Source organism: Gordonia shandongensis DSM 45094 (assembly GCF_000423025.1).
In the GTDB taxonomy this organism is placed as follows: domain Bacteria; phylum Actinomycetota; class Actinomycetes; order Mycobacteriales; family Mycobacteriaceae; genus Gordonia; species Gordonia shandongensis.
In genome coordinates, this window is the sequence record NZ_AUHE01000002.1 from 114,336 (window position 1) to 172,006 (window position 57,671).

Genomic DNA, 57,671 nt, shown 5'->3' on the forward strand with positions numbered 1-57,671 from the left:
CTCGGCTGGGTCGTGGTGATCTTCCTGACCTTCCACTGGGCTCGAACGGTGTGGGACCGCACCAGCTACCACCTCTCGATCGAGGACGAACGGCGTCGGGAAGCCGCTCAGCGGGAGGCGTTCGGGTTGTCGCTGCAGCGACCGATCGCACCGGGACAGCCCGGTTCTCCGTCGGCCGAGCGGCCGTCCCCCGACACCGGTCGCGACGCGGACGCCGATCGTGACGCGGACTCCGGCCGCGACGACTGACCCCGGCGAGACGCCTCACCGGTTTAGTCCGGCGAGACGCCTCAGTGGTCTAGTCCGGCGAGACGCCTCAGCGGTCGGTGAGGGCGGTGTGGGCCGCCTGCGCCCACTCGCGCCACTGCGCGGCCTGTTCCCGCAATGCGACGGCGTCCCGGCCCTTACCGGCGGCCTCGGCCTTGGCGGCCTGCTCCTCGAGCTGATCCGCGCGGTCGGTGAACTGCGCCGCGCGGGCGTGCGCCTCCGGATCGGTCCGTGACCACTCGGCGTCCTCGGCGTCGCGGAGACGCTTCTCCACGGCACGCGCCCGCTGCTCGAGCGACTTCATCTGATCGCGGGGGACCTTGCCGATCTCGTCCCACCGTTCGCGGAACCGCCCGAACCTCCGCCGTGCCTCATCGAGGTCCGACGACGGATCGATCGATGACTCGGCCTCGTCGAGCAGCGCGGATTTGGCTCTGCCGTTCTCGGCGAACTCGGCGTCGCGCTCGGCGTTCACCGCATTGCGGGCCTGGAAGAACACGTCCTGCGCCGCCTTGAACCGCAGCCACAGCGCCTCGTCCGAGTCCCGGGGCGCTCGGCCCACGGCCTTCCACCGGCTCAGCAGGTCGCGAAACGCGGCCGCAGTCGGCCCCCAGTCGGTGGAGTCCTGCAACGCTTCGGCCTCGGCGATCAACTCCTCCTTCCGGGTCTTTGCCACCGCGCGTTCGCGGTCGAGCTCGGCGAAATGCGCGCCGCGGCGTCGGTTGAACGCGTCCCGTGCCTTCGAGTAGCGACGCCACAGGACGTCATCGGTCTTGCGGTCGATGCCCTTGATGGTCTTCCACTCGTCGAGAATCGCGCGCAGCCGATCGCCGCCGGCCTTCCACGAGGTGCTCTCGGCGCCGATGGCCTCGGCCTCCGCAGCGAGGACCTCCTTGCGGGCGACGGCCGCCGCGCGCTCGCTCTCCCGATGCTCGCGAACCTCCTCGGCGACGTCGTCGGCGCCCGCGACGATCGTGGCCAGCCGCGCGGCCAACCCGTCGACATCACCGACGACCGGGGCGGTGGGCAGATCCTCGAGCAGTTGGGCCGCCGCGGTCTGCGTCTTGCGGGGATCGCCGGATCGAGCCGTGAGACGCTCCTCGAGGATCTCGACCTCGGTGGCGATGTCGGCGAACTTCCGCGAGAAGTGGGCCAGTCCCTCCTCGACGGTCCCGGCCTGCCAGGAACCCACCTGGCGCTCGCCGTCCCGCGTTCGGCACCAGACCGTTCCGTCGGCGTCGATCCGGCCGAATTCGTGCGGATCGCCGATGGGCACCGGGTGGACGGGGACGGCGGGAATCGGTGCCCCGGGGCCCGGACGCGGCCCGGGCTTCGGCCCGGGCTTCGGAGTGGGCGTGTCGGGCGAGTTCGTCATGGGTACCTCATCGTCGTCGTCTTCGCCGCGCGTCACGGCTGCCTCGTCACCTCGACCCCGAGGGTCGCTTCCGAGGTTCATTCAAGCAGCCCCGACGCCCCGCTGTACGGAAACGGGGCCTCCGAAACCCGATTCGGTACCGTCGTGTCGTGCTTGCCGAGGTCGTCATCATCCCCAGTGCGCCGCTCCTGGTGCCCGAGTTGTCGGGTCCCGCGGCGGTGGAGACCGAGCCCGTCCGGGCGGCGGTGACGGACGCGGTCACGCGGTTGGCGGACATCACACCGACGTGGATCGCCATCGGGGCCGACGATGAACATCGTCCCCGGCGCGGCTTCGCGGCCTTCGGAGCCGACCTGGACGTCTCGCTCGGCGCCGACCAGCGGCCGATCGGCGCGGACGCCGAGGACCGGCTTCCCCTGAGCATGCTGATCGCGGCCTGGGCACGGCAGACCGCCCAGGACCGGACGGGTGTCGCGATCCGCATTCGTCCGGAGATCATCGCGCCCGACTCCGCGCCGACGGCGTGTGCGGAACGTGGCGCGCAGATCGGACGGCTGCTGGACTCGGCGACCGAACCGATCGGTGTGCTGGTGGTCGCCGACGGCGCGACGGCGTTGAGTCCGTCGGCGCCCGGCGGCGGGGAACGGTCCTCAGCGGTCGCCCTGCAGCAGCGGTGGGACGCAGCGTTGGCCGCCGCCGACCGCCACGCGCTCGAGGACCTCGACCCCGTGGACTGCCGCGCCGAGGGAGTCGGCGGGCGCGCCGCCGTCCAAGTCGTGGCCGGAGCGATCGGCAGTCGAGCGATGACGGCCTGCACGACGTACGCCGCGGCTCCGTTCGGAGTGGGCTACACGGTGTGTCGATGGGAACCGGAATCGTGACGGGAACCGGAACCGCGCGGCGCCCGAGAGCGCCCGTCGCCGTCATCGGGCCGACCGCCGCAGGCAAGTCGGAGCTGGCGCTGGATCTCGCCGAGGACCTCGACGGCGAGATCGTGAACGTCGACGCCATGCAGCAGTACCGAGGCATGGACATCGGCACGGCCAAACTGGACGTCGCCGACCGGCGCGGGATACCGCACCACCAGCTCGACGTGCTCGACGTCACCGAGACGGCGACCGTCGCGCGCTACAAGATCGCCGCCACCGCCGACGTCGAGCGGCTCCTCGGCGCCGGACGCACTCCGATCATCGTCGGCGGTTCGATGATGTACATCCAGGGCCTGTTGGACGACTGGGAGTTCCCCGCAACGGATCCGACGATCCGCGGTCGCTACGAAGCCCAACTGGCGGACATCGGATCCGTGGCCCTGCACGCGCGGCTCGCCGACGTCGATCCGGTCGCGGCACGGACGATTCTGGACAGTGACGGGCGACGGATCGTCCGAGCGCTCGAGGTGGTCGAACTCACCGGTCGGCCGTTCGCCGCGTCGGCGCCGACGATCGGCGACCCCCGCTGGGGCACGCGAATCCTCGTCCTCGACCGGGACCGAGACGAACTCGACGCCCGGATCGCCGTACGCACTGACCAGATGTTCGACCGCGGCCTCGTCGAGGAGGTCGAGCGCCTCTGCGCGGCGGGACTGCGGGACGGGCTCACCGCGTCGCGAGCCATCGGCTACGCACAGATCCTCGATCACCTGGCCGGCGACTGCACCCTGGACGAGGCGCGTGAGCGGACGCTCATCGGGACGCGCCGGTATGTGAGGCGCCAGCGGTCGTGGTTCCGCCGCGACCGGCGGGCCGTCTGGCTCGATGCCGGTGCCCCCGACGTGCACGCGGCCGCACGGACCGCCCTGGGCGTATCCTGACGGTGTGACAGACCCCGCCCGCAGTCCCGCATCGGCGTCCTCGACGGCACCGGTGCCGCAGCCCTTCGTCAAAGGCCACGGAACGCAGAACGACTTCGTGGTCCTGCCCGATCCCGCGGCGCGGATCGATCTGAACGCCGACCTCGTGCGTACCCTGTGCGACCGTCGGCGCGGGCTCGGCGCCGACGGCGTCCTTCGTGTGGCTCGAGCCGGGGCGCTCATCGCGCAGGGCGTCCTGACGGCACTGCCCGACGGCGTCGCGGCCGACGACTGGTTCATGGACTACCGCAACGGGGACGGGTCGATCGCCGAGATGTGCGGCAACGGCGTGCGGGTCTTCGCCCACTACTGCCGCGTCGCCGGACTGGTCGACACCGATCGGTTCGACGTCGGTACCCGTGCCGGATCGCGACCCGTCACGGTCCACGCGGTCGACGAGTCGGCGGCGGACGTCAGCGTCGAGATGGGGACGGTCGCCCTGGGCTCGCAGAGCGTGGCGACCATCGCCGACCGCCGGTACGGCGGTACCGCGGTCGACGTCGGGAACCCCCATCTGGCGTGCATCGTCGACGGGCTCACCCCGGCGGCACTCGCCGACCTGGACCTCGGCGGCGGCGTCGCCCTGGACGACGGGCTGTTCCCGCACGGGGCGAATGTCGAGATCGTGACGCCGTTGCAGCCGAGTGACGACGGCGACGTGGACTTCCACGGGCACATGCGCGTCGTGGAACGCGGTGTGGGCGAGACGCGGTCGTGCGGAACCGGGCTGGTCGCCGCGGCGGCCGCGGCGCTGGCGGGACTCGACCGCCGAGCGGGAACCGTGGCGATCACCGTTCCCGGCGGAGACGTCTCCATCGCGGTCGGCGACCGGACTGCGGTGCTGCGCGGACCGTCGCGGCTCGTGGCGCGGGGCGACCTCGTGCCCGGCTGGGCCTGACGCGGACGCGGTTGGAATCCGGCCGGTGCGGGGAAATAGAGATGCCGACGGCGCCGCGACCGGGCACAATGGCAGTCACCTATGACTGAACTTCCTATGACCGAACGCCCGACGACGGGCGAACTCCAACTCGACGACCGAGCATCGCTGCAGCGGATCGAGGGACTGTCGACCGAACTCGACGACGTCACCGAGGTCGAGAATCGGCAACTGCGCCTCGAACGGGTCGTCCTCGTCGGCGTGTGGACCTCGAGCAGCGCCGTCGCAGCGGAGGCGAGCATGGCCGAGCTGTCGGCGTTGGCCGAGACGGCGGGCTCGCACGTCCTCGAGGCGCTGATCCAACGCCGCGACCGTCCGGACCCCGCGACCTATCTCGGGTCGGGCAAGGCGCGCGAACTCCACGACATCGTGGTCGACGTCGGCGCCGACACCGTCATCTGCGACGGCGAACTGACGCCGGCCCAGCTCACCGCCCTGGAACGCGTGGTCAAGGTCAAGGTGATCGACCGGACCGCCTTGATCCTGGACATCTTCGCCCAGCACGCGACCTCGCGTGAGGGCAAGGCACAGGTCTCACTGGCCCAGATGGAGTACATGCTCCCGCGGTTGCGCGGGTGGGGCGAGTCGATGTCGCGGCAGGCCGGCGGACGCGCGGGCAGCAACGGAGGCGTCGGTCTGCGCGGTCCCGGCGAGACGAAGATCGAGACCGACCGGCGCCGCATCCGGGAGCGGATGGCCAAGCTCCGGCGCGAGATCCGCGGGATGAAGACGGCCCGCGAGGTGAAACGGGCGGGCCGTCGTCGCGGAAGCGTGCCGGCCCTCACCGTGGTCGGATACACCAATGCGGGGAAGTCGAGCCTGGTCAACGCGATGACCGGATCGGGAGTCCTCGTGCAGGATGCGCTCTTCGCGACCCTGGACCCGACCACTCGGCGCGCGAGACTGCGCGACGGCCACGAGGTGGTCTTCACCGACACCGTCGGATTCGTTCGGCACCTGCCCACGCAGTTGGTGGAGGCGTTCCGGTCGACCCTGGAGGAGGCGGTCGACGCGGACCTGCTGATCCACGTCGTCGACGGTGCGGACGCATTCCCCGGAGAGCAGATCTCCGCGGTCCGCAAGGTTCTGGCCGACGTGCTCGCCGACGAGAACCTGCCGGCGCCGCCGGAGATGCTCGTGGTCAACAAGATCGATGCGATCGACGCGACCAGGATGACTGCGTTGCGAGGGGAGTACCCCGAGGCGCAGTTCGTCTCGGCGCGCTCGGGCGAGGGGATCGACGCCCTGTTCGACGCGATCACCGAGTTCCTCGCCCGCGACGACGTCGATGCCGTGTTGCACATCCCGTTCGATCGGGGCGAGGTCATCGCGCGCCTCCACGAGCAGGCGCACGTCCACTCGATCGACCACGATGAGAACGGAACCCGCGTCGAGGTGCGCATGCCGTCGTCACTCGCCGCGGAGTACCGGGAACTGATGGCGGACTGACCGGTCCCGGCTCCACGGCGGTTCCGGTGCCCGCGGGGTGTCAGGTGTCGAGATCGGCTGCGACCAATGCGGCGACGGCGTCGACGACGGCCTGATCGTCGCTCGTCACGGTCACCGGCGTGCCCCTCTCGGCGCCGAGCGTCATGATCATCAACGCGCTGCCCGCATCGACGGGATCCCCGTCGGCCACCGCGAGGGTGACGGGTACGCCGAGAGCGGCGGCGGCTTCCGAGATGACGGTGGCGGGGCGGGCGTGCAGACCGACGGCCGAGCCGACGGTCACGGTGGTGCTGGGCATGGTGCGCCTTTCTCTGGTCGGTCTCGGAGCAGGCCGCGGAGGCGCTCACGCCCACGACGATATCCGGCATCGACGAGCGTGCACCGCGAATGCCGTCGGCGCGCGACCGAATCCGCAGCCGACCGTGTGGCCCCGGTGCGTTCTGTAGGGTCACTGCCATGGCGGAGCATGCGTCCTACGGTGCGCACACCGTGGTGCCGGGCACCCCGGTCGTGAACGGTCTCGGATACGGCAGAGTGGTCCGGCCCCGAGCGCGCCCGACGGTCGGGCGAATCGATGAGAGCCCGGTCGCCGAATCCGATCGATCTGCCGAACGCGACCGCCTCGCCCACGCCGTCGACGCGGTCGCCACCCGACTGACCCGCCGCGCGTCGCGCAGTGTCGGCGCGGCGGCGGAGGTGCTCAACGCCACGGCGACGCTCGCACGGGACCGCGGATGGGCGGCTGCGGCGGGGACCGCGATCGATGCGGGTGCCACGGCGGAATCCGCGGCCGTCGCCGCGACCGCCAGATTCACCGCCATGTTCGCCGACCTCGGCGGCGTCATGGCCGACCGGATCACCGATCTCGAGGATGTCCGTGACCGGGTGGTCGCCGAACTGCGCGGCGAGCCGGAGCCGGGAATCACGATCCCCGACGAACCGTCGATCCTCATCGCCGCGGATCTGGCGCCGGCGGACGTCGCGGACCTGGACCCGAGCAGGGTCGTCGGCATCGGGTTGAGTCGGGGCGGCCCGAGCGGGCACACGGCGATCATCGCCCGGCAGCTCGACATCCCCTGCGTGGTCGCGGCACGCGGGCTCGACGGCGTCGTCGACGGCGGAATGTGCTTCGTCGACGGTCACGGGGGCACCGTGGGCTTCGACCCCGATCCGGCGCTCATCGGCGCCGCCGTCGACGCCGCTCGGGAGGCCGCGCAGCGGACGGCGCAGTGGCGGGGTGCCGGTCGGACGTCGGACGGCCACGCGGTGGCGCTCCGTGCGAACGTGTCCGACGGCCGATCGGCTCGCGTCGCCGCGCGGTACCCGGTCGACGGCGTCGGACTGTTCCGCACGGAGCTCGCCTTCCTCGAACGGGCCGCCGAACCGACCGTCGAGGAGCAGGCGGCCCTGTATCGGGACGTGATCGAAATCTTCGACGGGCATACCGTGGTGATTCGAACGCTCGATGCGGGCTCCGACAAGCCGTTGGGATTCATCGACCATCCGACGGAGGAGAATCCCGCACTGGGGATACGCGGAGACCGCATCGCGCAGCGTCACCCCGCGATCCGCGATGCGCAACTCGACGCCATCGCGCGGGCCGCCGACGGGGCGTCTCGGACTCCGTGGGTGATGGCTCCGATGGTCGCGACACCGACGGAGGCGCGGGACTTCGCACGACGGGTCCGGGCTCGCGGCCTGGTGGCGGGGGTGATGATCGAGGTGCCGTCGGCGGCACTGCTGGCGGATGCGATCGCCGCGGAGGTCGACTTCGTCTCGATCGGGACCAATGACCTGACGCAGTACACGATGGCCGCGGACCGTTCGTCGCCCGAGCTGGCGGCGCTGACCGACCCGTGGCAGCCCGCGGTCCTCTCACTGATCTCCCGTGTCTGCGACGCGGGGCGGGCACGGAACGTGCCGGTGGGGGTCTGCGGTGAGGCCGCGGCCGATCCGTTGCTGGCGTGTGTGCTGGTGGGGCTGGGTGTCAGCTCACTGTCAGCGGCTCCGGCCGCCGTGCCGGCCGTGGGAGTGCGCCTCGGCGACACCACGATGGCGGCGTGTCGGGATGCCGCGCGCGGCGCCTGTGCGGCGAGAGATGCTCACGGCGCGCGGGAGGCGGCCCGGACCGCGGTGGAGCGTTGACCGTCAGACTCGCCGCATGACGGTGACGACCTTGCCGAGAACGGCGGCGTCATCACCGGGAATCGGCTCGAAGTGTTCGTTGTGGGGCATGAGCCACACGTGTCCGTCGACTCGCTTGAACGTCTTCACCGTGGCTTCACCGTCGATCATCGCGGCGACGATGTCGCCGTTCTCGGCGACGTTCTGCTGGCGCACGACGACCCAGTCGCCGTCGCAGATCGCCGCGTCGACCATCGACTCGCCGACGACGCGCAGCATGAACAGGGAGCCGTCGCCGACGAGTTCGCGGGGCATCGGGAAGACCTCTTCGACCGCCTGTTCGGCGAGGATCGGACCGCCGGCCGCGATACGTCCCAGGACGGGGACGAACGTCGGGGTGGGCAGCGATTCGTCCTGCGCGGCGGCGGCCCCGCCCGAGGGCGGTGTCCGCTGGTCGTCGCGCACATTGACGGCCCGGGGTCGATGCGGATCGCGTTTGAGCAGGCCGCGACGTTCGAGGGTCCGGAGCTGGTGTGCGACGGACGAGGTCGAGGTGAGGCCGACGGCCTCACCGATCTCACGGATGCTCGGCGGATAGCCGCGCTCGCGGACCGAGGAGCGGATCACTTCGAGGACCTCGCGCTGGCGCTGGGTCAGCGATGCCTCCAGCGTCGCGGTGGAGAGCATCGGATCGGGGGTGTCGCTCACGGTCGGGCCTTTCGTCGGCTGTGTTCGATCGATGGTCCCGACGGTAGTTGAATAGGTCACAGAACTCAAACAATTGTTCGAGGCGTGTCTGGATTTGTCAGACCCATCGTGTTAACTATCGAACATAAGTTCTTTCGAACACGTGAACGATAGGAGCGACCGATGAGCGCCACCCTGATGACGGACCCGGCCACACCCGAGTCTCGCGATTCCATTCGGGATCGCAGGGGCACCGCCCAGGACCGCGGCAGCACCACCCGGGACCGGCGTGCGGTTCGGCATCGCTGTGGGACGGCGGTGCCGCATACGGTCTGCCGGCCGACGGGCCGGGCGCCGAGTCGACCGCATGCCGTGACGGGGGACCGTCGTGTCGGAAGGGGCCCGCATCGGGAGGCGCCGCAGTCCCGGGTCGGAGAGCGGCGAGACGATCCGACGCGGGTGCGACGGTCGGTCGGCCGACCGGCGGGCGTCTGGGTGACGGCCCTGCTGGTCGGGACCGTCCTGGCGGGACTGGTGTGGCTGATCGCGATCGTCGGCGCCGGCTACCAGGACGCCGCCGTGCCCGAGAGTCCCGCGGCGACGCAGGTCGTGTACGTCCGTTCGGGCGAGTCGCTGACCTCGTTGGCGCAGCGCATCGCCCCCGACCTGCCGGCGGACGGTGTCATCGGACAGTTGCGACGGCTCAACGGGCTGGAGACGTCGGGTCTGCACGTCGGTCAGGCGTTGGTCGCGCCAGACTACAGGTGAGCCGCTGCGGATGACTTCGCCACAGGTGACGCGCGGGATGCCGAAGGCCGGCGGGTAGTCTCGTGATATGCGATGCCCGTTCTGCAAGAACGACGACACCCGAGTTGTGGACTCCCGCGTGGCGGACGATGGAATGGCCATTCGTCGCCGTCGGGCGTGCAGCGACTGTGGACGACGGTTCAGCACCGTGGAGGCGGCGGTCCTGTCGGTGGTCAAGCGGACCGGCGTGACCGAACCCTTCTCTCGCGAGAAGGTGATGAAGGGTGTGCGTCGTGCATGTCAGGGGCGTTCGGTCGACGAGGACGCGTTGGCGAAACTTGCGGCTCGGGTGGAGGACGCGGTGAGGGCCTCGGGGTCGGCCGAGATTCCGAGCAACCAGGTCGGACTCGCGATCCTCAAGCCCCTGCGCGAGTTGGATGAGGTGGCCTACCTGCGGTTCGCGTCGGTATACCGGTCGTTCGAGTCGGCCGACGATTTCCAACGAGAGATCGACGACTTGCGGCGCGATCGCGACTGACGAGGTTGCGCGCGAGACCGGGCGGCATCGCGGGTCAGGTGAACGATTCGATGGCCGCGATGATGCGTCGCTCGGAGACCGAACCGCGGGTGCCGAGCTGCTGCGCGAACAAGCTGACCCGCAGTTCCTCCAGCCGCCACTGGACCATGTCGCTGAGATCAGCGTGGCGGGACTCGGGGAGTTGGGCGAGGCGTCGGTTCCATACCGTGACGATCCGGTCGATGGCGGCCATCGCATCGTTGTCGCGCGCACCGGCTGTGGGCAGGGCGTCCAGACGCAGACGCGCCGCCGTGAGGTAGCGGGGGAGCGACTGCAGGTGCTCGAGGGCCGTCGCGGCGACGAACCCGTCGAAGACCAGATCGGCCAGCTGTTCGGCGACATCGTCGGCGGCGAGTGTCCCGGAACGGTCGTCCACACCGCGGCGCACCGCGGTGTATTCGGTGAGAGCTCGGACGGTCGCATCGAAGTACTCGGGTGCGGCGGCGCGGACGGTCGGCGCGACGCGCGACGACAGGTCGGCGAAGTCGGCGGGCGACCGGACGGCGTCGGCGCCGGGCTGCCCGGCGAGGGTGTCGATGACGGCGCGACGGGTGCAGTCGGCCAGGAGGCTGTCGAGATCGGGGTACGGGCTCTGACTGAGTGCCAGGGTGCCCTCCGGCGGTAACGACGAGGCCAGTCGTCGACTCGGTGCGGAGACGGTCAGGCAGAGCAGTTCGGTCACGGCTTCGCGCACGCGTGCGTCGCGTTCGGCGGCCGTCGTGGCGGCAACGACGCGCACTCCGCGGCCGGCGACCGTCGCGAGTGCCGGGTAGCGGGTCACGGTCTGTCCCGCGACGGTGGCCGTCTCGGATTCGCTGAGCGTCCCGATCGTGTCGGCGGTCCATGCGCGGTGCAGGGGCGCCTTCTCGGTGCGGCGGGCACCTGCGGAGAGGTTCTCGCGCAGTGCGGCGAGGCGATCGTCGCGGGCGATGACCGCCCCTGACGCGTCGGTCACGGCGAAGTGCATGCGCAGGTGGGGCGCGAGGGCGTCGACCCGGAAGTCCCGGGGAGTGAGGGTGACGCCGGAGATCGTCGACAGTTCCCTGGCGAGTGCGGCGAGAAGCGGTTCGGCACGGGGGGTCAAGCCCGCCAATGCCAGGTCCGCGTAGCGGGAGGCCGGGGAGATGGACTTCCGCAGTCCCTTGGGGAGACTCTTGATCAGCGCCGTCGCCAGTTCGGACCGCATACCGGGGACCAGCCAGTCGAAACCGACGTCGCGAACGTGCTCGAGCAGTGGCTGCGGAATGACAGCGGTCACGCCGTCGTCGGGTGTCCCCGGCTCGAAGTGGTAACGCAGCTCCAGTCGTGTCTGCCCCTGCTGCCACGCAGTGGGGAAGTCGGCGGCGGTGGGGAGAGCGTCCCCGGCGAGGTCCTCGGTGCGGAGGTTGAGCAACGCCGGATCGGTGCGGGAGGCCTTCTTCCACCAGGAGTCGAAATGCCGCGTCGAGACGACGGAGGCGGGGATGCGAGCGGCGTAGAAGTCGAAGACGTCGTCGTCGGACAGTCGAACGTCGCGTCGGCGCGCCCTGTTCTCGACATCCTCGGCGTCGGCGAGCAGCTCCGCGTTGTGGGTGACGAACGCGTGGCGGCTTCGCCACCGCCCCGCGACGAGGGCCTCGCGAATGAAGATCTCGCGCGCCGTCTCCGGGTCGATGGATCCGTACGTGACGCGCCGTGACGCGACGAGCGGGACGCCGTACAGGGTGACCTTCTCGTAGGCCATGACTGCGCCGCGGCGGGTCGACCAGTGTGGCTCGCTGTAGGTCCTGCTGACGAGCTCGCCGGCGGCCTTCTCGACGATCTCCGGCTCGATCGCCGCGACGGTGTGCGCGAACAGGCGTGAGGTCTCGATCAGCTCGGCGGCCACGACGAAGTTCGGCGGCTTGTTGGCGAGGAACGAACCGGGGAAGATCATGAACTTCGTCCCCCTGGTGCCCAGGTACTCGCGCGAATCATCCTGGCGCGCACCGATGTTGGTCAGGAGTCCGGTGACGACACTGCGGTGGATCGCGGAGGCGTCGACCGCGGTCGACGGAATCTGCCACCCGAGGTCGCGGACGGTGCGTGAGAGCTGGCGGTGCAGGTCGATCCATTCCCGAATACGGACGTAGTGAAGGAACTCCCGTTCGCAGAGTCGACGGAACTGATTGCCGGACATCTCGGCGCGCTTCTCGGCGAGGTAGCTCCACAGGGCCACGCGCCCGAGGAACTCCGATCCGGGAACCGTGTGCCTGCGATGCGCGGTCGTCGCCGCCTCGCGTTTCTCCGAGGGGAACTCGCGCACATCGGGAACGGTGAGCGCCGAGGTGATGACGAGCATGTGGTCCAGGCAGCCGTTGTCGCGGCCGGCGATCAGCATGCGGCCCACTCGCGGATCCACCGGAAGGCGCGCGAGCGTCTTGCCGGCCGCGGTCAGCCGGGCGGTTGCGGAGTCGGTGCCGGTGACGGCGCCGAGCTCGGACAGCAGCGCCATGCCGTCGCGAACGGCCCGCGAGTCGGGAGGTTGGACGAACGGGAAGTCGGCGATGTCGCCGAGGCGCAGCGACAGCATCGAGAGGATGACGGCGGCGAGGTTGCTGCGCAGGATCTCCGGATCGGTGTACTCGGGCCGTGCGTCGAAATCGTCCTCGGAGTAGAGGCGGATGCAGATTCCGGGTGCCACGCGTCCGCAGCGGCCGGCGCGCTGGCGCGCACTGGCCTGGGACACCCGTTCGACGGGGAGGCGCGTGACCTTGGTGCGGGTGGAGTACCGAGATATCCGCGCCGTGCCCGCGTCGATGACATACCGGATTCCCGGGACCGTCAGGGACGTCTCGGCGACGTTCGTGGCCAGGACGATGCGACGCCCGGAGGACGCGGAGAAGACCCGTTGCTGTTCTTCGACGGACAGTCGGGCGAACAGGGGAACGATCTCGGCGTCGCGTCGTCGGCCGAGGGCGTCCGCCGTGTCGCGGATGTCACGCTCGGTGGGCAGGAAGACGAGGATGTCGCCGCGCTCGACGGCCCAGAGCTCACCGACCGCGGCGTCGATGGCGGCGATCTGATCGAGATCGGCACGGTCGTCGTCGGACTCGATCGGCCGGTAGCGGACCTCGACGGGGTACGTCCGACCGGAGACCTCGAGGATCGGCACGTCGTCGTCGGGTCCGGCGAAGTGCCGGGCGAAACGATCCGGCTCGATGGTCGCCGAGGTGATGATGACTTTGAGGTCGGGCCGCGACGGGAGGAGTCGCTTGAGGTAGCCGAGGAGGAAGTCGATGTTGAGGCTGCGCTCGTGCGCCTCGTCGATGATGATCGTGTCGTAGCGCGAGAGGCTCGGGTCGCGGCCGATCTCGCGGAGCAGGATTCCGTCGGTCATCACCTTGATGCGGGTGTCGGCGCCGACGCGGTCGGTGAAGCGGACCTGGTAGCCGACGGTGCCGCCGAGCTCCGTGTCCAGCTCGTCGGCGATGCGACGGGCGACGGAGGTGGCCGCGATCCGACGAGGTTGCGTGTGGCCGATGGATTCGCGTCCCAGTTCCAGGCAGATCTTGGGGAGCTGGGTCGTCTTCCCCGATCCGGTCTCGCCGGCGATCACCACCACCTGGTGGGCGGCGACGGCCTCGGCGATCTCATCGCGGACTGCGCTGACGGGGAGTTCCGGGGGATAGGAGATGACCGGAGCAGACATGATGCGACCGAGTCTACGTCGACGAGACGAGTCCCCGACCGGTGCACCGGTCGGGGACTCGTGTTCTGCGGGCTGCAGCAGGTCAGGCGTTCGCGGCGCCGAGCGCCTCCGCGGCGTCGATCGCCTGGCCGACGCCGGTGACGATCGACGCGGCCTTGAGTGCCTCGAAGATCACCTCGCGGTCCTTGCCGGCCTCGCGTACCACGTTCTCGTGGGCGCCGACGCAGTGCTCACAGCCGTTGACGGCGGAGACCGCGAGCGACCAGAGCTCGAAGTTGACCTTGTCGACCCCGGGGTTGCCGATGATGTTCATCCGGAGTCCCGGACGGAGATCGTCGTACTTGCCGCCGAGGAAACCACGACCGCGGTAGAACACGTTGTTCATGCCCATGATCGAGGCTGCGCCCAGGGCTGCGTTGTAGGCCTCGGCCGACAGGTTGTCGGCGGCCTCGTCGGCGATCTCTCGCAGGACGGTGGCGTTGCGAGTCGCGGCGGCCGTGGCCAGCAGCGTGCCCCACAGCTGCTCCTCGTCGAGCACCGTCGTGCGGCTGATCGACGAGAGGTTGAGCTTGAGGTCCTTGGCGTACTCGGGAAGAGCGTTCTTGAGGTTGTCGATGCTCATCGTGATCGATTCCTTCCGCTGTTCGGTCAGACGCCCGCGGTCATGAGCTCGCCGGCGTCGATCGTCGGGTCGCCCTTGCGCCAGTTGCACGCGCACAGCTCGTCCGACTGCAGCGCGTCGAGGACGCGGAGGACCTCGTCGACGTTGCGACCCACGGAGCCCGCGGTCACCGAGACGAACTGGATCTCGTTGTTCGGGTCGATGATGAACGTGGCGCGATCGGCGACGCCGTCGGCGTTGAGGACGCCTGCGGCCTCGGCGAGCTCACGCTTGAGGTCGCTCAGCATCGGGAAGGGGAGGGTCTTGAGGTCGTCGTGCTGTGCGCGCCACTGGAAGTGGACGAACTCGTTGTCGACCGAGGCGCCGAGCACCTGGGCGTCACGATCGGCGAACTCGTCGTTGAGCTTGCCGAAGGCGGCGATCTCGGTGGGGCACACGAAGGTGAAGTCCTTGGGCCAGAAGAAGACGATCCGCCACTTGCCCGCGTAGTCGTCGCTGGTCACGGTGGTGAAGTAGTCGTCGGGCTGCTGGGCGTCGACCTTGGAGAGGTCGCCACCGATCACAGCGGTGAGGTTGTAGGCCGGGAACTGGTCGCCGATGGTGAGCAGAGCCATGAGTCGATCTCCTTCAAAACGGTGTCGTGGTGCTTCGGGAAAGACGTCGGGCGGTGAGGACGATCGGTCCGTCCGCCGTGTGATCTCCATTCTGCCCGAACCGAAATGAAAAGCAAATGTGATAGTAGGCACTATACTGATAGGTATGAGCGATCAAAAGTATCAACCACCTATCAGTGCTGTTCGAGCATTCGTCGCGGTGGCCAAACGGCTCCACTTCGGTTCTGCGGCAGCCGATCTGGGTGTGAGCCAGCCGTCGTTGTCACAGTCTCTGGCGGGTCTGGAGGCGGGACTCGGTGTCACGCTGGTGGAGCGGACGACCCGCAAAGTCATGCTGACCGCGGAGGGGCGGCGTCTCCTCGGCTCGGCCGTCGCCGTCTGCGACGCCGTCGACGATTTCCTCCTCGACGCCCACGGCGACCTCGACCCGCTGTCGGGAAGCCTCCGTCTCGGGTTCATCCCGACGATCGCCCCGTACATCCTCCCGCGCGTGTTGCACGGGCTCGGGGAGCGTCGACCGACGTTGAACCTGTTGGTCGTCGAGGACCAGACCGACCGGCTGCTCAGCCAACTGCGCGACGGCGCCCTCGACGCGGCGGTGCTGGCACTGCCGGCGAACGCGCGCGGCATCGGGGAGATCCCGATGTACGCCGAAGACTTCGTCCTGGCCCTCCCGCATGAGCATCCGTTGGCGGGCCGACGCAACGTGTCGCCGACCCTTCTCGAGGATCTGCCGTTGTTGCTGCTCGACGAGGGGCACTGCCTGCGGGATCAGGCGTTGGAGGTGTGTCAGCTCGCGGGCGTGTCTCCCGACCTGCGGCAGACGCGTGCGGCGTCCCTGACGACCGCCGTGCAGTGCGTGGAGGGAGGTCTCGGTGTCACCCTGATCCCGAAGACCGCGGAGGCCGTCGAGACCGCGTCCGGCAGCCTCGCGACCGCGGAGTTCGCGGCCCCCCGACCCGGCCGGACCATCGGGCTGGTCTACCGCGAGTCCTCCGGACGGACGGAGGCCTATCGGGCCCTCGCCGCCGACATCGCCGACCTCGTCGTCGGCGGCGGCGTCGTGGAGCCGATTCCCGCCGAGCCAGCGTCATCGGTGCGGTGATCAGGAGGCGCCGACACGAGTGAGTTCCTCCCACTCGTCGATGAGACTCGAGTCCACGCCGCGGATCAGATCGCCGAGGTCATCGGTGATGTCCTCGATCTCGTCGGTGACGGCCGACATGGGAAGGCCGTTGCTCAACGCCCGATAGCAATCGGTGAGATAGCGAAGGACCACGCCCTCGCTGCGTGCCAGTCCGAGGTCGGAGATCAACTCGGCGAACGTCATCGACCGCTCCCTCATGTAACGGAGGACCGACTTCGGGGACGGCGGAGTGTTCGCCAGCCACGGATGTCCACGACGGTACGTCTGGTAGGCGAAGTCGATCTCCTCGGCGAGGGGTTGCGGCCAGGAGATCTCCTCCAGCCGATCCATCCGCTCCTCGTACTCGACGCCGTCGGCCTTCATCTGCGCCATCTCCTCGTCGCGGGCGCGACGACGCTGCGCCATGAGGACCTGGCGCGGATCGTCGAGCGTCGACTCCAGGATGGAGATCACATCGAGCGCGTAGGTGCTCGATCCACTGTCGAGAAGGTCGAAGGCGGCGACGGCGAACGCCGACAGGGGGTTCGTCAGCGCGAAGTTCTCCGGCAGATCGACCGAGAGCTCCACGTGGCGACCATCGGCGGCGGGAGTGTCGAGCCGTGCGACGATGCCCGTGTCGATCAGGTCGCGGTACAGCGCGATCGTGTGCCTGATGTGCGCCAACTGACGAGACCGCGGCTCGTGGTTGGCCTCCAGCAGATGACGGAGCGCCGCGAAACAGTCACCGGGACGTTCGAGGACCTCCATGAGCATCGCCGTGTTCATGCGGAAGTGTGAACGCAGTTCCTCGTCGGGCGCCTCGACGAGCGCCTCGAACGTCTTGTCGCTCCAACTGACGAAGCCGTCCGGCGGTCTACGGCGAACCACCTTCTTGCGCTTCTTCGGGTCGTCGCCGGCCTTGGCCAGGGCTCGGGTGTTCTCCACGTCGTGCTCCGGGGCCTGGGCGACGACGTATCCCACGGTGTCGTATCCGGCGCGGCCGGCGCGCCCGGCGATCTGATGGAACTCGCGCGCACGCAGGCGTCGGACACGGTGCCCGTCGAACTTCGTCAGCCCCGCGAACAGGACCGTGCGGATCGGGACGTTGATGCCGACACCGAGCGTGTCGGTACCCGCGACGACCTTGAGCAGGCCGGCCTGCGCCAGTCTCTCGACCAGTCGCCGGTACTTCGGCAGCATGCCCGCGTGGTGCACGCCGATCCCCGCCCGCAGCAGCTTCGAGAGCGTCGCGCCGAAACCGGTCTGGAAGCGGAAGTCGCCGATCGCCTCGGCGATGGCGGCCTTCTCCTCCTTTGAGCAGATCTTCACCGACAGGAGGGCCTGGGCGCGTTCGACCGCCTGCTGCTGGGTGAAGTGCACGACGTACACCGGCGCGCGTCCGGCCTCGATGAGCGATTCGATCGTCTCGTGGACCGGGGTCATGGCGTAGCTGTGCTCCAGCGGGACGGGTCGCTGCGCACCCGTCACCGCCACCGTCGACCGGCCGGTGCGGTCGGTGAGATCGGAGACGAAGAAGTCCACGCTGCCCAGGGTCGCCGACATGAGCAGGAACTGCGGCTGCTCGTTCGAGGCGACGTCCGGCGCGGGATCGGGCAGTTCGATGAGCGGGACCTGCCAGGCCCAGCCGCGGTCGGACTCGCCGTAGTAGTGGAACTCGTCGGCGATCAGGACGCCGACGTCCGACGCCGGTCCGTCGCGCAACGCGATGTTCGCCACGATCTCGGCGGTCGCGCAGATGATCGGCGCATCGACGTTCACCGAGGCGTCCCCGGTGAGCAGGCCGACCCGGTCGGCGCCGAACTGGTCGCACAGATCGAAGAACTTCTCGCTGACCAGCGCCTTGATGGGGGCCGTGTAGTACGCCCTCTTGCCGCGCCCGAGCGAGAAGTACACGGCGCCCGAGGCGACCAGCGATTTACCGGACCCCGTGGGGGTCGCCAGGATGACGTTGCTGCCGGACACCAGCTCCAGGAGCGCCTCCTCCTGGTGCGGGTACAGGTCGATCCCGCGGGCCGACCACCAGTCGGTGAAACGCTCGAAGCCGACGTCCTCGTCCGCGGTGGGAGCGAGAGGCTCGGGGGCGGGGGGACCGGGGTCGGGGGGCTCGGGTGAGGCCAGGTCGGAACTCAGCTGAGATCACGTCCGGCGGAGTCGTCATCGTCGCCGAACTCGGCCGCGTGCTCGGCCAGGAAACGCTCGAACTCGGCGCCGATCTCGTCACCCGAGGGCATCTCCTGATCGGCGGCCAGCAGGGAGGCCTGTTCGTCCTTGGCGCGCATGTACGCGTCGTACTGGTTCTCCAGCGACGTGACGACCGAGGCGACCTCCTCGTTGGACTCGACCTCGCCGTCGATCTGTTCGCGCATGTTCTCCGCGGCGTTCTCGAGGGCGGCGACGGGGAGTTCGAGGCCCGACACGGTGCCGATCGCCTGGATGAGCGCGGCCGAGGCCCCGGGGTAGTTCGCCTGGGCGAGGTAGTGGGGGACATGCACCGACAGGCCCGCCGTCCGGTACCCGGTCTCGCCGAGTCGGAGCTCCAGGAGCATCGATGCGCTCGAGGGGAGCTTCATGTCGTTGCCCCAGCGGTTGAGGTCGCCCAGCGCCGCGGAGTCGTTGCCGTGGGCCGTGACCGACGAGGGCCGGGTGTGCGGCACCGCCATCGGGATCGAGTTGAGTCCGATCACCTGGGAGACGTCGAAGTGTTCGGCGAGTGCCGTGATCGCGGTCGTGAACTGCTCCCAACGCAGGTCGGGCTCCGGACCGTCGAGGAGCAGGAACGGGACGCCGGCGTTGTCGCGGACGGCGTGCACCGTCAACGACGGCATGTCGATCGACTCGAAGCGCTCGCCGTTGAACGAGATCATCGGTCGACGCGACCGGTAGTCGATCAGCTCATCGGCGTTGAACGTGGCGACGAGCTCGGAGTCGAGGGCCTCGCGCAGGTGCGTGGCTGCCAGCGATACGGCATGACCCGCGTCGGCGTAGCCCTCCAGTGCGTGGATCAGCACGGGGCCGTCGCCGTCGGCGCCCGAGACGGCAGGTGCCGGGAACTCGAGTTCGTAGAGGGCGCGGGGCTCGTGGGGCCGATCGTCCATGGCCTCTCCCTTCATGTCCGCTGAATCATCGATCACTGAATCCTGGGTCGCTGAATCAGCGCTCGGAGACGTTTCGATCATTGTCCCGTATGGGACTCATCGGGTTCAACACGGATGCCCGGCGGGTCATTCCCACGTCGGGGTGCACCGGTGGCAGAGTGGAGGCGTGCGCCCTGTTACTGGAGTGAAGTTTGTTGCCGGTATGGCCGTTGTCGTAGCGGCTGCGGTCGCGTGCTCGGTTCCCGGCCGCCCGATACCGGCCGCGGACCTGAGCGAACGGGCGGTCCCCGTGACCGACTTCCCCTACGGTCGGGCGACCTCGATGTCCGGGGCGGCAGCGCGCGGTGTGCTCGCGGACATCACCTTCCGTCCCCTGCGGGGCGGGAACGACCCGGCCGACTGCACGCCGGCGCCGGTCGACGCCGACAGTGCGGTCGTACGCGTGGGGCCGGGCGGGGCGGCGGGCGGCACCCTGACCGTCCTCCTGGTCCGTGCGACCGACGGCTTCGCCGACTATGTCGACGGCGCCCGACGCTGCGGTGAGTTCGCCCTGGGCGGCACGGTCGGCACGGTCGTCCACACGCAGGTGCGCGACGTCGACGACGACGCCGGTATCGCCCGGATCGACCGCACGGTCCGCATGGGGGTCGCTCAGCCCGGATTCACCGCGCCGCAGTCGGCGATCACCGAATGGATGGCGCAGCGCGGCGACATCCGCGTGTACGTCCACAACCGCAGACCCGCCGACGCGGGGGAACTCTCCGACGGTGAGAACTCGGCGACACGCGCGTTGTTCGACGACGCTCGACGACGCGCCTTCGCCGCGCCGTCCTGAGGGGCCGGCCGCGGACCCGATCGGCGCCCATCGGCCCTGACGGAACTGTGGATGAGAACCGAAACGCTGCACAGCGGCCGTGCGGGCATTCCCCTCGGCGCGCGGGCGCCCGACGCTGTGACCATGACGAACACACAGCACGTCCTGCGGCCGGACGGCACCGGCGGCTACCACGATCCGAGTCCACTGCTCGCAGCCGTTCCCGGACTCCTCGGGTTTCTCCCGGAACGGTCGGTGGTCCTGATCGCCTTCCGCGACGCCCGCACGATCACGGCCACGATGCGTCACGATCTCGAACTGACGCCCGACGGCTCGCCGGCGCCCACGATGCGGGACCTCTTCGACCGCCTGGGTGCGCTGGCGGCCGACTACGGGACGGTCGGGACGGTGGCGGTGTTCATCGATGACCGGCTCGTCGCGAGGTCACCGCGGTGGCGCGGAACGGCCCTCGCCGTCGATCGGGCCTTCCGATCCGCGGGCGGACTCTCGGCCGCGTTCGCGATGACCGCCGCCGACGCCGGAACACCCTGGCGGACCGTCTGGGTGCCCGGCGTCGATCGGACGCCCGGATGCCCGTTTCCGGGCGCGATCCTCGCCGGCGGCACCCTGAGCGACCCCAATGCGTCGCCGACCGCACTCGAACGCGCGGTCGCCTCGGGCCGCCGGATCCTGGCGCGGCGATCGGAGATCGCCGCGCTGCTGACCAGGGAGGCGCACTGCGATGATCCGCGGTCCTGCCACGAGACGGTGCCCGAGCCGACCGCGCATGCTCCCGACGTCGCCGATGCGCGAGCACTGGCCTCGGTGTTGGCCGTCGTCGACGACTTCGCGGCCGGACACACCGACCTCACCTGCGACGAGACGAACGCACTGGCCGACGCCCTGGTATCGGTGCACGTCCGTGACGCGCTGCTCGGACTCGCGGTGACCGGGTTGCGCCCGAGCGCCGAAGACCTGTGGCGCCGTCTCGCCCGACGGCTGTCCGGCCACGCATGTGCCGCCGCAGCGACGCTCCTGGGCCATCTGCACTACATGGCCGGTGAAGGGGTGTACGCGTCGGCCGCATTCGACGTGGCGCGCGCCGCGGACCCCGACTACGGCCTCGTCGACCTCCTCGACACCGCGCTCGCGCACGGGATGCGTCCGAGTTCGCTCATCGGTCTCACCGAGGTCGCCTACGCTGTGGCGAACCGCCTGGGGGTCCGCCTGCCGCCGCCCGTCTACGAGGCCGCCTGACTCCCCGTCAGCTCTTGATGACGAAGATCGCGTGTGCGAGCTCGGACGAGAGGGTCATCCCGTCGTGGCCCGGCACGCTGATGATCACCGCGCGGGGAGTCACGTTCGCCGTGACGCGAGCGTTGGGGACGATCCCTCCGCGACGGAGATCGGAGATCACCTCCGGATCGGACTGCGCGTGCTCCGACATCCGCGCGATGACGACGGCGGATTCGCCCTGCGGCAGATCGACCAGCCGCACGGCCTCGTCCTCGACCGCGGTGAGCTCCAGACCCAGCAGGTCGAGGCCGGGAATCGGGTTGCCGTAGGGCGAGGTGGTCGGATTGTCGAGGACCTCGACGAGGCGGCGCTCGACCTCCTCGCTCATCACGTGCTCCCACCGGCAGGCCTCATCGTGGACCTGATCCCACGGCAGTCCGATGACGTCGACGAGCAGGCGCTCGGCGAGGCGATGCTTGCGCATCACCGAGACGGCCAGATTACGGCCCTTCTCGGTCAGTTCGAGATGGCGGTCGCCGGCGACCCGGAGCAGGCCGTCGCGCTCCATGCGTGCCACCGTCTGGGAGACGGTCGGTCCGCTCTGCTCCAAGCGTTCGGCGATCCGGGCGCGCAGCGGGACGATCCCCTCCTCTTCGAGGTCGTAGATCGTCCGCAGATACATCTCTGTGGTATCGACAAGATCATTCACGGAAGCCTCAGTCCTTTCGCTTTCGTTCAGGTTACCTGCACTTCTCAACCACGGGTGGACGTCGTGTCGTCCCGAGTGGCGTGCACTCGGCACCCGAAGCGATAGCGTGACGTGGAACTCCCTCCCGGCTGACGCCGACGAGGGTCACGGTGTCACGGAACGAGGCGATGCGATGAACGCGGCGGTCATCTGGAGCGAACACTTCATGGACTACAAGTGGGCCTACACCCACCCGATGAGCCCGGTTCGGTTGGCGTTGACGATGTCGCTGTCGCGCAGTCTCGGTGTGCTCGACGGCGTGGAGACCGCGGAGCCGCTCTCGGTCGACGACTCGGTGTTGACGACGGTCCACTCGCAGGGGTACGTGGACGCGGTCCGGGCCGTCAGTCACGGCGCGGCGTCCGTCAACGGACCGGTGCTCGAACGGCTCTTCGGACTCGGCAGCGCCGACAACCCCATCTTCGAGGGCATGCATGACGCCGGGTCGATGCTGGTGGGCGGTTCATTGGCGGCGGCCCGGGCGATCGCGTCGGGGACGGTGCGTCGCGCGGTCAACATCGGCGGCGGCATGCATCATGCGATGAAGGGGCATGCCGCCGGATTCTGCATCTACAACGACTGCGCCATCGCGATCGAATGGCTGCTGGCGAACGGCTACGACCGCATCGCCTACATCGATGTGGACGCCCATCACGGAGACGGTGTGCAGGCGCAGTTCGAGAACGACCCGCGGGTCATGACGGTCTCGCTGCACCAGCATCCGGCGACCCTGTGGCCCGGTACGGGCTGGCCGACCGAGGTCGGCCAGGGCGACGCGGCCGGAACCGCCGTGAACGTCGGCCTGATGCCCGGCCTCGGGGATCGGCTGTGGCTGCGGGCGTTCCACGCAGTGGTGCCGTCGATGGTCGCGGCGTTCAAGCCGCAGATCCTGGTCACGCAGATCGGGGTCGACAGTCATCGCGACGATCCGCTGACCGATCTGGCGTTGACGGTCGAGGGGCACGCAGCGGCGGTGCGGGCGCTGCGTTCGCTCGCCGACGAGCACTGCGAGGGGCGGTGGCTGGCGGTCGGCGGCGGCGGGTACGGAGTGGTCAACGTCGTACCGCGGAGCTGGACGCATCTGATCGCGGCGGCCCTCGACCGAGACGTGGCCCCCACGACCCCTATCGGAGACGAATGGCTCACGGCTGCACGGGAACTGGGGTCAACCGTGCACCCGGACTATGCGCGTCCGCCGGAGGCCACGATGGGTGACGGCGGAAGTGTCGACTACGTACCCTGGGACGGGGACGCCGGAGCCGAGCCGCCGCCGGGAGTTGCGGAGGCCGCCCAACGGCAGACCGACAAAGCCATCATCGCCACTCGCCGCGCGGTCTTCCCCCTGCACGGCCTGGACCCGGAGGACCCGCGTGACTGACGTCCAGAGACCCAGCGAGTATCCGCGCCAGTGGGCGGCCGACGTCCTGGCGTCCGACGGCGGGGTGGTGCATCTGCGGCCGATCGTCCCGGAGGACGCCGATCGGCTCGTCGCCTTCCACGACGGGCTCAGCGAACGAACGCGGTACATGCGGTACTTCGGGCCGACACCGACGTTGCCGCCCCGCGAAGTGGTTCGGATGACGACCGTCGACTACCGGAACCGCGTCGCCCTGCTGGCCTTCCTCGGCGACGAGGTGATCGCCATGGGCCTGTACGAGGGACTGGCCCAAGACGGTAAGCCGACATCGGCGGAGGTGGCGTTCGTGGTGGCCGACGCGCACCAGGGGCGCGGACTCGGACCGATCCTCCTCGAGCACCTCGCCGGAGCGGCCGCGGAGAACGGGTTCGCCCGTTTCGAAGCCGAGGTCCTCTCGGAGAATCCGAACATGGTGGCGGTGTTCCGCGACGCCGGCTACCAGGTGAGCCGTGCGTTCGACGGAAGCACCGTCCACGTGGAGTTCCTCATCGACCCGACCGAGGCGCTCCTGTCGGTCCGCAACGCCCGCGAACGCGCCTCGGAGGCGCGATCCATCGCCAACCTGCTGCGTCCCGCGTCGGTGGCGGTCATCGGGGCGTCGACGGACCCGAAGAAGGTCGGCAACGTCCTGCTCGCCAACGTCCTCGCCGCCGGGTTCACCGGGCCGGTGTTCCCGGTCAACGGACCGGGTGCCGGGGGCTCGGATGCCGGGGGACCGGATGCTGGGGGTTCGTCCGACGCCCGCGGCGCGACGGCGACCCGCGGCGGGCGCGTACCGCCGCCGTCCGTGCGCGGGATCCGCGCGTATCCGACGGTGCGCGACATCCCCGACCCGGTCGACCTCGCGGTGATCGCCGTTCCCGCGGCGGGAATCGACCGTGTCCTCGACGATGCGCTCGCCAAAGGTGTGCGGACCCTCGTGATCGTGTCCGCCGGTTTCGGCGAACGCGGGGAGGAGGGGCTCAACAGCGAGCGCCGACTCACCGAGCAGGTGCGTGCGCACGGCATGCGGCTGGTCGGCCCCAACGCACTCGGCGTCGTCAACAATCATCCCGACGTGGCGCTCAACGTGTCCCTGGCGCCTCGCATCCCCGGTCCGGGACGAGTCGGCTTCTTCTGCCAGTCGGGGGCACTCGGGATCGCGATCCTCGACACGGCGGCCCACCGGCAGCTGGGGCTGTCGAGTTTCGTGTCCGCGGGCAACCGCGCCGACGTGTCCGGAAACGACGTCCTGCAGTACTGGGACACCGATGACGACACCGATGTCGTGCTGCTCTACCTCGAGAGTTTCGGCAATCCCCGCAAATTCGGGCGGATCGCCCGGCGGGTGGCGTCCAAGAAGCCGATCGTCGCGATCAAATCGGGCAGCGGCGCCATGTCACCGGTCCACGCGCAGCGGACCGGACCCGTCCGGGACGACCGCGTGGCGCAGATGGTGCTCGAACAGGCGGGCGTCATCCAGGTGGAGACGATCGCGGAGCTCTTCGACTGCGCGACGGTCCTCGCGTACCAGCCGCTGCCGGCGGGCCCGCGGACGGCGATCATCGGGAATTCGTCGGTCATCGCCTCGTTGGCCGCGAACACCGCCCGCTCGTCGGGCCTCGACGTCGTGACGACGCAGGACCTGGGTCCGGCCGTGACCCGAGAGGCGCTCAGCGACGCCGTGTCGACGGCGATGCACGATGACGGCGTCGACGCGGTGATCGTCGTCTTCGTTCCGCCGGTCGCCGTCGACGCCGCGGACTACGCCCGCGGACTCATGGACGCCACGCGGGCCGACGACGGGGGAGACGTGCCGAGCAAGCCCGTCGTCACGACCTTCCTCGCCGTCGAGGGCGTCCCGCCCGGACTGTCCCGGACGGGGAGCGACGGTGTTCCCGCCCGCGGATCGATCCCCTCGTATCCGACGCCCGAACGCGCGGCCAGCGCGCTCGCTCAGGCCTGGCGATACGCCCGCTGGCGGGCGCGGCCCGTCTCCCGACCGGCCGCCGTCCCCGACGCCCGGCCCGAAGACGCGCGCAGTTTCGTCCGCGAGGCGATGGAGGAGACCGAGCGCTCGCTGACCCCGCGGGAGGGCGCATTCGTTCTCGGCCAGTACGGCATCGACGTGGTGCCGTTCCGCGACGTGCGGTCGATGCACGAGGCATCGGCGGCCGCGCGTGAGCTCGGCTTCCCCGTGGCCGTCAAGGCGACGTCGCCGACATGGGTGGGCCGTGTCGACCGGGAGGGGGCACGGCTCGATCTGTCCGATGCGACGGCGGTGATCACCGCGTTCACCGAACTTCAGGCGCTCACCGGCGACGCGGTCCTGCAGGTGCAGAAGATGGCGCCCAAGGGGATCGGACTGTGCGTGACCGTCTCCGACAGCCCCGCGTTCGGTCCGCTGATCTCCTTCGGGCTCTCGGGCCGGCTGTTCGAAGCGCTCGGCAACCGCGCATTCCGCTCGGTGCCGCTGACCGAGCAGGACGCGCGCGACCTCGTGGTCGAACCGAGCGTTCAGACCCTCCTCGAGGAGGACGGGACCGACCCGGAGGCCCTGGTCGATCTGTTGCAGCGGGTGTCCGCTCTGGTCAACGACGTTCCGGAGATCAGGGAGCTGACTCTCGATCCGATTCTGACGTCGTCGGAGGGGGTGTCGGTGCTCGGCTCGCAGATAAGGGTGGGCCCGGTGCCGACTCTCGCCGACACCGGGCCCAGACGTCTCGGTTGACGATCAGCTCGCGTAAGCGCGCAGCTTCTCGGCGCGATCCCCCTCGCGGAGCTTGCCCATCACGTCGCGTTCGATCTGGCGGACGCGCTCGCGCGACAGTCCGAAGGCGCGACCGATCTGGTCGAGGGTGCGGGGCTGGCCGTCGTCGAGTCCGTACCGCATGGTGATCACCTGCATCTCACGCTCGTCGAGCGTTGCCAGCACCGACCGGATGTCCGAGTGCAGCAGGTTCGCGATCACAGCGGTCTCCGCCGAGGTGGCCTCGGCGTCCTCGATGAAGTCGCCCAGCGGGGCCTCCTCGTCGTTGCCGACCGGCATGTCCAGGCTCACCGGGTCGCGACTGTGATCCATCAGGTCCGCGATCTTGGTCGCCGGGATCCCCGATTCGAGGGCGAGCTCCTCGTCGGTGGCCTCGCGGCCGAGCTGCTGGTGCAGTTCCCGGCGGATTCGCGCCAGCTTGTTGACCTGCTCGACCAGGTGGACCGGGAGTCGAATGGTGCGGCTCTGATCCGCCATGCCGCGGCTGATCGCCTGGCGGATCCACCACGTGGCGTACGTCGAGAACTTGAATCCCTTTGCGTAGTCGAACTTCTCGACCGCGCGGATCAGTCCGAGGTTGCCCTCCTGAATCAGATCGAGCAGCGGCATTCCGCGGCCGGTGTACCGCTTGGCCAGGGAGACCACGAGGCGGAGGTTCGCCTCCAGAAGGTGGGCGCGCGCCTGCTCGCCCTCGCGGACGAGGATCGCCAGGTCACGCTTCTTCGCCGGGCCCAGGCGCTTCTTGGTCGCGAGCAGGTGCTTCGCGTACAGGCCGGCCTCGATGGCCTTGGCCAGATCGACCTCCTGCTCGGCGTTCAGCAGGGCGGTGCGACCGATTCCGTTGAGGTAGACGCGAACCAGGTCGGCCGACGGCGACTGTGCATCCAGATCCTGCTCGGTCATCGGGGGGCGGACTCGAGCGGTGGAACGTGCTTCGGGGCGGGCAATCGTCGTGGTAGCCATGCGACCTCCTGTGGGATGCGGATCATCGATGCGTTCACTGGGTTCAACGCGTCGAGGGGCCGAAAGGTTCCCCGGGGTTGCTGAGAAGTTACTTAGGGAAATTGCTCAGGGGGAAATTGCTCAGGGAAGGTGTTCGGAGAAGTTGTTCGGGGAAGGGCTCACGAGCGCGGGCCGCGCGGAAGACCCCCGCCGCCGTCCGACCCGCTGCCGTCCGACCCGCTGCCGTCCGACCCGCTGCCGTCCGAACTCCCGTCACTGGAATCGTCCTGATCGTCCGGGGCGGCATCGATCACCGGGTGCGCGGCGTCGTCGGTGTATCGGTCGCCGGGAGCCGGCTGCGCGGCGATCTCCGGCTGCACCGTCTCATGGCTGCCGTAATGGTAGGTGGGCACCTCGCCGCGCTTGCGCGGCTCGCGGTCGTTGGCCTTGAGCACCGCGATCCACGGGATGGGGATGGAGACGAGGATGATCGCGAGCGCGTACCACCCGTTCTGCGTCCAGACGTAGACCAGCGACGCGAGAATGAGGGCGGGAAACCGCACCGACATGAGCAGGATGTACTTGCGTTTACGGGCTCGGAACTCTGCGTCGAGGTCGGGCTCGGCGCTGGTGATCAGGAAGCTCTGATCGTCTGCGCCGTGGTTCTCGTCGCGTCGTTGTCGGTCCGCCATGACCTCCAGTCTCCCACAGTGCGTCACAATGGATTCATGGCTACTGAGACGATTGAACGCCCGGACATCGACGAACGCACGGATCTCGACGAGAGGACCGACACCGATGAGCGGAAGGGATCCGACGACGACGCGCCCAAGGTCTTCCACTACGTGAAGAAGGATCGGATCGCGGAGAGCGCCGTGATGGGCACCCACGTGATCGCACTGTGCGGTGAGGTCTTCCCGGTGACGAAGTCCGCCAAACCCGGCTCCCCGGTGTGCGAGAAGTGCAAGAAGATCCACGCGAAGATGAAGAAGTGACGCTCAGCGGTCGGGGTTTCCGGGCCGTCCCGGAAGCGCCCGATTGCGCAGCGTGTCGGTGAGTTCGGTGGTCTGACTGGTCATCCAGCTGCGGACCACGCCACCGCTGCTCTTCGCGGGCCACAACTCCTCGATCGAGGCGTTGAGCTCGGCCCCGAGGACGATCGCGAACCCGAGGAAGAACGTGAAGAGCAGGAACGCGATCGGTGTCGCCAACGCACCGTAGGTGTAGCCGGTCTGTGTCAGCGACGTGAGGTAGAAGCGCAGCACGTACGTCGCGAGCCAGAAGAAGACCCCGGCCAGCAGAGCGCCGGGAATCAGCCGGTGCCAGGGGAGCGGGTGGGGCAGCGCGAAGCGGTACAGCAGCACGAGGACGCCGATGAGGACGAGGCCCACGAACGGGAAGTATCCCCAGTCGACGAGATCGCTGATCGCCGGATCCCACGACGGCGGCACGATCTCCCGCAGGTACGTCGGCCCGAGGGCGACGAGCGGCAGGATCAGCACGCACGAGATCAGGAAGAACAGGTAGATGATCAGCGCGAAGATCCGCTGCCAGACCGGGTTTCGGATCTGATTCTGTCCGTGCGCGTTGGCGATCGACGAGACGAAGCACGACATCGCCGATGAACCGGCCCACAGGGAGAGCAGGAAGCCCACCGACACGACCGCGACCCGGCCGCGACCGAGGACGTTCTCCAGAGTCGGGGCGATCAGGTCGTCGACCACCGACTCGGTGAAGGTCCGTTCCGCGAAGGACAGGATGCGGTCGTTGATGATCACGATCGTGTCGGGACCGAACCATCCGGCGATGTACCCGAGGCTGCCGAGCACGCCGAGCAGCAGCGGCGGTAGGGACAGTGCCTGCCAGAAAGCGGCCTGGGCCGCCCAGCCGATGATCGAATCGTCCCAACTCTTGACGATGGTCCGCCAGCTCAGACGCGGTATTCCGCGGACGACAGCGACCAGGCCGGGCCGGGATCCGGTGTCCTCCGCGAGGGTGGCCGCCTGGTCGATCGGGTCAGTCGTCGGTTCGTCGTCGATGTCTACAAGCATGAACGATCGACACCGGAACCCGACATCCGGCCGTCGCCCGGCGTGGCGGACGACGGTTCGGTCCCGGGCGACGGTCGGGGATAGAATCGGGTGGGTTTTTCGCGCGAGGAGGGTGCACGAACACGGTGACCAGCACTGAAGTCGAGAATGCGGGGGGCAAGGCGGCCAGAGGCGACACCGGCGCCCCGCTGCGAGCCTGGCAGCGACGGGCGTTGACCAAGTATCTGACGCGCAGGCCGCGCGACTTCCTCGCCGTCGCCACCCCCGGAGCGGGCAAGACGACCTTCGGTCTGCGGGTGGCGACCGAACTGCTCACCGATCGCACGGTGGAGCGCATCACGGTGGTGGCGCCCACCGAGCACCTCAAGCACCAGTGGGCGGCTGCGGCGGCTCGAGCCGGAATCGCGCTCGACTCCAACTTCTCGAACTCCACGGGCTCCACCAGTGCCGATTACGACGGCGTGGTCCTCACCTACGCGCAGGTCGCCTCGCACCCGTACCGTCATCGTGTCCGGACCGAACAGCACCGGACCCTGGTGATCCTCGATGAGATCCACCACGGCGGGGACGCCCGTTCGTGGGGCGACGGGATCCGTGAGGCGTTCGACGACGCGACGCGGCGCCTGGCGCTCACCGGTACGCCGTTCCGGTCCGACGACTCGCCGATCCCGTTCGTGACCTACGAGCCGGAGCCCGGAGGCGGGCAGCGGTCGAAGGCCGACCACTCCTACGGTTATGCGGATGCGTTGGCCGACGGGGTGGTCCGTCCGGTGGTCTTCCTGGCGTACTCGGGTCAGGCGAGCTGGCGGACGAGTGCCGGCGAGGAGTTCACCGCCCGACTCGGCGAGCCGCTGTCCAAGGAGCAGACGGCGCGCGCCTGGCGGACGGCGCTCGATCCGCACGGCGACTGGATACCCGCGGTTCTGGGGGCGGCACACCGTCGGCTGACCCGGCTGCGCGACTCGGGAGTGCCGGATGCCGGCGGCCTGGTGATCGCGACTGATCAGCAGACGGCCCGCGACTACGCGGAACTGCTGTTCGCGATGACCGGGACGCGACCGGCGCTGATCCTCTCGGACGATCCGACGTCATCGGCGCGCATCGGCGAGTTCGCGGACGGCGACGCCGAGTGGATGGTCGCGGTCCGGATGGTGTCGGAGGGCGTGGACGTCCCGCGGCTGGCCGTCGGCGTGTACGCGACCAATGCCGCGACCCCGCTGTACTTCGCGCAGGCCATCGGTCGCTTCGTGCGGTCGCGGCGGCCGGGAGAGACCGCCAGTGTGTTCCTGCCGTCGGTGCCCGTGCTGCTGGAGCTCGCCTCGCAGTTGGAGAAGCAGCGCGATCACGTGTTGGGCAAGCCGCACCGTGAGAGCGAGGACTTCGAGAACGATCTGCTGGCGGAGGCGAACAGGCAGAAGGACGAGCCCGGCGAGGAGGAGAAGGCGTTTCAATCGCTGCACGCCGACGCAGAGCTCGATCAGGTGATCTACGACGGCGCGTCCTTCGGGACCGCGGGAATGGCCGGCTCCGACGAGGAGTCGGACTACCTGGGCCTTCCGGGGCTGCTCGACGCGAACCAGGTCCGAACACTCCTGCAGCAGCGTCAGGCCGAACAGGTCTCCCGTCGGAGCGCCGCGGCCCGAGCCCGGCCGGCCGACGATGAGCAGGCCAAGGCCGCCCCGAACGCCGCCGAACGCCACACGGGGGAGGATCTGCGGTCCCTGCGCAAGGAGTTGAACACGTTGGTCGCACTGCACCATCACCGGACCGGGAAGCCGCACGGGCAGGTGCACAACGAGCTTCGGGAGCGTCTCGGGGGTCCGCCGACGGCGATGGCGACCGCCGGTCAGCTCCGTGAACGGATCAAAGCCCTGCGCACCTGGTAGGTGCGCAGGGCTCCGATGGGGTCGATGCGGTGTGTCGCGGTCGTCTATTCGACGATCGCGCCCATCTCCACGAGGCGTGCCTCGTGGGCGTTGTAGTGGTGGCCGCAGAACAGGAGTTCCCCGCCTGCGGGCAGGGTGGCGCGCACCTTGGCGGCGGCTCCGCAGCGGTCGCAGCGGTCGGCAGCGGTCAGCGGGGCCTTCGCGGGTGCGGTCGTGGCGGTGTCGCTCATGTCGTCCTCCGTCCCTAGCCGACGAATCGCGTGTCGATTCGTCGTCCTTCACTCTGTCAGACGTTCGTCGTCCCTGAAATGTTCCCGCGCCGCGCGGGTGTGTCGCAAATCAATCGTCCTCTCCTCGGGGTGTGGCGACCCCGACGATGCGGAGGGCCAGCCCGGCGTAGAAGTCGGCCAGTGCGTCCGGTGTCAGTGCGCCGCGGGGTGAGTACCAGCGCGCGATGTCGATGCCCATCGACAGCAGGGCGGTGGTGGTCGATGCGGGGTCGTCGACGGCGAAGTCGCCCGATGCGATGCCGGAGTCGACGACCGCGCGGACTCGCGCGGTGATCTCGCGGCGAAGGGCCAGGATTCGGTCTCGGTGGTCGGGTGCGAGAGCGGCCAGCTCGTAGTTCACGATGCGGGCCCCGGTGTGGTCTTCGGCGTGGTGATGGGCGAATGCCCGCATCACCGCGGCGATCCGGGCCGGCGGCGCGGCGTCGGGGCGATCGGCGTCATCGAGGAGCGCGATGGTTCTGAGGTGGCCGTGATGGGAGAGCTCGAAGAGCAGCTCCTCCTTGGACCGGTAGTGGACGTAGACCGCGGCCGGGCTCATGCCCGCGGCGGACGCGATGTCGCGAGTCGTCGTGCCGTGGAAGCCGCGTTCGGCGAACGCCTCGGTGGCGGCGGCCAGGAGTCGACCGCGCGTCTGGGCGGACCGGGCGGAGGCACCGCCGGCGTCCGGGTGGTTCGCTTCGGCTGTCAAGGGGGCCTCCTGGTGGGACGATATGAGCGGGATCTCGTTTCATCATGCGGTTGACGTAGGTCTCATACTCGTGCACAGTGGACATTAACAGCTAAGCGAGCGCTTAGTAAGCATCACTGTATCGCACCGACGAGGAGAATTCATGGCCCAGAGCACCCACCCCCGGCGCTTCGCCGGACAGACGGCGATCGTCACCGGAGCCAGTCGGGGGATCGGCTACGCAGTCGCCCGGCGGCTGGTCGACGAGGGGGCCAAGGTGGTGATCACCGCGCGCAAACAGGAGCCGCTCGACGACGCGGTGCAGCGCCTCGGCGGTCACGACGTCGCGCTCGCCGTCGCGGGCCGGGGCGACGACCCCGATCATCAGAGCGACGCCGTCGCGCGCGCGATCGACACCTTCGGCAGCGCCGACCTCCTCGTCAACAACACCGGGATCAACCCCGTCTACGGGCCGCTGATGCAGATGGACCCCGACGCGGCCCGCAAGATCATGGACGTCAACGTCATCTCGGCGCTCCGCTGGACGCAGGCGGTGCACAGCGCCTGGCAGGCCGACCACGGCGGCGCCATCGTCAACATCGCCTCGATCGCGGGTCTGCGGCCCGCGCCGAACATCGCCTTCTACGGCGTCTCCAAAGCCGCCGTCATCCACCTGACCGAGGAGCTCGCCTGGGAACTCGGGCCCGGAGTGCGGGTCAACGCCGTCGCCCCCGCCGTGGTCAAGACACGGTTCGCCACCGCCCTCTACGAGGGACGCGAGGAGCAGGTCGCCGAGGCCTACCCGCTCAAGAGGCTCGGCGAACCCGAGGACATCGGATCGGTCGTGGCCTTCCTGCTCTCGGCCGACTCCGGATGGATGACCGGACAGACGGTCGTCGTCGACGGCGGCGTCCTGCTGGGCGGTGGCGTGTGACGGGCTTCGACCCGACCGGCAGCACGGTGGTCGTCACGGGTGCCGGCAACGGCATCGGAGCGGCGCTCGCCACCACGATGGCCGCCCACGGGGCCCGGACCGTGGTCGCCGACCTGGACGCCGCCGGTGCGGCGCGCACCGTCGAGGCGATCACAGCGGCCGGCGGAACGGCCCTCGGGGTGCCCGGTGACGCCGCGTCGCAGGACGGTGTCGACGCCCTGATCGCCGCGGCGAGGGCCGAATACGGCCCGATCGACGCGTGGTTCGCCAATGCCGGCGTCGATCGCGGACGCGGCCTGGATGCGAGTGACGACGACTGGGAGCTGTCGTGGAACGTCAACGTGCTGGCCCATGTCCACGCGGCCCGCCGACTCGTGCCCGACTGGGTGGAGCGGGGCCGCGGCCGTTTCGTGGTGACGGCGTCGGCCGCCGGTCTGCTGACGATGCTCGGCGCCCCCGCGTACTCGGTGACCAAACACGGCGCGGTCGCCTTCGCCGAGTGGCTCTCAGCCACCTACCGGCACCGCGGCGTGGTGGTTCAGGCCGTCTGCCCGCAGGGTGTGCAGACCCGGATGCTGGACGACGCCGGACCACTGAAAGAACTCTTGAGCCACGACACCGCGCTGACGGTGGACGACGTGGCCGGGGCCGTGCTCGAAGCATGCAGCGACGACCGGTTCCTCATCCTTCCCCACCCCGAGGTCGCGGACTACTACCGTGCGCGGGCTCAGGCGACCGACCGATGGCTCGGCGGAATGAATCGACTCCAACGCGGACTCGAGACCACCACACGACAGGAGAACCGACCATGACCCAGAACTCGACCGGTACGGGCGCGGCGACGCCGCGCGTCGCGATCGTCACCGGCGCCGCGCGCGGCATCGGAGCCCAAGTGGCCCGACGGTTGGCCGACGACGGCCACGCCGTCGCCGTCGTCGACCTCGACGAGTCGTCGTGCGCGAGCGTCGCCGACGAGATCGTCGCCGCCGGCGGACGAGCCGTCGGCGTCGGCATCGACGTCTCCGATGAAGTCGCCGTCGAGGCCGGTGTCACCCGGATCGCCAAGGAACTCGGAGCGCCGACGATTCTGGTGAACAATGCCGGGATCATCCGCGACAACCTGCTGTTCAAGATGACCGTCTCCGACTGGGACTCGGTGCTGGCCGTCCACCTGCGGGGGGCATTCCTGATGTCCCGCGAAGTGCAGCAGTACCAGACCAAGGAGGGGTGGGGTCGCATCGTGAACCTGTCCAGCACATCGGCGTTGGGCAACCGCGGTCAGGCGAACTACTCGGCGGCCAAGGCGGGCATGCAGGGACTGACCAAGACCCTCGCGCTGGAACTCGGTCGGTTCGGCGTCACCGCCAACGCGATCGCGCCGGGCTTCATCGCCACCGACATGACCGCGGCCACCGCCGACCGCATCGGGGTCCCCTTCGAGGACTTCAAGGCCGCCGCCGCCAAGGAGATTCCGGTCCAGCGCGTCGGCGAGCCCGCGGACATCGCGCACACCGTGAGCTTCTTCGCCAGTGAGGGGGCGGGTTTCGTCTCCGGTCAGGTGATCTACGTCGCCGGCGGACCGAAGGCATAGGGGGTCCGATGAGTGACGAGAGCGCGATCACGGGCCCGGCGGATCTCCTCGCCGCGGTCGGACGTCGTCTCGGGGAGTCCGACTGGCACCAGATCACACAGGCCGACGTCGACCTGTTCGCCGACGCGACGGGCGACCACCAGTGGATCCACGTCGACCCCGAGCGGGCGGCGCGAGGACCGTACGGCGGGACCATCGCGCACGGCTATCTGACGCTGTCCCTGATCCCGGTGCTGCGCCGCACGGCGTGGCGCCCCGACGGTGTGACGATGGGGATCAACTACGGGGCCAACAAGGTTCGCTTTCCCGCACCGGTACCGGTCGGGTCGCGCGTTCGTGCATCCTTCGACCTGGTGGAGGTCACGGAGCGAGACACCGGGTACCAGGTCGTCGAGAAGGTCACCATCGAGGTCGAGGGGGCGCAGAAGCCCGCGTGCATCGCCGAGACCGTCACGGTGCTGGTGTTCTGATGTCTGACGATCGCACCGCCCCCGCCCTCCCGGGCCTCGACCTCGACCGGCTCACCGGCTGGTTCACCGAGAACGTCGCGCCACTGGACGGCCCGCCGACGGCGGATCTCATCGCCGGCGGCAAATCGAATCTGACGTACCGCCTCTCCTCGGGAGACGCCGAGTGGATCCTGCGTCGACCGCCGGTCGGGAAACTCCTGGCGACCGCGCACGACATGGGGCGCGAGTACACCATGATGTCCGCGCTGGCGGCCACCGACGTCCCGGTACCGCAGATGTACGCGTACTGCGACGACGGCGACGTCCTCGGTGCGCCGTTCTACGTCATGGAGGCGGTCGACGGGACGCCGTATCGCCGTGCCGCCGAACTGCGCCCGCTGGGACCGGAGCGGACCCGAGCGATCTCCGAGCGTCTGGTCGACACGCTCGCCGAACTGCATCGCGTGGAACCGGATGCGGTGGGTCTCGGGGACTTCGGGCGACCGGAGGGGTTCCTGGGCCGACAGGTCGCGCGGTGGCGGAAGCAGTTCGACGCCGCACACACGCGAGACCTGCCCGACATGCAACGACTGCACGCTCGCCTCTCGGATCGGGTCCCCGCCGATGCGGCGGCCGGAATCGTGCACGGCGACTATCGCCTCGACAACGTCCTGGTCGACGGCGCCGACGAGGTGCGCGCCGTCGTGGACTGGGAGCTGTCCACGATCGGTGACTCGCTCACCGACCTGGCACTGATGTGCGTGTATCACCGACTCGGCGCGATCGGCGGCGGCGTGACCGATGTGGCCGCGGCCCCCGGATTCCTCACCGAAGCGGAGGTCGTGTCCCGGTACTCGGCGGCCATCGGCCGCGACCTCGGCGACTTCGGCTTCTACCTCGCCTTCGCGTGCTTCAAACTCGCCGGAATCGTCGAGGGCATTCACTTCCGCTACGTGAACGGTCAGACGGTCGGTGACGGCTTCGCCGAGGCCGGTGACGCCGTCGCCCCGTTGCTGCAGGCGGGCCTGGACGCCCTGAAGGAGAACTGACATGGAATTCGAGTACGACGCCACCACGGTCGCCCTGCGCGACGAACTGCTGGACTTCATGGAATCCCACGTGTACCCCGCCGAGCCGGTGTTCGCCGAGCAGATGGCTGCGCTCGACGATCCGTGGGATTGGGATTCGACGCCGATTCTGGCCGAACTGCGCGCCGAGGCGCGTCGTCGCGGCCTGTGGAACCTGTTCCTGCCCGGTGAGCACGGCGCGGGACTGACGAACCTGCAGTACGCGCCGCTCGCCGAGATCACTGGACGGAGCCCCGCACTGGCTCCGGCGGCACTGAACTGCTCGGCCCCGGACACCGGCAACATGGAGGTCCTTGCGCAGTTCGCGAACGATGATCAGCGTGCGGCCTGGCTCGCCCCGCTGCTGGAGGGACGCATCCGGTCCGCATTCGCGATGACCGAGCCCGATGTCGCCAGCTCCGATGCCACGAACATCGAGCTGTCGATCGTCCGCGACGGCGACGAATACGTGATCAACGGCCGCAAATGGTGGATCACCGGCGCGATGAGCCCGAACGCGAGGATCTTCATCGTCATGGGCAAGACCGACCCGAACGCCGAACGGCATCGCCAGCAGTCGATGATCCTGGTGGAACGCGACACGCCAGGACTCGAGGTCGTCCGGGGAATGCACGTCCTCGGATACGACGACCGTGACCACGGTGGGCACGCCGAACTCCGATTCACCGATGTCCGTGTGCCCGCGACCAATCTCATCGGGGAGGAGGGCGCCGGGTTCGCGATCGCCCAGGGACGACTCGGCCCGGGCCGGATCCACCACTGCATGCGGTCGATCGGGATCGCCGAGAGGGCGCTGGAGATGATGTGCGATCGCGCCGCGTCTCGCGTGGCGTTCGGGAAACCGTTGGCCGACCAGGGTGTGATCCGCGACTGGATCGCCGAATCGCGCGTCCGCATCGAACAGCTTCGGCTGCTCGTGTTGAAGACCGCGTGGCTGATGGACACCGTCGGCAACCGCGGAGCGCACAGCGAGATCCAGGCGATCAAGATCGCGACGCCGTCGACCGTCGAGTGGATCCTCGACAAGGCCATCCAGACGCACGGCGCGGGCGGTCTGTCACAGGACTTCCCGCTCGCCGGGTTCATCGCGGGAATCCGGACCCTCCGGTTCGCCGACGGACCCGACGAGGTGCACAAGAACTCGCTGGCGCGCGCGGAGCTGAGGAAGCGGGGGTGACCCGCCCTGCGGTGCGGGCGGCGGAGGTCGGCGCATGACACTCCTGATCGCCAACCGCGGTGAGATCGCGCTGCGCATCATCGCGACGGCTCGAGACCTGGGCATCGAGACGGTCGCGGTGTACGCGACCGACGATGCCGCGGCACCGCACGTGGCGGCAGCCGACCGATCCGTCGCGCTCCCCGGGGCGGGGCCGGCCGGGTATCTCGACGGTGCGGCGGTCATAGCGGCAGCACGGGCCGCGGGTGCCGACACCGTCCATCCCGGGTACGGATTTCTGTCGGAGAACGCGGACTTCGCGCGGGCGTGCGCCGACGCCGGACTCGTCTTCGCGGGTCCCGGCCCCGACGTCCTCGGAAGATTCGGCGACAAGCAGGCGGCCCGGGCGGCGGCGCGCGACCTCGGTCTGGAGGTGCTCGCGGCAACGGAACCGGGAGCGGACCTCGCCGAGATCGAGGCGTTCGCGGCCGCACGATCGTCCGGGATCCTGCTCAAGGCGCGGGCCGGCGGCGGCGGACGGGGAATCCGGATGGTGGGCCCCGGGGACGATCTGGCCGTCGAGTACCGGTCGGCGGTGGCCGAAGCCGAGCTCGGCTTCGGTGATCCGCGCGTCTTCGCCGAGGAGTTCCTCACCGGTGCCCGCCACGTGGAGGTGCAGATCGCGGGCGACGGGAGGCGTGCGATCGCGGTGGGCGATCGGGACTGCAGCACGCAGCGGCGGCGGCAGAAGGTGATCGAGACGGCCCCCGCACCGGGGGTGACCCCGGACGTCCGCGCCGCGCTGCACGACGCCGCCGAACGGCTCTGCGCCGCCGCCGGCTATCGGGGTCTGGCGACTGTCGAGTTCCTCGTCGCCGGCACCCGATGGGTGTTCCTCGAAGTGAACCCGCGAATCCAGGTGGAGCACACCGTCACCGAGGAGGTCACCGGCCTGGATCTGGTGGCGGTGAGTCTCCTCCTCGCCGCCGGGCTCGACCTGGCCGACAGCGGCGTCCCCGCGGCGCCGACGAGCACCGGCACCGCGATACAGGCGCGGGTCACGCTGACGTCGGCCGGAACGATGACCGGATTCACGCCGCCGACGGGACCGGGAATCCGAGTCGACACCGTCGGCCGCCCCGGACTCGCACTGTCGTCGCGGTACGATCCGTTGCTCGCCAAGGTGATCGTCCGCGCGCCCTCTCGGGGTGCGGCACTGACGAAGATGGCGCACGCACTCGACGCTTTCGTGATCGACGGCGTCGAAACCGATCTCGACCTCCTCCGACGGATCATCGCCGATGACGAGTTCCGCGACGGCCCGGTCGACACGGGCTACCTGGATCGACGCCACGACCTGGTGGCCGTCGACCTCCCGGAGGGTCTCGAGGAGGGGCGCACGGACGCGGACGGCACTCCGGCGCGAGCGCCCTTCGCGGGAACCGTGGTGGACGTCGCCGATCCGGACACGACGGTGGTCCGCGGCGCTCCGCTCGCGGTCGTCGAAGCGATGAAGATGCAGCACGAGATCGTTGCGCCGCAGACCGTCACGGTGACACACCGCCTCGTCGACCGCGGGCGAACCGTGCGTGCCGGCCAGGAGGTGCTGCTGTGGCGGCCCGCCTCGAACGATGCGGCAGGCGACGCCGCGGAGCCGACGGTCTCCGCGCGTGCGCGCGCCGACCTGGAGGACGTCCTCGATCGACATCGGCTCACCCGCGACGAGGCCCGCCCCGACGCCGTGGCCCGGCGTCGTCGTCTCGGCCGGCGCACGGCCCGTGAGAACATCGACGACCTCGTCGATGAGGGCAGCCTGGTGGAATACGGCCCGCTGGTGCTGGCGGCGCAGAAGGCTCGGCGGTCCGTCGAGGACCTCATCGCCAACACGCCGGCCGACGGGCTCGTCGGCGGACTCGCCTCGATCGGTGCGGCGGCGGTCGGGCGGGATCGTGCCGCGGCGGTCGTCATGTCGTACGACTACACCGTTCTCGCGGGCACTCAGGGCTGGCGCAACCACGCGAAGACCGACCGGCTCCTCGACATCGCCGAGCGGCGCGGGCTGCCGGTGGTGCTGTTCGCCGAAGGGGGCGGGGGACGTCCCGGCGACACGGACTACGACATCATCGCCGGCCTCGACGTGCCGACGTTCCGGGCGATGGGTCGGATCCGTGCGCATGCGCCGTCGATCGCCGTCGTCTCCGGCCGCTGTTTCGCCGGTAACGCCGCACTCGCAGGCACCTGCGACATCCTCATCGCCACCCCCGACGCCAACATCGGCATGGGCGGACCCGCGATGATCTCCGGTGGTGGACTCGGCGACTTCCCGCCCGAGGCGATCGGCCCGGTGGAGGTCCAGCGACGCAACGGCGTCATCGACATCGTCGCGGACGATGAAGCGCACGCCGTCGACCTCGCCCGTCGCGTCCTCGGCTGCTTCCAGGGCCCCGTCGGCGAGTGGGCGGCGCCCGACCCCGAGCTCGCGCGGCGCGTGGTGCCCGAGAACCGGCTCCGCGCCTACGACGTCCACCGGGCGCTGAACTCGATCGCAGACGTCGACTCGGTGATCGAACTCGGCGCCGATCACGCGCCCGGGATGATCACGGCGTTCATGCGGGTCGAGGGTCGACCGTTCGGTGTGATCGCCAACAGCACCGCGCACCTCGGCGGTGCGATCGACGCGGCCGGCGCGGACAAGCTCGCCGACTTCCTCGATCTCTGCCAGATGCGGGGCATGCCGATCGTGTCCCTGTGCGACACGCCGGGATTCATGGTCGGACCGGAGTCGGAGGAGGCGGCCACCGTGCGGCGCTTCTCGCGACTCTTCGCCGTCGGTGCGCGCCTCACCGTGCCGTTCGGTGCGGTCATCCTGCGGAAGGGCTACGGCCTCGGCGCCATGGCGATGACCGCGGGCAGCTTCCGAGCACCCCAGTTCACCGTCGCGTGGCCGACCGGTGAGATCGGCGGGATGGGACTGGAAGGGGCCGTACGGCTCGGTTTCGCGAAGGAACTCGCCGCGGCTCCCGACGACGCGGCCCGCGACGCGCTGTACGACGACCTGGTCGCCATGATGTACGACCGCGGCCGCGGCCTGTCGGCCGCGACGACGTTCGAGATCGACGACGTCATCGATCCCGCCGACACCAGGGCGTGGATCGCGACCCTGTGATCAGGCGCAGGGGTTGATCAGTCGAGGTAGTCGCGAAGGACCTGGGAGCGGCTGGGGTGCCGCAGCTTGCTCATGGTCTTCGACTCGATCTGGCGGATGCGTTCCCGCGTGACGCCGTACACCTGACCGATCTCGTCGAGGGTGCGCGGCTGCCCGTCGGTGAGACCGAACCGCAGCCGGACGACCCCCGCCTCGCGCTCGGAGAGCGTGTCGAGCACGTCCTGCAGCTGGTCCTGCAGCAGGGTGAAGCTGACGGCGTCGACGGCGACGACGGCTTCGGAGTCCTCGATGAAGTCGCCGAGCTGGCTGTCGCCCTCGTCACCGATCGTCTGGTCCAGGGAGATCGGTTCGCGGGCGTACTGCTGGATCTCCAGCACCTTCTCCGGCGTGATGTCCATCTCCTTGGCGAGCTCTTCGGGAGTCGGCTCGCGACCGAGATCCTGGAGGAGTTCACGCTGGATGCGGCCGAGCTTATTGATGACCTCCACCATGTGGACCGGAATGCGGATGGTGCGGGCCTGGTCGGCCATGGCGCGGGTGATCGCCTGACGGATCCACCAGGTGGCGTACGTGGAGAACTTGTAACCCTTGGTGTAGTCGAACTTCTCGACCGCGCGGATCAGACCGAGGTTTCCCTCCTGGATGAGGTCCAGGAACGCCATGCCGCGTCCGGTGTATCGCTTGGCCAGCGAGACGACGAGCCGAAGGTTCGCCTCGAGCAGATGATTCTTGGCGCGGTTGCCGTCACGCGAGATCCAGGACAGATCGCGGCGCTGCGCGACCGACAGCTTCTCGCCGGATTCCATGATCCGTCGCAGCCGCTCGGTGGCGAACAGTCCCGCCTCGATCCGCTTCGCGAGTTCGACCTCCTCTTCGGCGTTGAGCAGGGCGACCTTGCCGATCTGCTTGAGATAGGCGCGGACCGAGTCGGCCGATGCGGTCAGTTCGGCGTCCTTGCGAGCCTGGCGGAGCGCCTCGGATTCCTCTTCGTCCCAGACGAAGTCCGGTTTGGCGGTCTCTTCCTTCTTGGCTTTGCCCTTGGTCTTCGTCGGCGCCGGGGCGGCCTCGTCCTCGGTGTCGTCGGCGTCGTCGACGACCAGGTCGGCATCGGCCAGATCGATCTGCGTGTCGTCGACGTCGTCGAGGCCCGCGGCACCCGATGCGGTTGCGGTCTCGTCGGTGTCGACCGCGGGATCAACGGTCTTGGCGGCGGTCTTCTTCGCCGCGGTCTTCTTCGCGGTCGCCTTCTTGGCAGCAGCAGTCTTCGTTGCGGCGGTCTTCTTCGCAGCAGTCTTCGTTGCAGCAGTCTTCGTTGCAGCAGTTTTGGTTGCGGCGGTCTTCTTCGCGGCCGTCTTCGTCGCGGGGGCCTTCTTGGCGGGGGCCTTCTTCGCCGCAGCCTTCTTGGCGGGGGCCTTCTTGGCCGCAGCCTTCTTGGCGGGGGCCTTCTTGGCGGCCGTGGCCGTCTTGGTGGCCTGAGTCGACTCGGACGACTCGGGTGCTGCTGCGTCGGTGGACTTGCTGGTTGCCACGTACAACCTTTCGAGAGATCTCACGGGCGGCACGGCTGGGGGCGTCCCGTCCGGGACGTGTCGCCGTGGGCGAAGGGGCTTGAGGGCTTCGGTGCTGAACCGATGTGTGCCATTGTAACGACATCACCTCACCGCGCGCAGGGGCGTGCCCGCACCGGCCTTCGGATGCAGCCTCCGAAGGGCTCAGAACACGAGTCCCTCGTCGACGGCCATCGCAGCCCCGACGATGCCCGCGGTGTTTCGCAGACGTGCCGGGACGACGGGGGTTCGGTTGGTCAACTCCGGGATCCACACCTGGGATTTCCTGCTGATTCCGCCGCCCGCGATGAAGAGCGTGGGGGAGAAGATCGCCTCGTAGTGGGCGAGGACCCGCGAGACCTTGCCCGCCCATTTCTCCAACGACCAGCCCTTGTCCTCGCGGACTTTGGCCGACGCACGGTGCTCGGCTTCTTTGCCGTCGATCTCGAGATGCCCGAGTTCGGTGTTGGGGACCAGGATTCCGTTGTACATCAAGGCCGATCCGATACCGGTGCCGAACGTCAACAGGATCACGGTGCCCTCCGAGACCTCCGCGCCGCCGCCGAACCGGAACTCCGCCAACCCGGCCGCGTCGGCGTCGTTGAGGACGGTGACCCGCCTGCCGCCGAGGCGGGCGCCGAAGAGCGCGTAGACGTCGGTGCCCTTCCAGGACTGGTCGACGTTGGCGGCCGACCGCATCACCCGCTCGTGGACGACGCCCGGGACGGTCAAGCCGACCGGTCCGGTCCACCCGAAGTGGTCGACGATCTCGGCGACCGTGTCGGCGACCGCATCGGGGGTCGCGGGCTGCGGAGTCGCGATGCGGTGCCGTTCGCCGACGAACTCACCGGTCCGTAGGTCGACCATCGCTCCCTTCACCCCCGAACCTCCGATGTCGACACCGAATCCCAGCTGAGAGGACGGACTGGTCGAGTGGTCGGAGGCCAGGATGCTGACACGGTTGTCTGACATCGGGACGATCCGCCTTTCTGGGCAGCGAACCCATCGTGGCCGCGCACCCACCGGTGGGCGGCGAAGGCTGCGGTGTGGTTCGCAACCACACTAAACTGTACGGGTGTGACGTTCCCCGCTGATTCTGCTGCATCTGATCCGCCCATCGCGGCGCCGTCTGCCGGCGACGCAACCGACCTCGTGATGATCGCTCGCGAGGTGGCGCAGGAGGCTGCCGATCGCGTCCGCGCGCGCCGCCTCGAATTGTTCGCGCCGACCGGAACCAGAACGGTCGGCGACGCGGTGGCGTCGAAGTCGACGCGGACCGACCCGGTGACGGTCGCCGACACCGAGACCGAGTCGGTGATCCGACGGCTCCTGCACGATCGGCGCCCCGACGACGAGATCCTCGGCGAGGAGTCCGGCGGGTCGATGGACGTGCCCACGGGGGTCCGGTGGGTCGTCGACCCGATCGACGGGACGGTGAACTTCCTTTACGGGATCCCGGCGTACGCGGTCTCCGTGGCCGCTCAAATCGACGGCCGGTCCGTCGCCGGGGCCGTGGTCGACGTGGCGCGCGGCGTGACCTACTGGGCGGGAGAGGGCACCGGCGCGTGGATGTGCGGACCCGACGACCCCGACCCGATCCGGCTGCGCTGCAATCAGATCGACGAATTAGAGCTCGCCCTGGTCGCGACCGGATTCGCGTACTCGCGGGGGCGGCGGGAACGACAGGGACGGATGGTGGCCGGACTCGTCCCGCAGGTTCGCGACATCCGCCGGGTGGGCGCAGCGGCATTGGACCTGTGCATGGTCGCCTCCGGTGCCGTCGACGCGCACATCGAGCACGGCTTGAGCCCGTGGGACTGGGCGGCCGGCGGCCTGATCGCCGCGGAGGCGGGCGCGCGCGTGATCGTGCCGCCGGCCGATTCGCGGGCGTCCGACGGACACGCCACGATAGCGGTGGCCGATGGCGTCGCGGACGAGTTTCTGACGGTCCTCGACGGTCTCGGCGCGCGGGCGGCCATGCCCGATTGAGCCGTGCCGAACCGGGGTGGGGCGCCGGTCAGCACGCCTGGCTGTGAACGGCCTCGATCAGCGACCGGTCGACGGCGGTCTTGGGGTTCTTGGGATCGACGGACCGGAGCGCCTCGAGTGCGGCCTGCGCGTCCTGGGACGGTCGGAGGGAACGATGATATTCGCCGAGGACCAGGTCGACGTCGGTGGTGGTCCGTCCGTCGTTGACGAGCTGCGCACAGGGTTCGGCCAGCCAGACTGCGGCCGCACCGCCCTGTCCTCCTGGGCCGAAGCGGATCTGCGCAACGCAGTCGAGGCTCTGCTCGTACACCGTATCGTCGCCGTACGCGGGTTCGGCTGCGGTGAATCCCTGTCCGACGAGGTCGTCGCTGACCGATCGGGCCTGTCCGCGAGCAGCGCCGGAGTTCAACACCCGAACCTTGAACGTCGACATGCCGGCCGGGGCAACGCTCAGGAGGTCGGTCTTCGATACGCGGTCGAGGGTCACCGGCTCCGGGCCGTCGGGTGCTGATGACGCCGACGGGCGTTGCGGCATCGAGCAGTCAGTGGGGTACGACTTGTCGCCGCTCCCGGTCAGCGCCACCGTCCACGTCGTGATCGCGGCCACCGCCAGGACGGCGACGACGATGATCGCCGGTGTCAGGTGCCTGCGACGGAACGGGCGACCTTTGACGTCGGTCGTGTAGCCGGTGGCGATCTTCGAGACCACGACGCTGTGCACCTTCTTCCGGAGACGGGGGTCTGCACCACTCTAGAACGCGAGGCGCGCGGGGTGCCGGATCGGCAACGGCGCGCCCGGTAATCGGTGTCGAACCGCGCCGGTCGGGAGCGTCCGCAGGGACTGTTGACTTCTCTACTCGCGGCGCCTAGTATTCGGGCGCCCAACATCATCGGACGATGGTGTGGGAGGGGGAGCGAGGCCACAAGTGCGTTCTCCCAACACAATCCGCACGCACACCTATAAACCCCAGGTAAGGCACATCATGGCAACCGATTACGACGCGCCGCGTCGCAGCAACGATGACGACATCGCCGAGGATTCGCTGGAGGAGCTCAAGGCTCGCCGTAATGAAGCGAAATCCGCGGATGTCGACGTCGACGAAGGCGACACCGCGGAGTCGTTCGAGCTGCCGGGTGCGGACCTGTCGGGCGAGGAGCTGTCGGTTCGGGTGGTGCCCAAGCAGGACGACGAGTTCACATGCTCGAGTTGCTTCCTCGTGTACCACCGCAACCGTCTGGCCGAGCAGCGTGGAAATCAGATGATCTGCGTGGACTGTGCCTGAGGGGCGCGTCCTCGTCTGAGACCCGCCCCGGTGGGGCGTGAGCATCGGCGTCGGGAAGCAGTTCGGCGTGGTGGATGGTGTTGATCTGCCACCGATGAGGGCTCCCGGTGCCTGGTGGTGTCGTTGGTGTTGCGGTGGTCGGTGTGACCGGTCGCCAGTGGACGCGTCCGGTGTGGGGGCCGGTGGCCGCGATGCGGGTTTCCCATTGGCCGGGTGCGGTGCCGACGGTGCGGTTGTGGCTGCCGCAGGCCGCCCCGAGGTGGTCGATGTCGGTGGGGCCGCCGTCTTGCCAGTCCGGAAAATGGTGGGCTTCGGTGCGGGCGAAGGGTGCCGGGCAGCCGGGGGGCGGTGCAGCCGCGGTCCCGCGCGAAGAGCATCAACCGTTGGGCGCGGGAGGCCAGGCGCCGACCCCGTCCGAGGTAGAGGGGTTCGCCGGTGGTGTGGGCGAACACCGCCAGGTGTGGGGTCGCGTCGGCGGCCAGGCGCACCAGTTCGCTGATCGGTACTCGTGTTCCGGTGGCGGTCAACGCGATGCCGGCGTGGGCGGCCAGTTCCGCGTCGGTGATGGTGACGACGAGTTCGGAACGCAACGACCCCGACGCCGGGGATTGTTGGCGGGCGAGGATCAGGAGGGCGTGCAGGGCGTCGTGGTTGCGTTGCATCGGGGTGCGGTCATCACGCTCGGCCGCCGCAGCCACCACGGCCGGGTCGGCCGACTCCATCGCCCCGGTGGGGGAGGCGGGATCATCGGGGTTGTTCATGCCCGGGGCGGCCCAGGACTGCAGCATGATCTCGAGGTCGGCCCGCAACCCCGGGGTGAGCCGGGTGCGCAGTGCGCTCATCAACTGGCGGTCTTGGGGCATCAACGCCAGACCGCGCAGGCGGCGGCGGTCGCGATCGTCGGTGAGCTGCCCATCAGGATCCAAATGCGCCAGCAGACGCACACCGGCGGTGCGGACCCCGGCGGGAGTCAACGTGCGGGCCACGGCCGCCAGTTGCGCTTCGGCACGCTCACGGACGTCGGTGGTGACGGCGGCGGGGATGCGGGTCAGGACGGCGTCGATCTCCAGGACGTGATCGACCCCGATCTGCCCGTCGGCCACTGCTACGGCGGTGGCCGGACACCGCGGTTCGAGGGTCTGACCGAGCATGTTGGTGAATCGTCCGATCGCCGCAGCGGCGACCCGGCGTCGGCGGGCGGCGCCGTCACCGACCCGCAGACCACCGGACAGATACGCGTGCAACGACAGGTAGCCGGCCGTGCGGTAGGCGCCTCGGTCGGAGATCTCCACCAGCACGGCTGCATCGGCGGCGTCGAACCGGCGCCGCGCCTGCTCCAACGACTCCGCCGCCGCCAACAACTCACCCTCGGTGGACGCGGCCAGCGGTAGTGCGGCCAGCTTCACCGCGACCGCGTTCGCAACAGCGGCCAGGGCGACCGGATCATCGGGCAGCAGGGCATCCAGGTCGGGTGAGGGCGGCGCAGCGATGATCGTCGTCACGACCCTCACCCCCTAGCGTGTTCCTGCAGCTCATCGCTGCTATTGAAGCTGTGACACGACACTAACAAGGGGCTCGGACAATCAAGGGACGACAATCAAGGGACGACAATCAAGAGCATCGGCCGATCACGAGGATCGGACGATTCTGAGGCGGCGGCCCGTCCGGACCGCGAAAGCCGTGCGCGGAGATACTCCTGGGCGGCTACTCCTGGGCGGCATCCTGCGCCTGCGACTCGTCGGTGAGTCCCAGAGCAGCGAGCACCGCAGCGGGATGGCGCGTCGAGATCAGCCAGTACGGAGTCGGATCGTCGGGGTCGTCGAGGACCACCAACACCATCGACTTGACCCACGACCGGTGGAGAACATAGGCGGCGGGGTCGAGCTGGCGCCCCATCGCGGCGCTTCGCTGAGCGGGCGCCACCACGGCGCCGCGGGCGATGGCGTCGCTCGGGAGCATGGCCTTGCCCGCATGGAGGGCGCCGTCGGAATCGACCCGAACGCTGGTTCGGCTCATCGAGAACAGCAGCCAGGCGAAGAGCAGTATGAAGGCCGGGTAGGCGACGACGCTCCACGCACGGAAATACGCTGCGATCTGCACCTCGTAGGCGATCACGACGGCGATCGCGACAGCGACCAGCCACCACCACACCGGAACGGTGAGACGTTCGCTGTATTGATCGCCACGACTCGACGAGGAGTGCTGTTCTTCGGTCACGGACACCAGCCTAGTGGTGGTCGGAGCGATGGGTCGTCGGGGGTAGTCTGCGGGAGTGACCACGTCTGAAACCGCCGGAGAGTCGACGCCGTTGCGTGTCCGCCGGTTGGATCCCGAGCTGCCCCTGCCCGAACGCGCGCACGCCGGCGACGCCGGAGTGGACCTCTACAGCACCGCCGACGTCGTGCTGGCCCCCGGGCGCCGACACGTCGTCGGGACCGGTGTCGCGGTCGCGCTGCCCATGGGAACAGTCGGACTGGTCCATCCGCGGTCGGGGCTCGCCGCACGTGCCGGGCTGTCGATCGTCAACACACCGGGAACCATCGACGCCGGTTACCGCGGCGAGATCAAGGTGTGCCTGATCAACCACGACCCGGACACGCCGATCGAGATCTCGCGCGGCGACCGGATCGCCCAGCTCATCGTCCAGCGGGTCGAGCTTCCGGCGATCGTCGAGGTCGACGAGCTCGACGACACCGAGCGAGGGGCCGGCGGCTACGGTTCCAGCGGAGGACACGCGATTCTGAATCGGGAGGCATGACGATGAGCGATTCCACCACGGACGCCGGCCGCGCGATCGGTGACGGCAACGGCCCCTATGACTTCGGCGAGCTCACGACCTCGCCCGACGACCTCGCGAATTCACACCTCGATCTCGGCTCAGTGCTGATGCCGGTCGTCGAAGGCGGTCAGGTGACGGTGGAGATGACCGCCGAGCACGAACCCGAGGCCGTGTACCTCGTCACCCCGGTCGGCCGGATCGGGATGCACGCGTTCGCGGCGCCGCGGAGCGGTGGACTCTGGCGCGAGGTGGTCCGCGAACTCGCGGAATCGCTTCGCACCGACGGCGCGCAGACATCCATCGAAGACGGTCATTGGGGTCGGGAGGTCGTCGCCCGCGTGCCCGGCGGCAGCCACCGGTTCATCGGCGTGGACGGACCGCGGTGGATGCTCCGCTGTGTCGCCAGCGGGCCCGAGGAGGGCGAGACCGAACTGGCGCAGCTCTCGCGTGCGGTCCTCGCCGAGACCGTCGTCCGGCGGGGAGACGATCCGCACCCGCCGCGCGAGTTGCTGCCGATCGTCCTCCCCCCGGTCCTGGCCGAACAGGTGATCGCCGCTCAGCACCAGATGAGCGAGGAGATGGCTCAGGACGCGGGCGTCGACCCGGAGACGGGGGCCTACCCGGCCCGCCCGCTGACCGAGGCGCCGAGCGGCCCCGTCCCCGACGGCGAGGACGCGGTGGTGCCCGGCGGTGCCGTGGACCAGAGCGCTTCGGCGACGGTGCTGGGCGGGGCGGGAGCGTCGGACGGCGAGGCGTTCGTCGACGATGATCTCGGTGATCCGAACGCTGACGCCGGATACGGCGAGCCGCACGACGGCAGGGCGGACGACGACGGGGCGGACGACGACGGGGCGGACGACGACGGGGCAGGTGATCCGACACCGTCCCGCGGGTCAGCGATGTCGCGGTTCCGCCGCCGTCGCCGCCGCTGAACGCCCCACCGCGCTTCTCCAGGCGCGGACGCACGCCTCACCGAGACGACGCGGTTCGGGGCCGAACTCGTCGAGACCGACCGTCGCCGACCCGGCGTGCGGTGCGGCGCGCACCCACTCGTCGGCGACGGCGATCGGATGTAGCGGATCGTCGGGTGCGGCGGCGACGCCGAGCGGAACGGTCAGCGCCGCGATCGCGTCGACGTCCGGCGCGACATGGGTCGCGGCCATGCGGAGCTGAGTCTGCAGTCCGCGGGAATGCAGTGCACGCCACGACCGGGACAGTTCGGCACCGAGCCACGCCGGACTGGTGGCGACCATCTGCGTCACCGTCGATTCGAGGCCGTCGTCCGCCAGGGAGTCCGCGGTCAGGCGAGCCGACGCCGCCGCCACGGAGTCGTCGGGCGATCCCGTCCACGGTGGGAGTGCGGCCAGCACACCCCGACAGCGGTCGATCATCTCCGTGCGGAGCGCCCAGTCGAGGGCGATGACCGCGCCGATGGAGACGCCGCCGACGAACACGGAGTCCGTGCGGGAGACGTGATGATCGAGGCGGTCGAGATAGCTTGCGACCAGGTCGGACTCCGGTTCGAGGGCGATCAGTCGCGCGCCCAGCGATGCGGCTGCGGAGGCGAAGGCGCGCTGCGCGTAGTCCGCATCGGAACCGGTGCCGGGCATCACGATCAAGGTCGTCATCAGTCGATCATGCACCGGGGGTATGGTGAGGTTGCAAGTGAGTCTGCCCAGGTTGCTCGCGGAGGATGAGATGGCTGAATCAGGGCTGCTGAAGCGGCTCGGCCGGATGCTGACCGAGGATCTCGACGAGATCGAGGACGACCGCATCCAGCGGGAGAGCCGCGAATCGGGGGCGGACGCTCAACGCGCCGTCGACTGCAGTCGAGGTGACGAGGCGACGATGGTCGGAGAACTCCGTTCCGTCGAGACCTGCTCGAAGGCGGCCAAGACCGGAGTCGTCGCGGAATTCTTCGACGGCACCGACACCGTCATGCTCAAGTGGATGGGCCGTAACCGGATCCCCGGGATCGAACCGGGCCGTCGGCTGACCGTCCGCGGCCGCGTCGCCGACGCCGACGGCCACAAGATCGTCTACAACCCCTACTACGAGCTGCACGCCGGCACCGAGTGACCACCGGTCACGGCATCGCGCCGAACGTCTCGTAGTGGATCCGCGTGGCGGGAACGTCGCGGTCGATCAGCGCCTCGCGCATGGACCCGAGGAATCCCGCCGGACCGCACAGCAGCGCGACGGTGTCGGGAGCTATCTCGATCCCGTCGAGGGACATCAGTCCGATCCGGGTCGAATCGTCGGTCGGCAGACCGCGTTCGTACCACTGGACGAGGTCGGCGCCGGGCAGCCGGTCGACCAACTCGGCGAGATCCCCGCGGTGCGGTTGCCGGCTGCGTGACCGGTCCGCGTGCAGCACCTGCACCGGGCGCGCATCGCCCGTCGCGACGAGGTGGTTGAGCAACCCGATGACAGGCGTGCAGCCGATGCCCGCCGACGCCAGCAGGAGCGGGTCGTCGCCCTCGGGAAGCGTCAGATCACCGAACGGTGTGCTCACGCGGAGCAGATCTCCCTCGAAGACGTTCTCGTGCAGATGGGTGGAGACGTCGCCGTCGCGCTTCACGCTGATGTGCCAGGTCGGGTCGGTGGTGGCGCCGGTGAGACTGTACTGGCGGATCTGCCGGGCACCGTCCGACAGCGGGACCTGAACCGACACGTACTGTCCGGGCGTGAAGCACCCCAACTCATCGCCGTCGGTCGCGGCGAGGGTCAAGGCGATCGCATCGGGTGAGAGCTGTGTGCGCGCGAGAACCCGTGCCGTCTGCCACACGTCTCCCGGGGCGACCCCCTGCGCGGCGTACAGCTCGGTTTCTCGGTCGATCAGGACGTCGGCCATCGCCCAGTACAGCTCATCCCACGCGGCGGCGACGTCCGAGGTCACCGTCTCCGGGAGGACGTCGATGATGGCGGCGAACAGGTGCTGGTGGACGATCGGGTATTGATCGGCCACGATGCCGAGCGATGCGTGCTTGTGGGCGATGCGGTCGATGATGAACCGCATCCGCTCGGCATCCGGTTCGAGCATCAGCCGGGCGAACGACGCCACCGCGCCGGCGAGGACCTGCGGTTGGGATCCGGTGACCTGATTGGTGCGGTTGAACAGGTCGCGCAGCAGATCCGGGCGCGCGGTGAACATCCGCTCGTAGAAGCGCGGCGTGATCTGGGGCAACGCGGCTTCTACGGTGTCGAGGGTCTCGGCGAGTACCTGTCTGGTCGAGTGCGAGATCATCGGGCTCTCCTGTCGTCGGTGCAGTGTCGGGTGGCCACCCCGCGATGCGCGGCCGGTGGGAGAAGGGGGAGTATCCGGGCGCCGGTGGGGTCGGCGACGAGGTCGGCGATCGTCAGGCCGTCCAGACTCGCGTAGAAGGCGTCTCGGGCGGCGTCGAGGGCGGACCGGAGGCGGCATGCGGCGCGCAGTGGACACGGCTCGGGGCCGTCGCAGTCGACGACCGGTGCGTGGTCGCCCTCGAGGCGACGCGCCAGCCAGCCGATCCCGACGGACCGGCCGAGTTCGGTGATCCCGAGCCCGCCGGTGCGGCCGCGTCGGGAATGCACGACACCGAGTTCGGCGAGCCGACTGACGACCTTGGCCGTGTGGGTGTAACTGAGAACGAGATCGTCGGCGAGCTGTCGGGAGGTCCGCGTGGAATCCGGATCGGCGGCCAACGCCATGACGACGCGGAGCCCGATGTCGGTGAAGCGGGTCAGCTGCATGTCTCGAGGACAACATAATCGGTATACGAGATACCAATTATGTGTCGGATGTCTCCTGACCTGCGATGTTTCTGCTCTTTGGTGCGGAATCTCGGGACTTTCGCCCCTGGCCCCAGGAGTGTGTCCGGGTGTTAAATCGGCGTCTTCATGATGCGGTGGAGTTCGTCCTCGGACTCCTCGGGAGCGATGAAGACGAGCTCGTCTCCGCCCTCCAGCGGGTCGTCCGGCTGAGGGACGATGACCCGGCGACCGCGGATGATCGCGACCAGCGCGACATCGCGGGGGAGCTGCAGACGGCGGACGGCCTTCCCGGCCATCGGGGTGTCGTCCGGGAGGGTGAGTTCCACCAGGTTGGCCTGCCCCTGGCGGAAGGTCATCAGGCGAACGAGGTCACCGACGGTGACCGCCTCCTCCACCAGGGATGCGAGCATTCTCGGCGTCGAGACGGCCACGTCCACGCCCCAGTCGTCGTCGAACAGCCACTCGTTGCGGGGATCGTTGACTCGGGCGACCACGCGGCTCACCGCGAACTCCGTCGTCGCCAACAGGCTGACCACGAGATTCGCCTTGTCGTCGCCGGTGGCGGCGATCATGACATCGAAGGTCTGCAAACCGGCGTCCTCGAGATCGGACAGCTCGCAGGCGTCGGCGTGCACCCAGTGGGCTCCGGGAACCGCGACCGGATCGATGTGCGTCCGGTCCCGCTCGAACAGGGTGACGTCGTGATCGTTGATCAACAGTTCGCGGGCGATGGCGCGGCCGACGGCGCCGGCTCCGGCGATGGCGACTTTCACGGTTACTCCCGGGGCATCTGCGCACCGGCGACGGCGCGGGCGTTGTCGACATTGGCTGCGAGGGTTGCGACGTACAGCACGTCCTCGGTCTGAATCACCGTCCGCGGGTCGGGCAGAACCGTCTGACCCATCCGGAAGAGAAACGCCACGCGGGCGCCCGTCAGATCCTGAAACTTCGCGCAATCGGTGCCGACCCACGACTCGTGGAAGTCCAAGACGGCCATCACGAGCGAGCCCGACGGGTCATGCCACACCGGCGTGGTGGAGATCTCGCCGAGTGCGGCGACGAAGCGTTCGGTCGTCCACGGCACCGTCGCGACCGTCGGGATGCCGATCCGCTCGAAGACCGCTGCGCGTTTGGCATCGTAGATCCGGGCCACCACGCGTTCGACGCCGAAGGTCTCACGCGCCACGCGCGCCGAGATGATGTTGGAGTTGTCGCCGGAGGACACCGCGGCGAAGGCGTCGCAGGCGTCGATCCCGGCCTCGCCGAGCACCTCGCGGTCGAAGCCGACGCCGGTGACGGTCCGCCCCGAGAAGTCCTCACCGAGACGGCGGAACGCGGTCTCGTCCCGGTCGATCACGACCACGTCGTGACCCCGGTCGGACATCGCTGTGGCCAGGGCCGACCCGACCCGGCCGCAACCCATGATGATGACGCGCACGATCGTCGACGTTACTGCGCCGACCGTCGAATTGCACCCCGGTCCCCGGGTGCGGTGGTCTCGGCCGCGGGCAGGGCCTAGTGTGACGGAGTGACATCGATGTCGAAGGCGTCGGTCGCCGTCAAACGACTGGTCCTGGGGCGCCCGTTCCGCAGCGACCGGCTGGGCCACACCCTCCTGCCGAAACGGATCGCGCTGCCGGTGTTCGCCTCGGACGCCATGTCGTCGGTCGCCTATGCCCCGCAGGAGATCTTCCTGGTCCTGTCGGTCGCCGGGATCAGCGCGTACGCACTGGCGCCGTGGGTGGCCGTCGCGGTCGCCGTCGTGATGATCGTGGTGGTGGCCAGCTACCGCCAGAACGTGCACGCGTACCCGTCCGGCGGCGGTGACTACGAGGTCGCGACGGTGAACCTGGGGCCCAACGCCGGTCTCTCGGTCGCCGCAGCCCTGCTCGTCGACTATGTGCTCACCGTCTCGGTGTCGGTCACGTCGGCGGCCGAGAACATCGGCTCGGCGATCCCGTTCGTCCACCACAACAAGGTGATCTTCTGCGTGGTGGGAATCGCGCTCCTCGCCGCCGTCAACCTGCGCGGCATCAAGGAGTCCGGCAGTCTGCTGGCCATCCCGACCTACGCGTTCATCGTCGGAGTCCTGATCATGCTCGGGTGGGGGTTCATCCAGATCGTCGTGCTCGGCGACGATGTGCGGGCCGAGACCGCCGACTACGGGCTCGTATCCGAGCAGCCCGAGATGGTGGGGCTGGCGATGGCCTTCCTGGTCGCCAGATCCTTCTCGTCGGGCTGTGCGGCGCTCACCGGAGTGGAGGCCATCAGCAACGGAGTCCCCGCCTTCCGGAAACCGAAGTCCCGCAACGCGGCGACGACGCTGCTCCTGCTGGGCGGTTTCGCGATCATCCTGCTCCTCGGGATCGTGATGCTCGCGCAGACGATCGGCGCCAAGTACGTGCTCTCGCCCGATGCGGACCTCACCGGCACCCCGGACGGCTACCAACAGAAGTCGATCCTCGCCCAACTCGCCGAAGCCGTCTTCCACGGCTTCCCACCCGGCTTCTACTTCATCGCCGCCGTCACCGCGCTCATCCTCCTCCTCGCGGCGAACACCGCCTTCAACGGCTTCCCGGTCCTGGGGTCGGTCCTCGCGCAGGACAGGTACCTGCCTCGGCAGCTGCACACGCGGGGCGATCGACTCGCATTCTCCAACGGGATCGTGTTCCTGGCGCTCGCCGCGAGCGCGTTCGTCGTCGCGTTCGGCGCAGAGGTCACCTCGCTCATCCAGCTGTACATCGTGGGTGTGTTCGTGTCGTTCACCCTGAGCCAGACGGGCATGGTCCGCCATTGGACGCGGCACCTCCGCACCGAGACCGATCCCGATGCGCGGGCCCGCATGCAGCGGTCGCGGGTCATCAACGCCGTCGGAATGGTGATGACCGGCAGCGTCCTCGTCGTCGTTCTGATCACCAAGTTCACGGCGGGTGCGTGGATCGCGATCCTGGCGATGATCGCGCTGTTCGTGCTGATGAAGCTCATCCACCGGCATTACTCCACGGTCGAGGCGGAGCTCGAGGCGGTCGATCTGTCCGAGGAGGTGCTGCCGAGCCGCAGCTACGCGATCGTGCTGGTGTCATCGCTGCACCTGCCGTCGCGTCGAGCCCTGCGGTACGCCCGGGCGACGCGCCCGGACTCGCTCGAGGCGATCACCGTCAACGTCGATGATCGCGACACCCGCATCCTGGTCTCCGAGTGGGAGGACAGTGACATCACCGTCCCGCTCAAGGTGCTCGCCTCGCCGTATCGGGAGATCACGAGGCCGGTCGTCAACTACGTCCGCCGCATCCGTCGGGAGTCGCCGCGCGACGTGGTCACCGTCTTCATCCCCGAATACGTGGTCGGGCACTGGTGGGAGCAGATCCTGCACAACCAGTCGGCCCTGCGGCTCAAGACGCGGCTGCTGTTCGAACCCGGGGTCATGGTGACCTCGGTGCCCTGGCAGCTCAACTCGTCGGAGAACCGCGCACGTCGCGGCGAGCAGAAGTACTACGCGCCGGGCAACGTGCGGCGCGGCTTCACACCGGAGGACTCGGCCAAATGACGGGAGACGCCCAATGGCCGGGGACGCCCGGTGGCCCGGGACGACGAGTGGCCGGGGACGACGAGTGACCGGGGGCGACGAGTGACCGGGGACGGGACCGTGATCGAGATCGCGGTCACCGGCTACGCGAACGGCGGCGCCGGAGTCGCCAGACACGACGGTCGCGTCGTCTTCGTGACGGGTGCACTCCCGGGGGAGCGGGTTCGCGCGCGGATCACCGATGCCCGCAACAGACGCTTCGCGCGAGCCGAGACCGTCGAGGTCCTCGAGCGGTCCCCGCACCGGATCGCCCCGGCCTGTCCGGCCGCCGCCGACGGAGCGGGCTGCTGCGATCTGAGCCACGTCGCACCGGACCACGCCCGCACGCTGGGGCGGACGGCACTGGCCGACGTCCTCGCCCGCATCGGCGGCTTCGATCTCGCCGAACGTCCCGGCCCCGAGGTGCGCGCGCTGGGCGAGGAGCCGACCGGATGGCGGATCCGCACCAGGCTGGCCGTCGGTCGCGACGGCCGGGCGGGTCTGCGGGCCGTCCGCTCGTCGCGGATCGTCGAGACGGCCTGCACGGCCCCGGTGCCCGGACTCGTCGACGGAGTCGACTCCCTCGGCGCGCAACGTGGCTCGGAGATCGTCCTGATGGCCGACGCGGCCGGTCGCCGCCACGCCGTACAGATCTCCGGGGCAGGCGGTGCCGGCAGGTCGGCGGACCCGTCGCGGCGCGGTGCGCAACGCCGACGACGAGCCTCCGCGGCCGCCCGGCCGACCCGGATTCTTCAGGGAGCGGCCACGGCCGAGCAGCGGGTCGGCCACCGCAGCTGGCAGATCCCGACGACCGGCTTCTGGCAGGCGCATCGAGCGGCGCCGTCGACCTACTCGTCGACCGTTCTCACCATGCTCGGCGAGGCGGGGCTGTCCGGCCGCGTCACGGCGTGGGACCTGTACGGCGGGGCCGGAGTGTTCAGTGCGGCGCTCCTGGACGGCGGCGTCGACCACGGCTTCGCGGTCCGATCGGTGGATCTGGTCGACACCGACCGGGGTGCGCTGGCCGCCGCGGACGCCGCGTTCGCCGCCGACCCCGTCCGCACTCATCACGGCGGGGTCGAGACCCTCGTCGCCACGCTCGATCGCCCCGATCTCGTGGTCGCCGACCCGCCGCGGGCGGGTGCCGGGCACGCCGTCGTCGACGCGGTGGCCGCCGCCGGACCCCGCGCGGTGATCCAGGTCGGATGTGATCCGGCGGCCTTCGCTCGCGATGTGGGCCGGTACGCGTCCCACGGATACCGGGTGCGGGCGTGGTGCGGATACGAGGCGTTCCCCATGACTCACCACCTCGAGGCCCTCGCCCTTCTCACCCGGTGATCGGGAGTCCGTAGACTGTTGCTGTTACGCGGTCGATCGGGCCGCGGCGGGTGCGAAGGAGGACGACGGATGGGTGTGCTGGATCGGGTGGACTCACCGGCCGACGTACGTGCGTGCTCGCCGGAGGAGCTCCGTGAACTCGCCGCGGAGATTCGGGAGTTCCTGATCCGCAAGGTCGCGGCGACCGGTGGCCACCTCGGCCCCAACCTGGGCGTCGTCGAGCTGACCCTGGCGATCCACCGGGTCTTCGACTCGCCGACAGATCCGATCCTCTTCGACACCGGGCATCAGTGCTACGTGCACAAGATCGTCACCGGTCGCCGCGATCAGTTCGACACGCTGCGGCAGGAGGGCGGTCTCACCGGCTATCAGGATCGGACCGAGAGCCCCCACGACTGGATCGAGTCGTCGCACGCCTCGGCGGCCCTCTCGAACGCCGACGGGCTGAGCAAGGCCTTCGAACTCCGCGACGAGGACCGCACGGTGGTGGCCGTGGTCGGTGACGGTGCCCTTACCGGCGGAATGTGCTGGGAGGCGTTGAACAACATCGCCGCGGGCGACCGTCCCGTCGTGCTCGTCGTCAACGACAACGGTCGCTCATACGCCCCGACGATCGGGGGCCTGGCGCAGAACCTGTCGGCGCTGCGGTTGCAGCCCGGCTACGAGAAGGCGTTGGAGACCGGACGGCGCACCCTGCAGCGCATTCCCGTCGCCGGCGGACTCGTGTACAAGGTGCTGCACGGGATGAAGAGCGGGGTCAAGGACTTCGTCTCACCGCAGGCGATGTTCGCCGACCTCGGCATCAAGTACGTGGGACCCGTCGACGGTCACGACCTGGTGGCGATGGAGGACGCCCTGCGGCGAGCCAAGGCGTTCGGCGGCCCGGTGATCGTGCACGCGGTGACACGGAAGGGCAACGGCTACGCGCCCGCCGAGAACGATGTCGCCGAGCAGATGCATTCCACCGGGAAGATCGATCCGGAGACCGGTCGCGCACTGTCCGCGTCGGCGGTCGACTGGACGTCGACCTTCTCGGCGGCGCTCGTCGACGAGGGGCGTCGCCGTCCCGAGGT

General features: G+C 69.3%; 54 protein-coding genes (2 of these 54 cut by a window edge). 30 read left to right on the top strand and 24 right to left on the bottom strand.

From position 1 onward, the window contains the following. A protein-coding gene (locus G528_RS16255) for an Rv2732c family membrane protein (protein ID WP_051198234.1) crosses the window boundary here: on the top strand, positions 1–249 show its end. 432 nt of this gene lie to the left of the window's left edge; only the last 249 of its 681 coding nucleotides appear in the window; its start codon lies off the left edge, out of view; its stop codon occupies positions 247–249. A gap of 67 nt (positions 250–316) precedes the next feature. Here the strand turns inward: G528_RS16255 and G528_RS0103345 are convergent, their stop codons facing one another. After that, entirely contained in the window at positions 317–1,642 is a 1,326-nt protein-coding gene (locus G528_RS0103345; RefSeq protein ID WP_026917739.1) for a DUF349 domain-containing protein, read from the bottom strand. Positions 1,643–1,791: 149 nt separating this feature from the next. Here G528_RS0103345 and G528_RS0103350 point away from each other — a divergent pair, with 149 nt between their 5' ends. From G528_RS0103350 to hflX, 4 genes are all read left to right on the top strand, one after another. Next, positions 1,792–2,523 (top strand): class III extradiol ring-cleavage dioxygenase family protein, encoded by a 732-nt coding sequence (locus G528_RS0103350; protein ID WP_035718809.1) that lies wholly within the window; start codon positions 1,792–1,794, stop codon positions 2,521–2,523. Then, positions 2,505–3,452 carry a tRNA (adenosine(37)-N6)-dimethylallyltransferase MiaA gene (gene miaA, locus G528_RS16260; RefSeq protein ID WP_156890337.1) on the top strand — a complete coding sequence of 316 codons (948 nt, stop codon included), beginning with the start codon at positions 2,505–2,507 and terminating at the stop codon, positions 3,450–3,452. The genes G528_RS0103350 and miaA overlap by 19 nt, the downstream gene beginning before the upstream one ends. Positions 3,453–3,456: 4 nt before the next feature. Continuing rightward, on the top strand, positions 3,457–4,389 hold the full coding sequence (dapF, locus tag G528_RS0103360) for a diaminopimelate epimerase (protein ID WP_245569656.1): 933 nt from the start codon (positions 3,457–3,459) through the stop codon (positions 4,387–4,389). A gap of 81 nt (positions 4,390–4,470) precedes the next feature. Next, positions 4,471–5,877 (top strand): GTPase HflX, encoded by a 1,407-nt coding sequence (gene hflX / locus G528_RS0103365; RefSeq protein WP_026917742.1) that lies wholly within the window; start codon positions 4,471–4,473, stop codon positions 5,875–5,877. Between the two features lie 40 nt (positions 5,878–5,917). On the opposite strand, the gene G528_RS0103370 is transcribed toward hflX, so the two are convergent. Further along, on the bottom strand, positions 5,918–6,175 hold the full coding sequence (locus G528_RS0103370) for an HPr family phosphocarrier protein (RefSeq protein WP_026917743.1): 258 nt from the start codon (positions 6,173–6,175) through the stop codon (positions 5,918–5,920). A 158-nt stretch (positions 6,176–6,333) separates the two neighbouring features. Between G528_RS0103370 and G528_RS0103375 the strand changes: the two genes are divergently transcribed. Then, complete coding sequence (locus G528_RS0103375; RefSeq protein WP_026917744.1) at positions 6,334–8,022, top strand: putative PEP-binding protein; 1,689 nt, start codon at positions 6,334–6,336, stop codon at positions 8,020–8,022. 3 nt (positions 8,023–8,025) lie between these two features. Here the strand turns inward: G528_RS0103375 and lexA are convergent, their stop codons facing one another. Further along, positions 8,026–8,688 carry a transcriptional repressor LexA gene (gene lexA, locus G528_RS0103380; RefSeq protein ID WP_245569668.1) on the bottom strand — a complete coding sequence of 221 codons (663 nt, stop codon included), beginning with the start codon at positions 8,686–8,688 and terminating at the stop codon, positions 8,026–8,028. 459 nt (positions 8,689–9,147) lie between these two features. On the opposite strand from lexA, the gene G528_RS0103385 reads away from it, so the two are divergent. Both G528_RS0103385 and nrdR read left to right on the top strand, forming a co-directional pair. After that, positions 9,148–9,456, top strand: coding sequence for a LysM peptidoglycan-binding domain-containing protein (locus G528_RS0103385; RefSeq protein ID WP_051198236.1), 309 nt, complete (start codon positions 9,148–9,150; stop codon positions 9,454–9,456). Positions 9,457–9,523: 67 nt separating this feature from the next. After that, entirely contained in the window at positions 9,524–9,973 is a 450-nt protein-coding gene (nrdR, locus tag G528_RS0103390) for a transcriptional regulator NrdR (protein WP_026917747.1), read from the top strand. A 34-nt stretch (positions 9,974–10,007) separates the two neighbouring features. Here nrdR and hrpA read toward each other — a convergent pair whose 3' ends face one another. From hrpA to G528_RS0103405, 3 genes are read right to left on the bottom strand one after another with little or no spacing between them, the layout of a single operon-like run. Next, positions 10,008–13,763, bottom strand: a complete 3,756-nt coding sequence (gene hrpA, locus G528_RS0103395; RefSeq protein WP_156890338.1) for an ATP-dependent RNA helicase HrpA — start codon at positions 13,761–13,763, stop codon at positions 10,008–10,010. A gap of 1 nt (position 13,764) precedes the next feature. Beyond that, positions 13,765–14,304, bottom strand: a complete 540-nt coding sequence (locus G528_RS0103400) for an alkyl hydroperoxide reductase (protein WP_026917749.1) — start codon at positions 14,302–14,304, stop codon at positions 13,765–13,767. Positions 14,305–14,330: 26 nt separating this feature from the next. Further along, a complete protein-coding gene (locus G528_RS0103405; protein WP_026917750.1) occupies positions 14,331–14,918 on the bottom strand; it encodes a peroxiredoxin in 588 nt (195 codons plus the stop codon). Positions 14,919–15,063: 145 nt separating this feature from the next. Between G528_RS0103405 and G528_RS0103410 the strand changes: the two genes are divergently transcribed. Further along, a complete protein-coding gene (locus G528_RS0103410) occupies positions 15,064–16,023 on the top strand; it encodes a hydrogen peroxide-inducible genes activator (RefSeq protein ID WP_026917751.1) in 960 nt (319 codons plus the stop codon). Here the strand turns inward: G528_RS0103410 and G528_RS0103415 are convergent, their stop codons facing one another. Both G528_RS0103415 and G528_RS0103420 read right to left on the bottom strand, forming a co-directional pair. Beyond that, entirely contained in the window at positions 16,024–18,183 is a 2,160-nt protein-coding gene (locus G528_RS0103415; RefSeq protein WP_035718816.1) for a DEAD/DEAH box helicase, read from the bottom strand. Positions 18,184–18,191: 8 nt separating this feature from the next. After that, on the bottom strand, positions 18,192–19,160 hold the full coding sequence (locus G528_RS0103420) for a proteasome assembly chaperone family protein (RefSeq protein WP_026917753.1): 969 nt from the start codon (positions 19,158–19,160) through the stop codon (positions 18,192–18,194). A 289-nt stretch (positions 19,161–19,449) separates the two neighbouring features. Between G528_RS0103420 and G528_RS0103430 the strand changes: the two genes are divergently transcribed. Continuing rightward, complete coding sequence (locus G528_RS0103430) at positions 19,450–19,995, top strand: hypothetical protein (protein WP_245569657.1); 546 nt, start codon at positions 19,450–19,452, stop codon at positions 19,993–19,995. A 123-nt stretch (positions 19,996–20,118) separates the two neighbouring features. Further along, complete coding sequence (locus G528_RS0103435) at positions 20,119–21,231, top strand: DUF4192 domain-containing protein (RefSeq protein ID WP_026917755.1); 1,113 nt, start codon at positions 20,119–20,121, stop codon at positions 21,229–21,231. A gap of 7 nt (positions 21,232–21,238) precedes the next feature. On the opposite strand, the gene G528_RS0103440 is transcribed toward G528_RS0103435, so the two are convergent. Then, positions 21,239–21,919, bottom strand: a complete 681-nt coding sequence (locus tag G528_RS0103440) for an iron-dependent transcriptional repressor DtxR (RefSeq protein WP_026917756.1) — start codon at positions 21,917–21,919, stop codon at positions 21,239–21,241. 172 nt (positions 21,920–22,091) lie between these two features. Between G528_RS0103440 and G528_RS0103445 the strand changes: the two genes are divergently transcribed. Both G528_RS0103445 and G528_RS0103450 read left to right on the top strand, forming a co-directional pair. Continuing rightward, positions 22,092–23,336 (top strand): acetoin utilization protein AcuC, encoded by a 1,245-nt coding sequence (locus G528_RS0103445; RefSeq protein ID WP_026917757.1) that lies wholly within the window; start codon positions 22,092–22,094, stop codon positions 23,334–23,336. After that, positions 23,329–26,085 carry a bifunctional acetate--CoA ligase family protein/GNAT family N-acetyltransferase gene (locus G528_RS0103450; protein WP_026917758.1) on the top strand — a complete coding sequence of 919 codons (2,757 nt, stop codon included), beginning with the start codon at positions 23,329–23,331 and terminating at the stop codon, positions 26,083–26,085. The genes G528_RS0103445 and G528_RS0103450 overlap by 8 nt, the downstream gene beginning before the upstream one ends. Before the next feature lie 3 nt (positions 26,086–26,088). Here G528_RS0103450 and G528_RS0103455 read toward each other — a convergent pair whose 3' ends face one another. Together G528_RS0103455 and G528_RS17970 are read right to left on the bottom strand one after the other, a co-directional pair. Beyond that, the gene (locus tag G528_RS0103455; RefSeq protein ID WP_026917759.1) at positions 26,089–27,087 is read right to left on the bottom strand and encodes a sigma-70 family RNA polymerase sigma factor; all 999 of its coding nucleotides are present in this window, start codon (positions 27,085–27,087) and stop codon (positions 26,089–26,091) included. Between the two features lie 158 nt (positions 27,088–27,245). Further along, complete coding sequence (locus G528_RS17970) at positions 27,246–27,758, bottom strand: DUF3099 domain-containing protein (RefSeq protein WP_051198238.1); 513 nt, start codon at positions 27,756–27,758, stop codon at positions 27,246–27,248. Between the two features lie 36 nt (positions 27,759–27,794). Here G528_RS17970 and G528_RS0103465 point away from each other — a divergent pair, with 36 nt between their 5' ends. Continuing rightward, positions 27,795–28,061, top strand: coding sequence for a DUF3039 domain-containing protein (locus tag G528_RS0103465; protein ID WP_026917760.1), 267 nt, complete (start codon positions 27,795–27,797; stop codon positions 28,059–28,061). Positions 28,062–28,064: 3 nt separating this feature from the next. Here the strand turns inward: G528_RS0103465 and G528_RS16270 are convergent, their stop codons facing one another. Next, positions 28,065–29,117, bottom strand: coding sequence for a YihY/virulence factor BrkB family protein (locus G528_RS16270; protein ID WP_051198240.1), 1,053 nt, complete (start codon positions 29,115–29,117; stop codon positions 28,065–28,067). Positions 29,118–29,242: 125 nt separating this feature from the next. Between G528_RS16270 and G528_RS0103475 the strand changes: the two genes are divergently transcribed. Then, the gene (locus G528_RS0103475) at positions 29,243–31,003 is read left to right on the top strand and encodes a DEAD/DEAH box helicase (protein ID WP_026917761.1); all 1,761 of its coding nucleotides are present in this window, start codon (positions 29,243–29,245) and stop codon (positions 31,001–31,003) included. 44 nt (positions 31,004–31,047) lie between these two features. Here G528_RS0103475 and G528_RS0103480 read toward each other — a convergent pair whose 3' ends face one another. Then, a complete protein-coding gene (locus G528_RS0103480; RefSeq protein ID WP_026917762.1) occupies positions 31,048–31,233 on the bottom strand; it encodes a DUF7455 domain-containing protein in 186 nt (61 codons plus the stop codon). A 109-nt stretch (positions 31,234–31,342) separates the two neighbouring features. Next, on the bottom strand, positions 31,343–31,981 hold the full coding sequence (locus G528_RS16275; RefSeq protein WP_035718819.1) for a TetR/AcrR family transcriptional regulator: 639 nt from the start codon (positions 31,979–31,981) through the stop codon (positions 31,343–31,345). A 142-nt stretch (positions 31,982–32,123) separates the two neighbouring features. Between G528_RS16275 and G528_RS0103490 the strand changes: the two genes are divergently transcribed. The 7 genes from G528_RS0103490 to G528_RS0103520 are packed head-to-tail and all read left to right on the top strand — an operon-like array spanning position 32,124 to position 40,344. Beyond that, positions 32,124–32,894 carry an SDR family oxidoreductase gene (locus G528_RS0103490; RefSeq protein WP_026917763.1) on the top strand — a complete coding sequence of 257 codons (771 nt, stop codon included), beginning with the start codon at positions 32,124–32,126 and terminating at the stop codon, positions 32,892–32,894. Next, positions 32,891–33,706: an SDR family NAD(P)-dependent oxidoreductase gene (locus G528_RS0103495; RefSeq protein ID WP_026917764.1), complete on the top strand. Its 816-nt coding sequence runs from the start codon at positions 32,891–32,893 to the stop codon at positions 33,704–33,706. The genes G528_RS0103490 and G528_RS0103495 overlap by 4 nt, the downstream gene beginning before the upstream one ends. Continuing rightward, positions 33,703–34,485: an SDR family oxidoreductase gene (locus G528_RS0103500; protein ID WP_026917765.1), complete on the top strand. Its 783-nt coding sequence runs from the start codon at positions 33,703–33,705 to the stop codon at positions 34,483–34,485. The genes G528_RS0103495 and G528_RS0103500 overlap by 4 nt, the downstream gene beginning before the upstream one ends. Before the next feature lie 8 nt (positions 34,486–34,493). After that, a complete protein-coding gene (locus G528_RS0103505) occupies positions 34,494–34,955 on the top strand; it encodes a MaoC family dehydratase (protein ID WP_026917766.1) in 462 nt (153 codons plus the stop codon). Continuing rightward, positions 34,955–35,983 (top strand): phosphotransferase family protein, encoded by a 1,029-nt coding sequence (locus tag G528_RS0103510; protein ID WP_026917767.1) that lies wholly within the window; start codon positions 34,955–34,957, stop codon positions 35,981–35,983. Before G528_RS0103505 ends, G528_RS0103510 begins: the two co-directional genes overlap by 1 nt. A 1-nt stretch (position 35,984) precedes the next feature. Continuing rightward, a complete protein-coding gene (locus tag G528_RS0103515) occupies positions 35,985–37,199 on the top strand; it encodes an acyl-CoA dehydrogenase family protein (RefSeq protein ID WP_026917768.1) in 1,215 nt (404 codons plus the stop codon). A 34-nt stretch (positions 37,200–37,233) separates the two neighbouring features. Then, positions 37,234–40,344, top strand: coding sequence for an acetyl-CoA carboxylase family protein (locus G528_RS0103520; protein WP_026917769.1), 3,111 nt, complete (start codon positions 37,234–37,236; stop codon positions 40,342–40,344). A 17-nt stretch (positions 40,345–40,361) separates the two neighbouring features. On the opposite strand, the gene G528_RS0103525 is transcribed toward G528_RS0103520, so the two are convergent. Both G528_RS0103525 and ppgK read right to left on the bottom strand, forming a co-directional pair. After that, positions 40,362–41,873 (bottom strand): RNA polymerase sigma factor, encoded by a 1,512-nt coding sequence (locus G528_RS0103525; protein WP_026917770.1) that lies wholly within the window; start codon positions 41,871–41,873, stop codon positions 40,362–40,364. 183 nt (positions 41,874–42,056) lie between these two features. Further along, entirely contained in the window at positions 42,057–42,863 is an 807-nt protein-coding gene (gene ppgK, locus G528_RS0103530) for a polyphosphate--glucose phosphotransferase (protein WP_026917771.1), read from the bottom strand. A 105-nt stretch (positions 42,864–42,968) separates the two neighbouring features. On the opposite strand from ppgK, the gene G528_RS0103535 reads away from it, so the two are divergent. Further along, positions 42,969–43,880 carry an inositol monophosphatase family protein gene (locus tag G528_RS0103535; RefSeq protein ID WP_026917772.1) on the top strand — a complete coding sequence of 304 codons (912 nt, stop codon included), beginning with the start codon at positions 42,969–42,971 and terminating at the stop codon, positions 43,878–43,880. A gap of 28 nt (positions 43,881–43,908) precedes the next feature. Here G528_RS0103535 and cei read toward each other — a convergent pair whose 3' ends face one another. Then, the gene (gene cei, locus G528_RS0103540; protein ID WP_026917773.1) at positions 43,909–44,589 is read right to left on the bottom strand and encodes an envelope integrity protein Cei; all 681 of its coding nucleotides are present in this window, start codon (positions 44,587–44,589) and stop codon (positions 43,909–43,911) included. Positions 44,590–44,863: 274 nt separating this feature from the next. Here cei and G528_RS0103545 point away from each other — a divergent pair, with 274 nt between their 5' ends. Continuing rightward, the gene (locus G528_RS0103545; RefSeq protein WP_026917774.1) at positions 44,864–45,163 is read left to right on the top strand and encodes a DUF4193 domain-containing protein; all 300 of its coding nucleotides are present in this window, start codon (positions 44,864–44,866) and stop codon (positions 45,161–45,163) included. Here G528_RS0103545 and G528_RS16280 read toward each other — a convergent pair. Both G528_RS16280 and G528_RS0103555 read right to left on the bottom strand, forming a co-directional pair. Further along, positions 45,136–46,665, bottom strand: a complete 1,530-nt coding sequence (locus G528_RS16280; RefSeq protein ID WP_342663103.1) for a DUF222 domain-containing protein — start codon at positions 46,663–46,665, stop codon at positions 45,136–45,138. The genes G528_RS0103545 and G528_RS16280 overlap by 28 nt on opposite strands. 202 nt (positions 46,666–46,867) lie before the next feature. Then, positions 46,868–47,380 (bottom strand): DUF3093 domain-containing protein, encoded by a 513-nt coding sequence (locus tag G528_RS0103555; protein WP_026917775.1) that lies wholly within the window; start codon positions 47,378–47,380, stop codon positions 46,868–46,870. Between the two features lie 55 nt (positions 47,381–47,435). Between G528_RS0103555 and dut the strand changes: the two genes are divergently transcribed. Together dut and G528_RS0103565 are read left to right on the top strand one after the other, a co-directional pair. Beyond that, entirely contained in the window at positions 47,436–47,921 is a 486-nt protein-coding gene (gene dut / locus G528_RS0103560) for a dUTP diphosphatase (protein ID WP_026917776.1), read from the top strand. Positions 47,922–47,923: 2 nt separating this feature from the next. After that, positions 47,924–48,874 (top strand): DUF3710 domain-containing protein, encoded by a 951-nt coding sequence (locus tag G528_RS0103565; RefSeq protein ID WP_026917777.1) that lies wholly within the window; start codon positions 47,924–47,926, stop codon positions 48,872–48,874. Here G528_RS0103565 and G528_RS0103570 read toward each other — a convergent pair. Further along, complete coding sequence (locus G528_RS0103570) at positions 48,836–49,570, bottom strand: hypothetical protein (protein ID WP_026917778.1); 735 nt, start codon at positions 49,568–49,570, stop codon at positions 48,836–48,838. The genes G528_RS0103565 and G528_RS0103570 overlap by 39 nt on opposite strands. A 70-nt stretch (positions 49,571–49,640) precedes the next feature. Between G528_RS0103570 and G528_RS0103575 the strand changes: the two genes are divergently transcribed. Continuing rightward, positions 49,641–50,021, top strand: coding sequence for an OB-fold nucleic acid binding domain-containing protein (locus tag G528_RS0103575; RefSeq protein ID WP_026917779.1), 381 nt, complete (start codon positions 49,641–49,643; stop codon positions 50,019–50,021). 7 nt (positions 50,022–50,028) lie between these two features. On the opposite strand, the gene G528_RS0103580 is transcribed toward G528_RS0103575, so the two are convergent. The 4 genes from G528_RS0103580 to G528_RS0103595 form a co-directional block, all read right to left on the bottom strand. Then, positions 50,029–51,189, bottom strand: a complete 1,161-nt coding sequence (locus G528_RS0103580; RefSeq protein ID WP_026917780.1) for a globin domain-containing protein — start codon at positions 51,187–51,189, stop codon at positions 50,029–50,031. Further along, positions 51,186–51,674: an RrF2 family transcriptional regulator gene (locus G528_RS16285; protein ID WP_051198242.1), complete on the bottom strand. Its 489-nt coding sequence runs from the start codon at positions 51,672–51,674 to the stop codon at positions 51,186–51,188. Before G528_RS16285 ends, G528_RS0103580 begins: the two co-directional genes overlap by 4 nt. Before the next feature lie 131 nt (positions 51,675–51,805). After that, on the bottom strand, positions 51,806–52,468 hold the full coding sequence (locus tag G528_RS0103590; RefSeq protein ID WP_026917781.1) for a potassium channel family protein: 663 nt from the start codon (positions 52,466–52,468) through the stop codon (positions 51,806–51,808). A gap of 2 nt (positions 52,469–52,470) precedes the next feature. Next, positions 52,471–53,133 carry a potassium channel family protein gene (locus tag G528_RS0103595; RefSeq protein WP_026917782.1) on the bottom strand — a complete coding sequence of 221 codons (663 nt, stop codon included), beginning with the start codon at positions 53,131–53,133 and terminating at the stop codon, positions 52,471–52,473. A gap of 99 nt (positions 53,134–53,232) precedes the next feature. Between G528_RS0103595 and G528_RS0103600 the strand changes: the two genes are divergently transcribed. From G528_RS0103600 to dxs, 3 genes are all read left to right on the top strand, one after another. Next, positions 53,233–55,242: an APC family permease gene (locus tag G528_RS0103600; protein WP_425402210.1), complete on the top strand. Its 2,010-nt coding sequence runs from the start codon at positions 53,233–53,235 to the stop codon at positions 55,240–55,242. 99 nt (positions 55,243–55,341) lie between these two features. Next, a complete protein-coding gene (locus G528_RS0103605) occupies positions 55,342–56,598 on the top strand; it encodes a class I SAM-dependent RNA methyltransferase (RefSeq protein WP_245569658.1) in 1,257 nt (418 codons plus the stop codon). A 69-nt stretch (positions 56,599–56,667) separates the two neighbouring features. Further along, positions 56,668–57,671, top strand: partial view of a 1-deoxy-D-xylulose-5-phosphate synthase gene (dxs, locus tag G528_RS16290; protein ID WP_035718822.1) — the 5' portion only. 862 nt of this gene lie beyond the right edge of the window; only the first 1,004 of its 1,866 coding nucleotides appear in the window; its start codon is at positions 56,668–56,670; its stop codon lies off the right edge, out of view.

Coding starts and splice junctions, on each gene's coding strand:
- G528_RS0103345 (WP_026917739.1), bottom strand. CDS start 1,642: ATGACGAACTCGCCCGACACGCCCACTCCGAAGCCCGGGCCGAAGCCC.
- miaA (WP_156890337.1), top strand. CDS start 2,505: ATGGGAACCGGAATCGTGACGGGAACCGGAACCGCGCGGCGCCCGAGA.
- hflX (WP_026917742.1), top strand. CDS start 4,471: ATGACTGAACTTCCTATGACCGAACGCCCGACGACGGGCGAACTCCAA.
- G528_RS0103370 (WP_026917743.1), bottom strand. CDS start 6,175: ATGCCCAGCACCACCGTGACCGTCGGCTCGGCCGTCGGTCTGCACGCC.
- G528_RS0103375 (WP_026917744.1), top strand. CDS start 6,334: ATGGCGGAGCATGCGTCCTACGGTGCGCACACCGTGGTGCCGGGCACC.
- lexA (WP_245569668.1), bottom strand. CDS start 8,688: ATGCTCTCCACCGCGACGCTGGAGGCATCGCTGACCCAGCGCCAGCGC.
- nrdR (WP_026917747.1), top strand. CDS start 9,524: ATGCGATGCCCGTTCTGCAAGAACGACGACACCCGAGTTGTGGACTCC.
- G528_RS0103400 (WP_026917749.1), bottom strand. CDS start 14,304: ATGAGCATCGACAACCTCAAGAACGCTCTTCCCGAGTACGCCAAGGAC.
- G528_RS0103405 (WP_026917750.1), bottom strand. CDS start 14,918: ATGGCTCTGCTCACCATCGGCGACCAGTTCCCGGCCTACAACCTCACC.
- G528_RS0103410 (WP_026917751.1), top strand. CDS start 15,064: ATGAGCGATCAAAAGTATCAACCACCTATCAGTGCTGTTCGAGCATTC.
- G528_RS0103420 (WP_026917753.1), bottom strand. CDS start 19,160: ATGGACGATCGGCCCCACGAGCCCCGCGCCCTCTACGAACTCGAGTTC.
- G528_RS0103435 (WP_026917755.1), top strand. CDS start 20,119: ATGACGAACACACAGCACGTCCTGCGGCCGGACGGCACCGGCGGCTAC.
- G528_RS0103445 (WP_026917757.1), top strand. CDS start 22,092: ATGAACGCGGCGGTCATCTGGAGCGAACACTTCATGGACTACAAGTGG.
- G528_RS0103455 (WP_026917759.1), bottom strand. CDS start 27,087: ATGGCTACCACGACGATTGCCCGCCCCGAAGCACGTTCCACCGCTCGA.
- G528_RS17970 (WP_051198238.1), bottom strand. CDS start 27,758: ATGGCGGACCGACAACGACGCGACGAGAACCACGGCGCAGACGATCAG.
- G528_RS0103465 (WP_026917760.1), top strand. CDS start 27,795: ATGGCTACTGAGACGATTGAACGCCCGGACATCGACGAACGCACGGAT.
- G528_RS16270 (WP_051198240.1), bottom strand. CDS start 29,117: ATGCTTGTAGACATCGACGACGAACCGACGACTGACCCGATCGACCAG.
- G528_RS0103480 (WP_026917762.1), bottom strand. CDS start 31,233: ATGAGCGACACCGCCACGACCGCACCCGCGAAGGCCCCGCTGACCGCT.
- G528_RS0103490 (WP_026917763.1), top strand. CDS start 32,124: ATGGCCCAGAGCACCCACCCCCGGCGCTTCGCCGGACAGACGGCGATC.
- G528_RS0103500 (WP_026917765.1), top strand. CDS start 33,703: ATGACCCAGAACTCGACCGGTACGGGCGCGGCGACGCCGCGCGTCGCG.
- G528_RS0103505 (WP_026917766.1), top strand. CDS start 34,494: ATGAGTGACGAGAGCGCGATCACGGGCCCGGCGGATCTCCTCGCCGCG.
- G528_RS0103510 (WP_026917767.1), top strand. CDS start 34,955: ATGTCTGACGATCGCACCGCCCCCGCCCTCCCGGGCCTCGACCTCGAC.
- G528_RS0103515 (WP_026917768.1), top strand. CDS start 35,985: ATGGAATTCGAGTACGACGCCACCACGGTCGCCCTGCGCGACGAACTG.
- G528_RS0103520 (WP_026917769.1), top strand. CDS start 37,234: ATGACACTCCTGATCGCCAACCGCGGTGAGATCGCGCTGCGCATCATC.
- ppgK (WP_026917771.1), bottom strand. CDS start 42,863: ATGTCAGACAACCGTGTCAGCATCCTGGCCTCCGACCACTCGACCAGT.
- G528_RS0103545 (WP_026917774.1), top strand. CDS start 44,864: ATGGCAACCGATTACGACGCGCCGCGTCGCAGCAACGATGACGACATC.
- G528_RS0103565 (WP_026917777.1), top strand. CDS start 47,924: ATGAGCGATTCCACCACGGACGCCGGCCGCGCGATCGGTGACGGCAAC.
- G528_RS0103570 (WP_026917778.1), bottom strand. CDS start 49,570: ATGACGACCTTGATCGTGATGCCCGGCACCGGTTCCGATGCGGACTAC.
- G528_RS0103575 (WP_026917779.1), top strand. CDS start 49,641: ATGGCTGAATCAGGGCTGCTGAAGCGGCTCGGCCGGATGCTGACCGAG.
- G528_RS0103580 (WP_026917780.1), bottom strand. CDS start 51,189: ATGATCTCGCACTCGACCAGACAGGTACTCGCCGAGACCCTCGACACC.
- G528_RS16285 (WP_051198242.1), bottom strand. CDS start 51,674: ATGCAGCTGACCCGCTTCACCGACATCGGGCTCCGCGTCGTCATGGCG.
- G528_RS0103600 (WP_425402210.1), top strand. CDS start 53,233: ATGTCGAAGGCGTCGGTCGCCGTCAAACGACTGGTCCTGGGGCGCCCG.